The sequence below is a fragment of the Natroniella acetigena genome (assembly GCF_023227745.1).
Classification (GTDB): Bacteria; Bacillota; Halanaerobiia; order Halobacteroidales; family Halobacteroidaceae; genus Natroniella; species Natroniella acetigena.
The window spans coordinates 1-43,893 of the sequence record NZ_JALKBX010000018.1; the positions used below are offsets into that span (position 1 = coordinate 1).

Here is a 43,893-nt window from a genome sequence, read left to right on the forward strand (position 1 = left end):
ATCGACCTTGCTGTGCAAGAGCAAGTTGGTACTATAATTATGGAGAATCTAGAGAATATCCGAAATACTGCTAAAAGTCTTAATAGAGCAGATAGAAACCTTCATAGCTGGACTTTCTATCAACTACAACAGTTTATTGAATATAAAGCTAAATTAGCTGGGATTAAGGTAGAATATATTAACCCTAAATATACCTCCCAGAGTTGTTCTAAATGTGCTAAAGTTAAAAAAACTAATCGCAAAGCTAATCTATATTCTTGCGAATGTGGTAATCATATCCACTCTGATTTAAATGCAAGTCGTAATATAGCTAATAAATATTTAGAGCAACAATCTGCTTAATCGGTAATAGATTAAGTGCCTAAGTGGCTATATGCCTATCTTAGGAGGGCTGATGGCACAGCCTAAAGTTTGCGTCATACTTGCCTACCAGAAATGGACTGGCATTTAATCAGCAGACAACCTCGCAAGTTCCTTTAAGGAATCCCCGTTTGGATATTGTTTTTATGCGTTTCACGAAGAGTCCATTAGGACTCGTAGGTGACGATAGGAACGGGCGGGGAGGATGTCAAATATTTTATAGTAAACAATTCTTATAAACAACCCATTGTTGGGTTGTTTTGGAAATTTAATTAGCAGAAGTTAGTCAGAACTGATGAAATTAAGGGCTAATTGTTGACTGGCATTATTTTTGCATTTAATAGTTGACTAATCTTAGGTTTTGATTTTAACTGACAATTGTCAATTATCAATTTTTGAGTCTTCTCAGCTAAAAGGAAATATTGGAAAAGTGAATATTTAGTCGTAGGATGCTTTGCAGATATTGAGGGTTTTAGTGTTTTGATTGTGTGAATTTGAATTCTAATTGTCAATTGTACATTGTAAATTGTACACTAAGACGGGGGTGTAGAGAAATTTAGTTGTCTGCGAAGTATTGTAATGACAGGCTTTAATTTAGCAAATGGTTTTTATTACGGAAGGTCTTATAAGACCTGTAGAGAGAGCGTTATTTTTATTTAAAGGGGTGGAAGTATGGAGTTAGCTTTATTGGTTGATATTGGGAGTACATATACTAAGGCTACTGTTTTTAATTTAACAGAACTTAGATTAGAAGCAGTGGTAAAAGCATTTACTACGGTTGAAGAGGGGATAGATCAGGGACTTAAAGAGGTTTTTAATAAGTTAACTGAACAAGGAGTTGAGCTAGATGAGGTTGATCATAAACTGGCTTGTAGTAGTGCAGCAGGTGGTTTAAAGATGGTGGCAGTAGGTTTGGTACCTGAGTTGACTGCTGAAGCTGCTAAACGGGCTGCTTTGGGAGCAGGGGCCAAGGTTGCTGATGTTTACTCATATGAGCTAACAGCAGCTGAGATAGAGGAGATTGTTGGAGCTGAACCTGATGTAATCTTGCTGGCTGGAGGGACTGATGGAGGTAATCAGGAGATAATCTTAAAGAATGCTAGAGGGTTGGCCCAATCTGAATTGGCTGCTCCAGTGATAGTAGCGGGAAATAAAGTAGTAGCTAAGCAGGTTGAAGAGATCTTGGTGACTGGAAATAAGAAGACTTATCTAACCGATAATGTAATGCCTAAATTAGAAGAGTTGAATATTGAGCCAGCTCGCCAGAAGATTCGGGAGGTATTTTTAGAACAGATTATTTATGCTAAGGGGCTAGATCGGGTTGAAGATTATTTGGAAGGAGTAACGATGCCGACCCCTTCTGCGGTGATGAAAGCAGCAGAGTTGATTGCGGAAGGTACTGCTCGAGAAGAAGGGTTAGGTGAGTTGATGATTGTAGATATTGGAGGAGCAACTACTGATATCCATTCAGCAGCTAAGGGTAAGCCGACCAAAGGAGGAGTTAATTTAAGGGGCTTAGAAGAACCTTATATTAAGCGGACTGTTGAGGGTGATTTGGGGATGAGGTATAGTGCTTCATCTTTATTAGAAAGTGTAGGAGAGCAGGAAGTATTAAGTTTGGTGGAACAAAAGTTACAGAATGAGTTATTAGATTATATAGACAAGGTTGGGGAAGAGGTTGATTATGTACCTCAACAACAACAGGAAAAAGAATTTGATTTAGCACTTGCTAAGGCTGCTACTAATGCTGCAGTTAACAGGCATGTGGGGCGAATTGAGACTGTTTATAGCCCTTTTGGGAAACAGTATGTTCAGTATGGCAAGGATTTAACTAATTTAAATTTGATAATTGGTACTGGTGGAGTAGTGGTTCATAGTGCACAACCGACTGAAATATTGAAAGAGGGATTATTTAGTGAGGAAGAACCACAAATTTTGGCCCCGTTGGAGCCTAAGTTAATGTTAGATCAGGATTATATCTTATCAGCAGTTGGATTATTAGCTGAGATTAAGCCAGATCAAGCTTTACAGTTGGCTAAAATTTATTTAGAAGAGATTTAAAGTCTAGATTACAAAAAGTGTTTTATATTCTACATTATTTATCTGTAGTTGATTCTATATAATATAAGGAAAGTTGAAATAATTAAATTTTGCAGGAAAAATAATCTAAATCTTGAAAATATAATTAAAGAAAGTAATAAATTTCATCTAAGAAAAAGAAGAGGGGCCAACCCTCTTCTTTTTCAGATTGAAAGATTGTATTATCTAATTTTCCTTGGTATAATATCTCATAATTATATGATGTTTGTGCTTAACAGAATTATTATAAACTTGGAGTAGGGAGGAGAGAGCTAGATGAGAGTTATTTTAGGGATTGATACAGGGGGAACTTATACTGATGCAGTTTTATATGATAGTAAACAGCAACAGATTTTAGATAAAAACAAAGCCTTGACGACACATTATAACTTAACTGAAGGAATAATTAATGCTATTTCAGGATTAGATGAAGATTTGTTTGGTGAAGTGGAAATGGTTGCATTATCGACTACTCTGGCCACTAATGCAATTGTGGAGGGGAATGGAGCTAGAGTTGGGGCTGTATTATTGGGTTATGATCAGCAAGTTATAGATAAGTTTGAGTTTGACCAAGAGATCCCAACAGAAGAGATAGAAATTATAGCAGGCAAATTTAATATTAAAGGTGATCAAGTAGAAGAGTTGGATGAAGCTAAGATTAGGGAGATTGGTATAGAATTGAAGGATAAGGTTGATGCAATAGCTGTCTCGGGTTATATGAGTGTTCGTAATCCTGCTCATGAATTACGGGCCAAAGAGATTCTAGAGGAAGTAACTGGATTGCCAGTAGTCTGTGGACACCGGCTGACCAATCGGTTGAATGCAATTAAGAGAGCAACTACTGTAGTCTTAAATGCCAGTTTGATCCCTTTAATTAAGGATTTAAATCAGCGGGTCAAGGATGTTTTGGAGCAAAAAGAGATAGAAGCTCCAGTAATGATCGTTAAGGGTGATGGCTCTTTAGTTAGGGATGAAGTTATTTTGGAAAGACCGATTGAGACTATCTTATCTGGGCCAGCTGCCAGTATTATTGGTGCTAAGTATTTAAGCAAGAGTGAGGATGGAATAGTTGTTGATATGGGAGGGACGACGACTGATATAGCTTTAGTTAAAGATGGTTATCCTGAACTTAATGATACTGGTGCTGTTGTCGAAGGATGGGTTACAAGTATCGAATCAATCAAATTTAGAACGGCTGGCTTAGGAGGAGATAGTGAGATTAGCTTGGATTGGGAAGGTAAAATTCAGGTTGGCCCGCGGCGGGTTATCCCTTATTCAGTAGCAGCTAGTCAAGCAGAGGGAATTCTATCTGAGCTAGACAGATTGGCCCGTAGAGAGATAGGGATTAATGAAGGACAGTTTTTATTATTAGATCGAGTAGTAGAAGATATTGACTATACTGAGCAAGAAGAAGTATTAATAGAGTTTTTAAAGGCAGACCCCAAGTCATTGCTACAGATAAAAGAAAGCCTGAATTTAGTCAGTCTTAAGTTTTTAAAACTTGAGCGCTTAGAAAGGTTAGAAATTATTAAGCGAATTGGTCTGACCCCAACTGATATTTTACATCTCTTAGGTCAGTATAATAAATGGAATGTTAAAGCAGCAGAATTGGGTTATGAATTATTATTGAATGATTTTGCTCAAGTTGAAGAAGGTTTTGCCAGTAAGTTAAAGCAGATGATTATTAAAAAAGGAGCTAGAGAGATTGCGATTCAATTAATTAGTGATCAATATGAGAGGTATGATGAAGAAAAGTGCCAATTATGTGAACAGTTATTAGATGATTCGCTGGAAAATGAATTTGGTAGTTTCAGTTGGAGTTTAAAACCGAAAGCACCTATTATAACTATTGGGGCACCGGCTGAGGCTTATTTACAACAAGTGAATGATTATTTAGATGCTGAGGTAATACTACCCCAAAATTATGAAGTAGCTAATGCTATTGGAGCAGCAGTAGCTAATATTTGGGTCAAGGAAGAGGTTTTAATTAAGCCTAATGCAATGAAAGGGACTTATGTTTTACATTCTAGCCAAGGGAAAGAGGAGTTTGTTGAATTAGAACAAGCAATTGAGTATGCTAAAAATAATGGTCGAGAGTTAGCAGTGATTAAAGCTAAAGATGCTGGTGCCAAGAAGTTAGAAGTTAATTTAGATGTCAAGGAAAAACAAGTTGGATTGGGTGCTAAATTTGGAGGAGTATTATTAGAAGTTAGAGTTAATATCAGTGTGATTGGCTATGCTCTATGATACTTAACTTTAAATTTTGGGTTCTAGCCGAAATAATTTCTAGCAGGGAGGAGTAAATAGATGGGATTAACGATTAAGGAAGTTCTACAAATCGAAGAGTTAGAAGGTATAAAGTTAGTAGCAGCTGAGGAAAAGATAAATAATGAGATTAGGTGGATTCATATCGGAGAGACTATATCGATGCCTGTCTGGTTAAAAGGAGGAGAGTTGTTGTTAACTTGTGCTCATGGGTTTCAAGATAATGAGTCAGCTCAAGAGTATTTAATCAGAAAGTTAGCTGCTAATGATGTAACTGCTTTGGCAATAGAACCAGGTTATTATTTTGATACCATTCCTCAAAATATGATTGATTTAGCTAATCAAGTTGAATTACCCTTACTTGAAATTCCAACTGGAATGCCTTTTCTACAGATAACAGAAATAGTAATTGATCGGATAATTAAACGAAGTTCTTTTGATGGAGTTCTTAATAAATCAAAACAGATGACTAATTTAAAGGCAGACAGTGATTCCAAGTCGTTATTTTCTGTTGAAAAGGAGAAACTTCTCTTCGAAAAGGTAAAATATGGTGAACAAGAAGTAGCATTTAATATTTTAGAAGAGATATTTGCTGATATGATAGAAAGTGAGCTAGAACCTAAATTGATTACGACAAGATGCTTAGAAATTTCAATTATGTTATCAAGGGCAGCAGTTGAAACAGGGGTTAAGTTAAAGACTACCTTAGAATTAAATAATAGATTCGTTGACAAGCTAAGCCAAACCATCAATTTAGAGGATAAATTTAATTTGACTTGTGATCTGATTAGGTATTATATTAATGCGATTTATGAAAAAATAGAAATTAAGAATTTAAAGATTGTTCAGGAAGTAAAGGATTTTGTACTGGATAATTACTCTGAAAAGGTTACTTTAGAACAGATTTCGGAGTATGTTTATTTAAGCTCTTCTCATTTAAGTAAAGTCTTTAAAGAGGTTACGGGAAAGACAATTATGAGTTATGTAAATCAAATTAGATTAAAAGAAGCTAAAAAATTGTTAAGGAAGACAGATATGCCTTTAAATAGTGTTGCTGAACTATCTGGATATTATGATGCTAGTTATCTTAATAAAGTATTTAAGAAGGAAGTAGGAATTACTCCAGGACGGTATCGTCTTAATAGCAGAAAATAAAGATGAGGATTTAATACAATACTGGCTAACTTCAACACATTGTGATTAGATGTTGTATTATATATACTTAACATATAGAAATCAAATTAAGATAAAATTCTGACAAGGGGGAAGTTAGCAATGACGATTAAGCCTGGAGCAAGAGCTAGGGATTATAAACCTTTTAGTGAGCAAGATTTAAAACAAATTGATGATGCTATTATGAATTTACTATCTGATACGGGGGTTAAAGTAAGTAATCAACAAGCTTTAGAAATTTTTGATGAACACGGTGCAGAAGTTGATTATGAAACGCAGATGGTTAAATTACCACAGAGTATGGTTGAAGAAGCGATAGATTCTACTCCTTCTAATGTAAAACTTTATGGTAGGGAAGAAAAGAATAATTTAGAGATTGGAGAAAATAGGGTTCATTATGGAACTGGTGGAACTGTATTGGATGTGTTGGATTTAGAGACAGGGGAGAAGCGTAGAATTAATATTCAAGATGTAGCTGATATTGCTAAGTTGGTTGATGCTTTAGAGAATATACATTTTTTAGTAATTCCAGTTTATCCTAATGAATGTGATGATCAAAATGTTGATGTTAATAGATTCTATTCTGCTTTAAAGAATACCACTAAGCATATTATGGGTGGCGTTTATTCAATCAAAGGGATTAGAGAAGTAATTAAGATGGCAAGTAAGATTGCAGGAAGTAAGGAAGCTTTAGTTAATCAACCATTTATTTCTTTTATCACTTGTGTTATGTCTCCTTTGATTTTGGATGATATTTATACTGACTTTTTGATTGAAATAGCACAGCATGGTTTACCAGTAGCAATACCTGCTGAACCTCTGTCTGGAGCAACAGGGCCAATTACTGTTGCAGGCAATGTTACATTGATGGCTGCTGAATCATTGGCTGGGGTTGTATTGGCTCAATTAGTTAATCCAGGCACACCAGTCTTATTTGCTTCAACAGCTTCTGCTATGGATCTGAATACTGGTCTTTATATTACTGGTGAAGTAGAGATGGGATTAATGCATGCTGGTGTAGCTCAGGTAGCTCAATATTATGGCTTACCACTTTATGCTACTGCTGGTATGAGCGATGCCAAATTACCAGATATTCAGTCTGGCTATGAATCAGCGATGACTACTTTATTAGCAGGATTATCAGGAGCAAATTATATTCATGATGCAGCTGGCTTATTGGAGATGTGTCAGACTGTGGCTTATGAAAAGTATGTAATTGATAATGAAATTATTGGAATGGCAATGAGAGCGATTAAGGGTATTGAAGTTACTGAAGAGACTATTGCTGCTGATGTAATTGATCGAGTGGGGCCAAGTGGTAACTTCTTAGTTGAAGAACATACTAGAAAACATATGAGAAGTGAGTTCTTCCAGCCTAAAGTTAGTGATCGTCAACCAAGAGAAGGATGGGAGGCAGATGGTGCTAAACCTACTCGTCAAAGAGCAATTGAGATGGCTAAAGAAATCTTAAATAGTCATCAGCCATTAGGGATTGAGAAGAAGATCGATGATGAAATTAGAAATGAATTCCCACATATTTTATTGGATAAATAATTGAAAAAGCAATAGTGAAGGAAAGATGATAATATGGGCTTGTCTATAAATTTAGGCAGGCTTATATCGTTTACGTATAAGACTTAAAACTTTTGATTTAGGAAATACTCTTTATTACAGAAGATCTGAGCAAAACTGTAAGGAGAGCACTAAATTTATTTAAGGGGGATTAATAAAAATGAGTAAAATGGAAAAAGTTGTTGAAGAAGTAATTGCAGGAAATGTTGATGGAGTAACTGAACTGACTCAAGAGTTAGTAGATGAAGGAACAAAGCCAAGTCAGATCATTAAAGAAGGTTTGGTTGCTGGAATGGATGTTGTAGGAGGTAGATTTAAGAAGAATGAAATGTTTGTACCAGAAGTCTTAATTTCTGCTAAAGCAATGCATGGAGGAATGGATATAGTTAAACCTCTATTAACAGAAGGGGAGAGCAGTTCTGCTGGAACTGTAATTATGGCTACTGTAGAAGGTGACTTACATGATATAGGTAAGAATTTGGTAGCGATGATGTTAGAAGGTGCTGGATTTGAAGTGGTTGATTTAGGAGTGGATGTAACAGCAGATGAATTTGTAGAAGCTGTCAAAGAACATCAACCTGATATTGTTGGGTTGTCAGCATTATTGACTACAACTATGCCAGCTATGGAAGAGACTCTTAAGTCCTTAGAAGAAGCAGGAATTAGAGATCAAGTTAAGGTTATGGTTGGAGGAGCACCGGTCAGTGAAGGTTTTGCCAATGAGATTGGTGCTGATGGTTATGCTGCAGATGGAAGTACTGCTACTGATATAGCTAGAGAATTTGTGAGCTAAGAAGATATAAAGCTTAATTTCAATTGATAATTTAAAATTGATAGTTAAGATTCAAAAACTAAACTTTTTGAATCTGTTATACCTAAAGTGCAACAATGTTTTAGTACTTTAAGGCTTAGTAACTATAGGTAATAAATTGGATGCATAAGGTAGAAATAGTTGGCCCTAGGACACATAAGTTCTAGGGTTGCTTACTTAAATTAAAGATAAATAGTTATTATAAATTATTTTTAGTAATTAATTTGAATTTAAGGAGGAGTAATTATGTCAAAACTGTATCAAGGCGGATTGCTTAATTTTTTTAATCAAGATCAATTAGAGCAGGTTCACCAAAAAACTTTGGATATCTTAAGAGAAGTAGGAGTTAAAGTAGAGAATAAAGAAGCATTGAATTTATTTGATGAGAAGGGAGCAGATGTTGATTTTAATGAAAAGTTAGTAAAGTTACCTAATGCTCTGGTAGAAGATGCAATTGATTTAGCTCCCTCTACTGTGGTCTTATATGGACGAGAAGAAGAACATAATTTGGAGTTAGGCGGTAAGAATGTCTATTTAGGGACAGGTGGTACTGCTGTTAATGTGTTAGATTTAGAGACAGGTGAAAAGAGGAAGACAACTACAAAAGATGTAGCTGATATAGCAAAAGTGGTTCAGAAGTTAGATAATATAGATTTTTTCGTTATTCCTGTCTTTCCTGATGATGCAGGAAAAGAGAAAGCAGATGAAGCTAGATTCTTTAGCTCATTAAAGAATACTACTAAACATATTATGGGTGGAGTTTATACTGCAGAGGGCCAAAAGAAGGTAATAGATGCTGCAGTGGGGATTGCAGGTTCTGAGCAAGAGTTAAAGGAAAAACCATTTATATCCTTTATAGCAAGTATTATGAGTCCGCTGACGATGGAAAAAGACTATACTGATTACTTTATGTATGCAGTAAGAAGAGGTGTTCCTGTAGTAGGAGGAACAGCACCAATTGCTGGAGCAACCAGCCCCATATCATTGCCAGGAACTATAGCTCAGACCAATGCCGAAGCATTATTTATGGTTGTCTTTAGTCAATTAATAGAGCCAGGAGCTAAGACTCTATATGGCACTGTACCAACTAATATGGATATGAGAACTTCTAACTTTAGATTTGGTTCAATTGAGATGGGGATGATGAATGCTGCTTGTGCTGAATTAGCCCAGTATTATCAAATTCCTATTTATAATACTGCTGGAGTATCTGATTCTAAAGCTATTGATATTCAATCTGGATATGAGAAGATGGCAAATATTTTGATGTCTGGTTTGACGGGAACTAATTATATTCATCATGCTGCTGGATTGATTGATAGTGGAATGACTGCTGCTTATGAACAATATGTAATTGATGATCAAATGATAGGGATGGTTAAAAGAGTCTTACGAGGTTTAGAGTTTAGTGAAGAACGGATTGCTTATGATGATATTAAAGAAGTTGGCCCGGGTGGCAATTTCTTAACTGCTGGTAGTACGATGAAGTATATGAGAACGGAGTTCTTTGATGATCAATTATATGATGATAGAGATTGGGATGATTGGTTAAAAGATGGTGCACCTGATGCTAGAGAAAGGGCCAAAGATATTGTACGAGAGATTTTAGACCAAGAGGATGAAAATTTAGTTGATCAAGAATTGTTAACTAATTAATCGAGGTGAATTACAAAGATAATTATAATTTTACAATGTTGTGCTTATATCTTACATTGTTTTAGTTTTACTATTTATGATAATATATAAATAATACAAAAAATATTTAATTTCACAAATTTATCAAGTTTTTATTATTAGTCCAAATGATTATTTACAATAACCAAGGGGGGGCAATTCACTTAAAAGCTGGTTCGATTATTATTTGATCAGTTCTTGAGGCAAGAAAAAAATTATAATTTAGGAGGAGTTAATATGCAATTTGGTCCTTATGATATGTTGATGGACTTTGCTTTGATGTCGCTTTTGCTATTTATAGCTCAGTATCTTAGAGCAAAAGTTACAATAATTCAGAAGTTATATCTTCCTTCATCTTTGATAGCTGGTTTTTTAGGATTATTCTTATCAGATCAGTTTTTAGGGGTGCTGCCTTTTAGTGATAATATTGCAAGTTATGCTTATCTATTGGTTGTAGTTTTATTTGCTTCATTATTTATAGGTAGAAAGAGCAAATCTACAGTTAAGCAGGTCATTGATGAAGTAGGTGATACTTTTACTTTAAATTTAGCTGCTGAACTTGGTGGTTTTGGAACTGCATTGGTAGTTGGTGGCTTAATTATCAGAAGATTCTTTCCAGCAGTACCGGAAGCTTTTCCAATTCTTCAACCAGCTGGTTTTGTAGGAGGTCACGGTTATGCTGCAGCGATAGGAGGAACTCTTGAGGATGTAGCAGGCTGGGGTGAAGCTTTGACGATCGGACAGACTTTTGCAACAGTTGGGATTCTTTGTGGGATTTTTGGAGGATTATTCTTAATAAACTTTGCTACAAGAGTAGGAGCAACTAAGTTTATAACTACTATGGCTGATCTGCCTGATAGTATGAGGACTGGATTAGTTTCCGACCAAGAACAGAAGTCAATGGGTAAGAATACAGTGAACCCTATGGCTATAGACCCGGTTACTTGGCACTTATTATTAGTATTAATTGCAACAGCAGGTGGGTATTATGCTTATGAAGCTTGGGCTAACCTAGATCTTGGTTTTATTTTACCAATGATGTGTTTATCGATGCTTGCTGGTGTATTGGTTCAGTTTATGTTGAATATTTTAAATCTTCAGGAGTATGTTGACCGAGATGTTATTGTTAGAATAGGTAGTACAGCGACCGATTATTTAGTTGGTTTTGGAGTAGCTGGAATTAACATATCAGTTGTAGCTCAGTATCTAGTTCCTATTATAATCTTAACAATAATCGGAGTTACTTGGGGAGTATTCTTTCTATTCTTCTGTAGTAGAAAATTATTTCAGAATTTCTGGTTTGAGCGTGGGATCTTTGTTTATGGATGGACTACTGGGATTGTAGCAATGGGAATTACATTATTACGGGTAGTAGATCCAGAGTTTAAGAGTGGAACACTTGAGGATTATGGTATGGCTTACGTCTTTATCTCACTGATTGAATTATCATTGATATCTATATTACCTGTTTATGTTGCACGAGGTAATGTAGTTCTTTCTGGTGTGATTTTATTATTGATTACTGCCGGTTTATTAATAGCAACTGGAATGAAATATGGTTGGAAGAGTGATAAAATGAGCAATTTGCGTCCGGGAGAAGCTGAGATTATAGAAACAGCAGAAAATGAAGTAGAGATTCAAGGATAAATTAGGTTTAAAATTTATAAGTAGAATTATATTATATAGTAGAGAATCATAAGCTCTAACTTAAGTTAAAGCTTGGTAAAATTAAAGATGGCATTGTAACTTCAATATAATATTGTGGCACTTTTGTACCACATAGCTGTGAGCTATGAGTCTTGAGTCGTGAGCCAAGTCAAGAGCAGAAAAACCAAATTCAAAGTCATCTTTAAACCTTTGTTTTCATGGGGTTATATGGTTTGTTTTTTTTAGTTTGAAAATTTTGATTGAGCTCATAGCTCATGACACATGACTCACGACTAGTGGCACTGAAAGTGCCACTATATATCAATTAAGTTGACATATATGGTAGAGAATTTAATTTTTAGTTAAAGGGGGAATTGAAATGAAAGAAGCATTTCAAGGTGGATTACTTAAGTTTTTGGATCAAAATCAGATGGATTTAATTCATCAAAAGACATTGGATATTTTAGAAGAGGTAGGAGTTAGAGTAGAAAATAAGAAGGCGTTAGAGTTATTCGATGAAAAAGGTGCAGAAGTTGACTTTGATGAAGAAATAGTCAAGTTACCAAATAGTATGGTAGAAGATGCAATAGATACTGCTCCTTCTAAAGTGATTTTATATGGTAGAGAAGAAGATAATCATATAGAATTAGGTGGAACTAATGTTTATATTGGAACTGGAGGTACTGCTGTTAATGTTTTAGATATAGATACAGGAGAAAGAAGAAAGGCTACTTCTCAAGATGTAGCTAATACAGCTAAATTGGTTCAGGATTTAGATAATATAGATTTCTTTGTAATTCCTGTCTTTCCTGATGATGCTGGAAAAGAAGGAGCAGATGAAGCTAGATTCTTTAACGCATTAAGAAATACTACTAAGCATATCATGGGTGGTATTTATACTGCCGAAGGTCAGAAAAAAGTCATTGATGCTGCAGTCAAGATTGCTGGTTCAGAAGAAGAACTAAAGGAAAAGCCTTTTATCTCTTTTATTGCTAATATTATGAGTCCTTTAACAATGGAGCGAGATTATACGGAATACTTTAGGTATGCTGTAGAGCGAGGAGTACCAGTATTAGGGCCTCCAGCTCCAATTGCTGGAGCTACTAGTCCAATTACGTTACCAGGAACGATAGCTCAGACCAATGCTGAGGCATTATTTATGGTTATCTTTAGCCAGTTAATAGAGCCGGGAGCTAAGACGTTGTATTCAGTGGTTCCTACAACAATGGATATGAAGAGTTCTGACTTTAGATTCAGTTCAATTGAGATGGGAATGATGAATGCAGCTTGTGCTCAAATGGCTCAATATTATGATTTACCTATTTATAATACTGCTGGGGTGTCTGATTCTAAGGTTCCTGATATTCAAGCTGGTTATGAGAAGATGTCAAATATCTTAATGGCTGCTTTATCTGGAGCTAATTATATTCATGATGCAGCAGGACTGTTGAATACAGGAATGTCTGTTGCTTACGAACAGTATGTAATTGATAATCAGATGTTAGGAATGGCTAAGCGAGTCTTGCGAGGCTTAGAGTTTAGTGAAGAAAGATTAGCATATGATGATATTAAAGAGGTTGGCCCGGGAGGTAACTTCTTAACTGCTAGTAGTACAATGAAGTATATGAGAACAGAATTCTTTGATGATCAATTATATGATGATAGAGACTGGGATGATTGGTCAAAAGATGGTGCTCCTGATGCTCGAGAGAGAGCTAAAGATATTGCACGAGAAATTTTAGAGGGAGAGAGTGAAATTTTAGTTGATGAGGAACTGTTAAGCTAATTAACAAGTGAAAATTTTGAAATTATTTGAACCCCCTTTCTATTCTGAAATCTTGTGATTTCAGAATAGAAAGGGGTTCTTGCTTAAATAAATCAACTAAAACATTGAGGTAGAAGAACTTAAATTTGTCAATTATATATCTTCTATGAATTTCTTTATTCAGTACCATAAGGTGCGGAATATTTAATTTCAAAGTATTAATTCCAGGTTACAAAGAATAATTTCTATTTTACATTGGATATTTGTCTGGTTTATTGTATATTGATAGTAGAATATATTTGGTAATAAATATTATTTTAAGGGAGTTGATTATGTTAACCGTAAATCATTTTATAGGTATGGCAATTACATTGCTAGGAGTAACAGTTGTAAGTATTTTTTCATTACAGAAAGTAGAATCATCAGCTGATTTTATATTGGCTGGGCGTAAAGCAGGAGCTACTTTAGTAGCAGGAACCATCCTAGGTACTCTACTGGGAGGAGCTTCAACTATTGGCACAGCACAATTAGCTTATGAATCTGGTTTGAGTGGAATAGGATTTACTCTAGGTGGAGGATTAGGCTGTATCATTTTAGGTCTCTTTTTTACTAAAAAATTGCGAGGATCAGAAGTAGAGACTGGTCCTCAATTTCTAGCTAAGACTTTTGGTGTAAAAGCTGGTTTTTTAGCTAGTATATTTATCTCTCTAGGAACCTTTATTAATGTAATAGGTAATACTTTGGCAGCAATAGCGCTCTTGACTTCAATTTTAGGTTTGTCTCCTTTAATTGCAATGTTTTTGATGGTCATTTTAGCTGCTGTACATATTCTTTGTGGTGGAATTTGGGGGAGTAGTTTGGTAGGAGTCTTGAAGGTGATTTTGCTCTATATTGCCTTAATCTTCTCCAGTGTGATTGCTTTTAGTTCAATAGGAGGATTTAGTGGTCTTGGTTCAGAATTAAATATTGTTCCTTTCTATGGAGTTTTTGAACGGGGGATAACTAATGATTTAGCTGCTGTTTTGGCTGTTGTTATTGGTTTTTTATCTACTCAAACATATCTTCAGGCAGTCTTTATGGGGAGAGATGCAAGAGTCAGCAGAAATGGAGCTATTATTTCTGGTTGTTTAATGATTCCTGTAGGTTTAATGGCTACTGTAGTTGGTCTTTATATGCGGGGTAACTACCCTAATATAAATAGTAGTCAGGCTCTTCCTATCTTTATTCTTGAACATTTTCCTCCATTGTTAAGTGGTATTATTTTAGCAATTTTATTGGTAACAGTGACTGCTACTATTGGTGGTTTGACTTTAGGTATTAGTACAACTCTTAGTCAGGATGTATATAGAAAATTAATCAACTCAGAAGTGAGTGATAGGAAGATCTTGTTAATTTCCAGATTATTAACTCTGATTATTATGTTATTAAATCTTGGCTTTGTAATGACAAATCTAGGCTCAGTAATTATGGAGTGGAGTTATCTATCTATGACTTTAAGGGGGACAACTATGTTTCTACCTTTGATAGCAGCTGTTTTCTTCAGTAGTAGAGTTAGTAGTCAAGCTGGATTTTGGAGTGTTTTTTTAGCCCCTTCTATTTCACTTGGTTGGGCTATAATAAATGGTGAAGGAATTAATCCTCTCTATATAGGCTTGGTGGTTGGTTTCTTGATCTTGGGTAGTAGTTTGTTGAGGTCGAATAAAGATTCTAAAATATTTAGTTGACAGTGTACGGTTTACAGTTTACAGTTAAGATCAAAACCTTAAAAAATTAAGACCTTTGAAATGCCTTATGTTGGCAGGTTTATAGTGATTTTGATTTAAGTTTTTAATGGTTTTAACTGTCAACCGTCAACTGTAAACTGTACACTGATATATAGTGGCAAAGTGCCACTATATATCAATACTGTTGAACAGTTAGAATCAGAATCTTAGGAATATAATCTTTTATAAGGAGGGAGAGCAAAATTAAATTAAACTTTATAAAACTCAGTCCAGCAGAGAACACTACTGTCTTAATTACTAATTATGTTCAGAACAAATCATATCCTGAATTGGCTAGTAAAGTGATGGAGTATAGTTATCTCAATGCTGAACAGGTTGGCTTTATTGAGGAACCTCAAAATGAGGAGACACTCTTTAGATTGGAGATGTCGGGAGGGGAGTTTTGTGGAAATGGAGTTTTAGCAGCAGCAGCTTTAGCTAAATATTTAGACTTAACTTCTAATAATAAATTCAAGCTAGAATCTTCTGGGGCCAACCATCCTTTAGAATGTTATGTTGAGCTGTCTGATCAGTATAGTTATCAAGTTAGATCGGCGATGCCTGTGGATTATAATTATCGGAAGTGGAAGCATGAGTTTCAAGGGCTACAATTAGCAGGAAGGATGGTTCAGTTTGAGGGGATTACTCATTTATTAGTTGCAGATAGAGATGCTTTAACTGAAGATTTGATAGAACAGTTGCTTAAAGAGTTAGCTTCAGAAATTGCTGCGGAGGCTTTAGGCCTAATTGTATATAACCAAGATCAAGCAGGTTATTCAATTAAACCCTGTGTTTATGTTAAGCAGACTGGAAGCTTGGTCTTTGAACGAGGGTGTGGTTCAGGGACTTTGGCTGTAGGCATCCATCTAGCTAGGAAGAGAAGAGAGTCAGTCCGAATAGATGTCAAGCAACCAGGAGGAAGTACTAAAGTGGAGATAGTTGTTGATGATAAGGAATCTGTCATTAAGAAGGCTTTTTTAGAAACAGAAGTAGATGTTACATGTCAAGGTACTATTTTAATTTAATGGAGTAGAAATTAAAGAAATTGACTTTTATTTGACGATGCCCTCATATAATTAAATTGCAACAGTTTGATATACTAAGATGGTTATAAAATTCAATTATATCAACTAAATTTTAATTAAATAATTAAAGGGGGAATATAAAATGGAATTTGATCTTTCGAAAGCTAAGAAATTTACTTTGGCTGATGAATTACCGGAAATGCCTGAATTTGAAGAGGGAATTCGTAGAGCACCTAAGAGGGAACTTAATTTAAATCAAGATGAGATGGAGGTTGCTTTAAAGAATGCTTTAAGGTATATCCCACCTCAGTTACATCAAGAGTTGGCTCCAGAATTTATGGAGGAATTATTGACGCACGGAAGAATTTATGGTTATAGGTATCGTCCTAGTGGAAATATTAAGGCTAAGCCTATCGAGGAGTATGAAGGAAGGACTACTGAAGGTAAAGCATTACAATTGATGATCGATAATAATTTAGATTTTGATATTGCACTCTATCCTTATGAACTAGTAACATATGGTGAATCTGGTCAGGTATGTCAGAACTGGATGCAATATAGATTGATTATGAAGTACTTACAGGAGATGACTGAGGATCAGACTTTAGTAGTTCAATCTGGTCATCCGTTAGGTTTATTCCCATCTAAGCCGGATGCTCCAAGAGTAATATCTACTAATGGATTAATGGTAGGAATGTTTGATAATGATGAAGCATTCAATAAAGCAGCAGCTATGGGAGTTGCTAATTATGGACAGATGACTGCTGGTGGTTGGATGTATATTGGCCCGCAGGGAATAGTACATGGTACGTATATTACATTGCTTAATGCTGGACGTAAATTCTTAGGAAATGACCAAGATGAAGATTTAGCTGGTCAGTTCTATATTACTTCTGGTTTGGGTGGAATGAGTGGAGCTCAAGCTAAGGCAGTAGAGATTGCTGGAGGAGTTGGAGTAATCGCTGAAGTTGATATGTCTAGAATCAAAACCCGCCATGAACAAGGTTGGTTAAGTGAGTTTTCTGATGACTTAGATGAAATTTTTGACTGGGTAGCAGAATATCAAGAGAAAGGTCAAGCAGTCTCAATTGCTTATCATGGTAACGTAGTTGACTTATTAGAGTATGTTGTTGAAAATGATATTAAGGTAGATTTATTATCAGATCAGACTTCTTGCCATGCTGTTTATTCAGGTGGCTACCATCCAGTAGGTTATAATTTTGAAGATGGTAGAGAGTTACTAAATACTGATCCTGTTAAGTTTAGAGAAGAAGTAGATCAGACATTAAGAAAGCATTATGGTTTTATACAAGAGTTAGTAGACCGAGGTTCTTACTTCTTTGACTATGGAAATAGTTTTATGAAGGCTGTTTATGACGCTGGAGTCGAAGAGATAGCTAAAAATGAGACCGATCCAAGCCAAGGGTTTATCTTCCCTTCTTATGTAGAAGATGTAATGGGGCCAATCTGTTTTGACTATGGTTATGGGCCTTTCCGTTGGGTATGCCTAAGCGGTAAAGATGAAGACTTAAGAAAGACAGATCAAGCTGCTAAAAGCTGTATTGATCCAGATAGAAGAGCACAAGATTATGATAATTATCAATGGATTAAAGATGCTGAGGAGAATGACTTGGTAGTAGGTTCAAAGGCTAGAATCCTGTATGCTGATGGTCAAGGACGGGTTGAAATTGCACTTAAATTTAATGAGTTGGTTCGCAAAGGTGAGATTGGCCCGGTGATGTTAGGGCGAGATCATCATGATGTTAGTGGAACGGATTCTCCATTTAGAGAGACAGCTAATATTAAAGATGGTAGTAATGTAATGGCTGAGATGTCTGTTCAGTGTTTTGCTGGAAACTGTGCTCGAGGAATGACTTTAGCAGTAGAGAGTAATGGTGGTGGAGTTGGTATTGGTAAATCATTCAACGGTGGTTTTGGTTTAGTACTTGATGGAAGTAAGAAGGTTGATGAGATTATCAAATCAGCTCTAGATTGGGATGTTCACGGTGGTGTTGCTAGAAGAGCTTGGGCTAGAAATGAACATGCGATTGAGACTATGCAAGACTGGAATCAGAGAAATGAAGGTAGGGGTCATGTCACGATTCCTTATCAACCAAAAGAAGGATTAGTTGAAGATATCGTTGCTGATTATTTAGATGAAGAGTAAATGATACAAAATAGTGTCTGTGTGTGTAATCAGTGTCAGTAAAAAATCAAGTTCAAAACTTTTATGATTTAAAGGGGTTATCGGGTTGAATTTCACTGACCTACCAGTCCTAAAAAAACAGGACTGTTCGTGAAAACCATAAAAACCATAAAAATCATATCCACAGACACAGACACAGACACAGACACAGACACGTTACACTTGTTTAATAAAAGGGGGAGAAAAAAATGAGTTTTTCTGATTATACTTTAAATGAATTTGTTGAAGAGTTGGCCAGTAAGTCTTCAACTCCAGGTGGAGGAAGTACTGCTGGATTAGGTGGTGCTTTGGCTTCTGCCTTAGCTTTGATGGTGATTAGATTGACTAAGGATTCAGAGATAGATCAATTCACTGCTGAGTTAGAGGAGCTGAAATCTGAAGCTTTAAGATTGATTGATGAAGATTCTGAGAGCTTCGATAAGGTAATGGCTGCTTTTAGATTACCTAAGGAGACTGAAGCAGAGCAAGAAGAGCGGAGCAAGCAGATCCAAGAAGCATTAAAGGGAGCTAGTATTACTCCATTGAATACAATGAAATTAGGATTAAAGGTCTTAGAGATTGCTAAAGAGGTAGCTACAGAAGGAAACCCTAATGCAGCTTCTGATATAGGAGTAGCTGGATTGATGGCTTTGAGTACTGTTAAAGGTGGTAGTTATAATGTCTTGATTAATGCTGAGTCGTTAAAAGATGAAAAAGTTGCTAAAGATTTAAAAGATGAAGCTAGTGAGATAATTACTAAAGCAGAGAAATTAGCTGCTGAGATTGAAGAAATCGTTAAGAGTAGAATTTAAATACAAAATAGCTTAACAATTGACAATTGACGGAATGTACAATTTACAATTAAAGATCAAATTCTTAAAAGCTTAAGTTCTTTGAAGAACCTTGTGGCAATAAGCTTTGATTGACTTTGATTATAAGATTTGAGGTTTTTAATTGTCAATTGTCAATTGTCAATTGTACATTGTAAATTGTAGAGTACTCTCAGCTAAAAGGAAATATTGGAAGATGAAATATTTAGTTGTAGGATACTTTGCAGTTATTGATGGTTTAAGTGTTTGTGGTTTTATGATTTTGAATCCAACTGTCAATTGTCCCTACGGATCTTGATCAAGACCCTTCGTGAAAACTATAAAAACCATATCAATTAGACGGGGGGGCAGAGAAATTTAGTTATCTGCGAAGTATTGTAATGACAGGCTTTAATTTAGCTGAGAGCACTAATCAATATAAAGGGAGTGTTAATAATGAGTCAGATATTAGAATGTATTCCTAACTTCAGTGAAGGAAGAGATGAAGCAAAGATAGAGAAGATTGTAGAACCATTTAAGAAGACAGATGGGGTTAAATTACTGGACTATTCAGCAGATAAGGATCATAACCGTCTTGTAGTTACTATGATTGGAAGTCCCGAAGGTTTAAAGAAATCCATGTTAGAAGCAATGGAAATAGCGATTGATGTAATCGATATGAACCAACATACAGGAGAACATCCAAGGATGGGAGCAGTAGATGTAGTACCATTTACTCCAGTTCGAAATGTAACTATGGAAGAAGCTGTAGAGATATCAAAGGAGGTAGCTCAAGAGGCTGCTGAAAAGTTTGATCTACCTATTTATCTTTATGAAGATGCTGCAACAAGTCCTGCCAGAGAGAATTTAGCTGATATTAGACGGGGCGAATATGAAGCTATGGCACAGAAGGTGCAACAGCCTGAATGGAAGCCGGACTTTGGCCCTGCTAAGGTTCATCCAACTGCTGGGGCAACTGTGATAGGAGCTAGAATGCCATTAGTAGCTTATAATGTCAACCTTGATACAGATGATCTGGAACTTGCAAATGATATCGCTCGTAAGATTCGTCACTCTGGTGGAGGCTTAAGATATTGTAAGGCTATCGGCATTGACTTGAGTGAACGAGGTATTGTTCAGGTTTCTATGAATCTGACAAACTATACTAAAACATCACTTTATCAAGCATTTGAAATGATCAAGTTTGAAGCTAAAAGATATGGCGTCAACATTATTGGTAGTGAATTGATTGGATTATTACCTGCTCAGGCATTATTTGATGTAGCTGAATATTACTTAGGAGTTGAAGATTTCTCTCCAGAACAGATAATGGAAAATAGATTATTGGAGGATCTATAATGAGTAATGTAGTAATCAAGAATGCTGGAGAATTAATTACCTGTCAGGGCCAAGCTCCTAAGACTGGTTCTAAGATGAACGAATTAGGGATTATCACTGATGGTGCAGTAGTAATTAAGGATGGTCTGATTAGTCAGGTAGGTAAAACAGACGAAATATTAGAAGAGATTAATGAAGAAGAATTTGAAGTTATTGATGCTGCTGGAAAGCCTGTTTTACCAGGATTTATTGATTCTCATACTCATTTTGCATTTGGAGGTTATAGAGCAGATGAGTATAGTTGGAGATTACAAGGAGTACCTTATACTGAAATTATGGAACGTGGCGGAGGAATTATCAACTCTGTAGCAGGTACTCGAAATACTTCCTTTGACGAATTAAAAGAGAGTGCTCGGAAACGATTGAATTCTATGCTCTCCTTTGGAGTAACTACTACTGAAGGTAAGAGTGGTTATGGTCTTGAGCTAGAGACTGAACTGAAGCAGTTAAAGGTGATGAAAGAGTTACAAGAGGAACATGAGATAGATATCAGTACTACTTTTATGGGTGCTCATGCTATTCCTGCTGAATATGAAGGGCGTTCTGGAGAATTTATAGATTATTTAATAAAAGAAGTTATGCCTGTAGCTGTTGAAGAAGGTGGAGCAGAATTTTGTGATGTTTTCTGTGATCAGGGAGTCTTCACAGTAGATGAGGCTCGCAAAATTTTGCTTCAAGGACAAGAGTTAGGGTTGAAAGCAAAGATTCATGCTGATGAAATTGCTCAAGTCGGAGGAGCTGAATTAGCAGCAGAGCTAGGAGCAGTTTCTGCTGATCACCTACTTAAGGCTTCTGATGAAGGGATAGAGTCGATGGCTGAAGAAGATGTAATAGGTACTTTGTTACCGATTACTGCTTTTAGTCTTAAAGAGCCTTATGCTCGTGGTAGATACATGATCGATAATGGCTTACCAGTAGCGTTAGCTACAGACTTTAATCCTGGCAGTTGTTATTCAGAATCAATTCCACTGTTGATTGCTCTCTCTACATTGCAGATGGAATTAACTCTAGAGGAAGTAATAACAGCCTTAACCATTAATGCAGCAGCTGCTATCGATAGAGATGCTGAGATAGGTAGTATCGAGGTAGGAAAAGCAGGAGATTTAGTGATTCTTGATGCTCCTTCCTATACTCATTTAGCATATCATATTGGAGTTAATATTGTAGAAAAGGTTATTAAGAACGGTGAGTTGGTAGTTGAACATAATAATTAAATTCCTGGGACTATTAGGTGTAAATTTATCATAGTAAACAGGATACCAGACTTGATAGTATTTATTATTAGGTCTGGTTTTTAATAAATATAATAAAGTTATTTTTTAGTGAAGTGTTGGCACTATAATGGATATAAGAAATGCAAAATTAATATTATTCTTGTTAATAAGGAGCTGAATCAGATGTTTGGAAATATCAAAGTATTAGTCAGAGGAGCTGGTGATTTAGCTAGCGGGGTTATTCATGCTCTATATCAGTCAGGTTTTAAAGTAGTAGCTACAGAGATTGAAACTCCTTTAGTAGTAAGGAGGACAGTTTCTTTTGCTGAAGCTATTTATCAAGGAGAACTTACAGTAGAGGGAGTGAGAGCATCCAAGGTAGATAATTTTGCTAAAATAGAAAAGATTTTAGCAGATGCTAAGGTTCCGGTTATTGTTGATCCTGAGGCAAAAGTAATTGATTTCTGGAAACCACAAATTGTAGTTGATGCTATAATGGCCAAGAAGAACTTAGGAACTAGAATAAATGATGCTGAAATAGTTATTGGATTGGGTCCTGGATTTACAGCTAAAGAAGATGTAGATGCTGTAATTGAAACAAACCGAGGACATGACTTAGGGAGGATAATAAAAGAAGGACAAGCTCAAATTGATACTGGAGTTCCCGGGCAAATAGCTGGTTATAGTAAAGAACGAGTATTAAAGAGTTCTGTTTCTGGCATATTCACTTCCGATAAGAAAATCGGCGAACAAATTTCAAGCGGTGAAGTTTTTGGTTATATAGGAAATACTGCAATTAAAGCTGAAGTTGACGGGGTTATTAGAGGATTAATAAAGTCAGGTATAGATATAAAAGTAGGAACTAAATTGGGAGATATAGATCCCAGAGGTATCGAAGAATATTGTTATACTATATCTGATAAAGCTCGTACTATAGCAGGATCTGTTATAACTGCCATTTTGTCATTAAGCAAGGACAAAAATAATTTGTTTTAATTTTTACACCCGTTATTTGAATGCGAGAATAACGAAGTAATTAATTCTATAATTAAGGAGGAAAAGATTAATAATGAAATTAATAAAGAAATTGATTTTTTTATTTATAATATTAATGTTGATAATTTCATTTAGTAACTTTAATTCTAATTCTACTGTAGCTGAAGGTCAAACGGTAGTGGATATGGTGGGAAGAGAGGTAGAAGTACCAACTGAGATTAATCGGATAGTAACAACTTATAATACTGCTACTCAATTTATTTTTGCTTTAGGAGCAGAAGATAAATTGGTTTCGGGAGCTAAACATTCATCGTTGCAGAAGTTATCTACAATGTTAAATCCAGAACTACAGGAATTACCTGATGTAGGTTCTAGAAGAGAAGGGGTGAATTTGGAACAGATTATAGCACTACAGCCTGATTTAGTGATTCTTTTTCCATATAATGATGGGCCAAGGGCAGCTGAAAAATTAGAGGAGCAAGGAATTACTTCAATTATTATTAAACCGGAGGATTATCAGCAGATTAAAGAAACAAATAAATTATTAGGAAAGGTACTCCAGTTAGAAGAAAAGGCTAAAAAAATAAATAAACAATATACTCAAATCTTACAGTTATCAAAAGAGGTTGCTCAACTATCGGACGAGAAGAAGACTGTCTATTTTGGTAATTCTCATCTATTAGATACTGTAGGTAAAGGGATGTTACAGACTAGTTTAATTGAATTAGCTGGGGGAATAAATCCAGCTAAAGAAGCTAAGGATGGTTTTATGAAGATCTCTTTAGAGCAGTTGATTACTTGGAATCCTGATGTAATTATTCTTTCACAATGTTATCGGGGGCAGATAAAGGAATTAAAAGAGATGCCTGAATATCAAACAATAACAGCTGTTAGGGAAGGAAAAATTTATCGTATTCCATCAAATTTAGAGCCTTGGGATTTTCCTAGTCCTTCTTCTTATTTGATGATTCCTTGGTTAAGCGAAAAGTTATATTCTGATGAGTTTATAGATATTGAGGTTGAGAGAATAGTTGATGACTTTTATTATGAAGTCTATGGGGAGAGATTTAGTGAATTAGATGGTCAATTATAAATATGAGGATAAGGAGTTTAAATAATGTCGTTGTCTAAAGAAAAGGATATAGTTAAATTATGGTCAGTAGCTGTTTTATTGGTTGTTATTTTTACTCTGTCACTCTTTTTAGGACGCTATAATATACCGCCGTTGGAATTATTGGAGTTGATTCGAAAATTGATTACTGGTCAATCTACTATAGAGGTCGCAACTGATAATGTTTGGACAGTCTTTTATTATATTCGTCTACCTAGAGTTATTTTAGTTACAGGAGTAGGAGCAGTATTGGCTATTACTGGGACGGCTTATCAAAGTATATTTCGTAATCCTCTTGTTTCTCCCGATCTTTTGGGAGTTTCAGCCGGGTCCTGTTTTGGTGTAGCTTTAGGAATGGTACTTACTGATAACTCACTTACTACAATTTATTTATTAGCCTTTATTTTTGGAGTTGTAGCAGTAGGATTGGCTTATTTTATTGCAGTCTTTGGCAAAGGTGAAGATATAATGATGATGGTATTGGGAGGGATTTTGGTAACATCTTTGTTTAATGCTTCAATTTCGATTTTGAAGTATCTAGCTGATCCTTATGAAAAGTTACCAGGGATTGTCTTTTGGCTAATGGGAGGCTTTAGTCGTACTGGTTGGTCGGAAGTCAAATTTACACTTCCCTTTATGGTATTAGGAATAACAATAATTTATATTTTACGTTGGTATTTAAATGTTCTTTCTATGGGGGAAGAAGAGGCTATTTCTTTAGGGGTTGATGCTAAGGCATTGAGATTAGTTATAATAGTTATTACCACCCTAATGGTAGCAGCAGCAGTGGCTACTACTGGTCAGGTAACCTGGATTGGATTGGTGGTACCGCATATAGCTCGTTATCTAATCGGCTCTGATCATCGCTTAATGTTGCCGACAGCAGCATTATTAGGTTCTACTCTATTATTGCTCATGGATAATTTGGCCCGTTGTTTGACTACAGTTGAGATTCCAATTAGCATTATAACTGCCTTTTTGGGAGCACCTTTCTTTGCTTATTTATTAATTAGCCGTCAAGAAAGTGGGTGGAATTAATGTTAAAAGCTACTGATATCTCTTATGCTTATCATAAAGAGAAGGTTATAACTGATGTCAATTTTGCAGTAAAAGAAGGAGAATTTGTTACTCTGTTAGGTGCAAATGGTTCTGGCAAAACGACTATTCTTAAGTGTTTGAATGGAATTTTACGACCTGATGAAGGGGAAGTATATCTTGATGAATCTAGATTTGATGAATTGAGTCGCAAAGAAATTGCCTGCCATGTCAGCAGGGTACCTCAGGAACATACAACAGTATTTTCTTATCGGACACTTGATTTGGTAGTGATGGGAGTTACCCCTTATCTTTCCTTTGGAAGTCAACCGCAGAAAGAGGATTATCAACGGGGAAGAGATATGTTAAGACGGTTAGGAATATTACATTTAGCTAATAGAAGTTACAACCAACTAAGTGGCGGAGAAAGGCAGCTAGTATTGATTGCTAGAGCTTTGGTACAGGATACAGATTATTTAGTAATGGATGAGCCGACTTCACATCTTGATTTTAAGAATCAACATCTTTTAATGACAGAGATTAAAGGATTGACCCAGCAGGGAAAAGGAGTGGTTACTGCTCTACATGATCCTAATCTGGCATTAAAATTCTGTGATAAAGTAGTGCTTATTAAAGAAGGAAGAGTATTAGATTGGGGTCAAACAGAAGAGGTAATGACTTCTAAAAATTTAGAGTCAGCTTATGGTATAGATATGGTAGTTGACAATGCAACTAAAAATATTGAAGTGGTATTAGCCGAGAAAGTAAGTTAAAGAATGACTAACTATAAAGTAAATCACAGAGTTAGGTGGATGATATGATGAAAAATCTATTCTTAACTGGAGAAATTAAGGTTGGTAAGAGTACGATTTTAGAAAAGGTAGTTACTGATTTAGAATTGAAGGTAGCAGGATTTAAGACGCTACCGTATATTGATGAAAAAGAATTACAAGGATTTTATATTGAGAGTATGATACAGAAACAAAAAATGGATAGTAGCATTCAAGATTCTTTGATAGCTTATAAAGAAAATGACTATAGATGGACAGCGTTAATTGAGACTTTTAAAACAGAAGGGGTTGAGATTCTTAAAGCTAGTTTGCAGTCGACAGAAAAGGTAATATTAATGGATGAACTAGGATTCTTTGAATCTGAAGCTCAGCAGTTTCAAGACTATGTTATTCAGTGTCTTGATTCTGATAAGGTAGTTATAGGGGTAATTAAACCGCTAAAAATAGAGTTTTTAGATCGAATTCGTCAACGAAGAGATATGAAAATTATTGAAGTAACTTTACAGAATCGGGATCAAGCATATGAAAAATTCAAGTCTTTACTCAAGGAAGTGGTAGTATAATGTTTAAATGGAATAAAAAGAAATTAGAATGGTTTAAAGCAGCTTCAGCAGAGACTGACTTTTATTGCGGAGTAATAGAAAAGTGTCAGCAAGTTATTAATCAAGAGGATACTTTTATTGAGCTTGGTTGTGGGCTGGGAGAACTTTCATTATCATTGATTTCTCAATTCAAGTCTGGAACAGCGTTGGATATAAATCGAGAAGTGATTGATTATTTAAGGAACAAATGTAGTGGTTTAGAGGTTGATAATCTGGAATTGATTGTTGGTGATTGGTTAACTTTTAATTTTTTTACTGGTTATGATGTAGTATTATTATCTTATTTAAATGGAATAAGCTCAAATCTAGAACGACTGTTTTCTCTTTCGAAGAAATATATAATAGTTGTTTTACCGCAGAAGGCAGAAAATAATCCGTTTCATCTTAATGAATTCTATAAAATTGAAAAAAAGGGTCGGGAAACTGTTGAAAAGGCGGTTGATGATTTAGTTAGTCAGAATATAGATTTTGAATTGATAGAACAGACAGCAGAATTTGGTCAACCACTAAAGAGTTTTAGAGATTATAAAGATTTTTTAAGGGTTTATTTTGGTATCGAGGAAGAAGCTATTATAAATAAGTTAGCAGTGAAATATCTTCAAGAGACTGAGGAAGGCTATTATTTACCTAATAGGAAGAAGAGTGGAATAATCATCATTGAGACCAATAAAGGCTTAAAGAAATAGCATATATTTATTTATAAAATAATTTAGCAAATTTTTATCAATTATTATAAAATGTTATATAAACAATAAAGTAAAGAGGTGATTAAGCAGTGGGAATAAATATTTTTAAAGAATTATTGAATAAGTTAGAGGCAAAAGAGAAAGTGGCTATGGTTACAATTACAGAATCTTCATCAATACCTGAATTGATTGGAGAAAAATTTTTAATTAATGAAGATGATAATTCTATAATCGATTTTTCTTCCAAATTATTAGCTATTGATGATTTAGAAAAAATAGTCAACAAAGCTTTAGAGGGATTATCAAAAGGTGAAATTGAAAAGCATGAATTAGAATTAAAGGAAAACAGAGAGAGTATAGAGATTGTTGTGGAACCTTATCTTCCTCAGCCACGTTTGATAATTTTAGGAGGAGGACATGTGGGCCAAGCTTTATATAACTTTGCTAAAGAATTGGATTTTGAATTAATAATAGTGGATGATAGACCTTATTTTGCTAATTGGAATTTATTCTCAGAAGCAGAACGAGTAATTTGTATAGGATTTGGAGAGTTTTTAACTAAAATAGAAGTCAAGGAAGCAGATTATATAATTATTGCTACTAGGGGTCATAAACATGATTATACTTGTTTAAAACAGGTATTAGATTCTAAGGCTAGATATATAGGTATGTTGGGTAGTAAAAGAAAGGTAACATCTATCTTTGATAAGTTGCAAGAGGAGGGATATTCTCAAAAAGTACTAGAAAGGATTAAAGCTCCTATTGGATTGGATATCGGTTCAGAAACTCCCGAAGAAATAGCAATCAGTATTCTAGCTGAAGTAATTAAAGTTCGAAGAGAAGAAGAAGGAATTAATAATATAATTGGGGAAGAAGCAATTAGGTTTTTAAGTGATTATCAAGGTGAATATGAATGTTTAGCGTTAGCAACTATTATTAAAACAAGTGGTTCGACCCCGAGAAACACTGGTTCTAAAATGACTATTTTACCAGATGGTAGAATTTTTGGAACCGTTGGTGGGGGTTGTGGGGAGGCAGAAGTTAGACAGAAGGCTTTAGAGGTAATAAATGGTCGGTTGGATTCTTTTGTCCATAATATTGATTTATCTAATGAACTGGCAGCTGAGGAAGGAATGATCTGTGGAGGAAAGATGGAAGTTTTTATTGAGAGATTAATATTATGTTAGTGGAAACTTTGGAAATAAAAGAAGGTGAAGTGATTTCTTTAATAGGAGCGGGTGGGAAGACTACGACTATGTTTAAATTGGCTAATGAATTGCGAGAATTGGATAATAGAAAAGTAGTGACTACTACTACAACTAAAATTTCTAAACCAAGTGTTACTGATATTGATAAATTACTTGTTTCAAAAAACTTAGATTTTTTATTGAGTGAAATAATGTCATTGCCGGCTCAATTGATAACTGTAGCTAAAGAAGTTATTAATGAGGATAAGTTAAATAGTATTAATCCAAAATGGATTGATGAATTAAAAGAAAGTAATATTTCTAATATTAATATTATTGTAGAAGCTGATGGAGCTGCTCGTAAAGATTTTAAGATTCCTGCTCAATATGAACCGGTTATACCTAAAAGTACTGATTTATTATTAGCAGTAGTAGGAAGTAGAATAATCAACCAAAAATTAACGACAGAAAATTTACATCGTGCTTCATTAATAGAAAGTATAAATCCAAAGTTTAAATTAAATCAGCCAGTTACTGTTGGGTTGATAACTAAGATTTTGTTAAGTAAATCAGGTTATGATTTATTGGCTAAGCAAAAATATCACAGAGTAATTCCCATATTAAATCAGGTAGATCAAGAAGATAGATACCATTTTGCTCTAGAAGTGGCAGAAAAATTAGTAAAGAGTGGGATAGAAATGGTTCTTTTAACAGCGGTGAAGCAGAATGGAGCAATAATTGAGGTTGTTAAAAGATGATTTCAGCTGTAGTTTTAGCAGCAGGTATGTCTACTAGAATGGGACGATCGAAACAGTTATTATCTATTGGTGAGAAGACAATGATAGAGGTAGTTATAGATAAATTATTAGAAGTTGAAATAGAAGAGATAATAGTAGTAGTTGGCTATCAGGCTGATAAAATAAAAGATTTGTTAGTTGATCGAGATATTCAGGTTATATATAATTCAGAATACAAATTAGGACAAAGTACTTCTTTAATAAAAGCCCTAGAAGCAATAAATCAGAAACATACTGGTATTCTCTGTATGTTAGGGGATCAACCTTTGATTGACCTGTCAACCCTTAATTGTTTAATTAATAAATTTAAGGAAGGGGAAGAATTGATAATTTTTCCTAAATATAATGATCAACGAGGGAATCCTGTTATATTTTCTACAAAATTAAAAAAAGAGATGTTAAGGGTAAGTGGTGACCAAGGGGCTAGAAGTTTAATTATTAAATATAGAGAGCAAAGTAAAGCAATAGAAGTTGATGATCAGGGTGTTATATTTGATATTGACACGGAAAGTGATTATCAAAAATTATTGGAAATAGTCAACAAATAACAAATGGAGGTTTGTTGAAATGAAAAAAGTACCAGTGGAAGAAGCTGAAGGTATGGTATTGGGACATGATATGACACAGATAATACCTGGGAAATTTAAAGGGCCTAGATTTAAAAAAGGACATATTATTCAAAAAGAAGATATTCCTGTTTTAAAAAGTATGGGGAAAAATCATATTTATTTATTTGAATTAGGTAAAGATCAATGTCATGAAGATGAAGCTGCAGCCAGAATTGCTAAAGCAGTTCAGGGGGCGAATATTAACTTAGAAGGGCCAACTGAAGGTAAGATAAGTTTAGTAGCTAAAAGAAATGGTTTGCTTAAAATTAATAAGGAGGGTTTAAAAGAGATAAATAACTTTAACGATCTTATCTTGGCTACTTTGCATAATAATCTTTCAGTCGAAGCTGGACAGGTTATAGCTGGAACTAGAATTAACCCTTTAATTATTAATCAGGAAAAACTTAAAAAAATAGAGAGTATAGGAAGAGATTATACTTCTGGGATAATCAGTATTCAACCGTTCTTAAATTTAAAGATAGGAATTATAGTTACTGGTGATGAAGTCTATTCTGGAGAAGTAGAAGATAAATTTGCTGCAGTCTTAAAAGGGAAAATTGCTGAATTGAATGGGGAGGTATTAGCTATTAAATATACTCCTGATGATTCAGAAAAGATCAAAGAAGAAATTTTAGACTTAATTGCAAAGGGTGCAGAGTTAATTATTACTGGCGGAGGTATGTCTGTAGATCCTGATGATGTAACCCCTATAGGAATTGAGAAGACAGGAGCTAAGATAGAAACTTATGGAGCACCGGTATTACCAGGATCAATGTTTATGCTAGCTTATTTAGACGAGGTACCTATTTTGGGGATCCCCGCTTGTGGGATATACAATCAAAGAACAGTATTTGATTTAATATTTCCCAGGGTTTTAGTTGGTGAAAAAGTAATTAGGAAAGATATTGTAGATCTTGCCCATGGTGGATTATGTTTAAAGTGTGAGACTTGTCATTATCCTACCTGTTCTTTTGGTAAAGTTTGAACAAGTAGAATTTGACTATTTAGGAGGGGTTTTAATGGAGGTGAATTGGAAGGTATGGTTAGAAGTAGATGAAAAAAAAGTTTTTGGGAAAGGACCTTGGGAATTATTAAAAAATATAGATGAACTAGGTTCTTTACGCCAGGCAGCTGCAGTCATGAAAATGTCTTATAGTAAAGCTTGGACTATAATTTCTCGTTTAGAAGCAAATTTAGATTTTGAGTTATTAGACAAGCAGGTAGGCGGTAGTAATGGTGGAGGTTCAGAATTAACAACTGAAAGTAGAAAGCTTTTACGAAAATATCGAAAGTTAGAAAGAAGGATAGCTCAAGAAATCCCCAAAATATTTCAGGAAGTTTTTAATTAAAAATAGAAAGTCAATCTCCTTGTTTTTTAGAAAATGTAACTGAGGAGTTAAGTAGGAACAATTAACTAATTGCTAGTAATTACTATAAACACCGATTTCAAATTGTGATAAACTGATGTTAGTATAAAAGTTTTGTTATAAAATCAAAGGTTATCATTTGACTGGGGGAGATAAAAATATGCTAAATTTGGAAGTGAATTTATTAGGTGCTCCTACAGCGAAATTGAATGGAAAAGAGATAGAGTTTCCATATCAAAAAGTTGAGGCTCTCTTTTACTATCTTGTAGTAAAGAAAGAGATTTCTCGGGATAAGATTGCTACTTTATTATGGGGAAGTATGGTAGATGACAAGGCTAAGAAGAATCTTCGCAATGCTCTTTATCAACTTAAAAAAATCATAGGAAAAGAAATTATTACAACTCCAGATAGATTTACTATTGCTATTTGTGAAGATTGCAACTTGCAATTAGATATAGATATCTTTTTGGCTAAGAAATTGAAAAAGTCTGTTCAGGTATATCAAGGCGATTTTCTTAGTGATTTTTTAATTAAGAAAGCACCTGAATTTTGTAATTGGATTTTTGAGCAGAGAAATTATTATCGACAGTTATATATTAATTCATTAAAGAGACAGATTAAAGAATATAGAAAAGAGGCAAAGATACAAGAGGCTATCAATTATTTGAAATTACTAATTAAAGTAGATGAATTTGATGAAGTTGCATATCGCAACCTGATGGAATTATATGTAAAACAAGGGGCTGTAGCTAAAGCAATTAGCACTTATAAAGAATTAGAAGAACAGTTAAATAAAGAGTTGGGAATTACTCCTGATAGGAAGACTGTTGATTTCTTACAACATATAAGAGAAAATTTATCAAGTAATGTAGATGATAATAATCAATATAACCAAAGTTTTATTGGTAGAGAAGATGAATTACAGAGCTTAGTTAATAATTTATATAAATTTTTACAGGGAGAAGTGAGTTATTCTTATTTTATTTTTGGAGAAGCAGGGATAGGCAAGACCACTTTAGTTAAACAGGCTTTATCTTTGATTGAATTAGATGAGGCGTTGCTTCTAGAAACAAATTGTTTTCAGGCAGAAGAGCATTATGTCTTTAAGCCATGGAATAATATCTTAGAACAACTTAAAGATAAGGTTGAGCTTGATAATATAGATATCTCTTTACCTTGGAAGAAGATAATATCATTCTTATTTCCTTCCTTTTTGGCAGAGGAAGAAGAATTATTACCGGAAGGAATGCTTAACTTTGAATCTATTCAATCTCAATCAGCCATAGAAGCTTTGCTCTTTCTTTTAACTGAGGTTGCTAAGGAGAAGAAGTTAGTTTTGTTTTTTGAAGATTTACAATGGTGTGATGATAAAAGTTTATATCTTTTAAAGAATTTGATCCAGAAGAGTAAAAATAATAATATTTTAATTTTAATGACTTCCCGTAATGAAAGAAAAGAGAGAGTAGAGAATATTTTTTTAGATTTAAAGAGGTATGAGCTTATAAAAAAGATTAATTTACCTAGGTTGAGTTTTAAAGAGTTAAAAGAGTTTGTTCAAAAGAGTATTTCAGACTATAGTTTTTCTGAAGAGCTATTAATGACAATCTATAATGAAACCGAAGGTAATACTTTTTTTTTAGTAGAAGCGTTAAATTTATTAAAAGAAGGAGAGCAGCAAGAAAGTCTATCTAATTTCATTACTACTAAGAGTAAAGATATTTTAAGAAATAGAGTTCTTTCTGTTTCCAAGGAAGCCCAGAAGATATTGAGATTAATGTCTGTCTGTTTTGATCAAGTAAGTTATGACTTGCTAGCAAAGATTAGTGGTAAGAATGATCTGAAATTAATAGAATTACTGGAAGAATTGCAGGAATATTATTTAATAGAAGAATTGCAGAATAAACAAGGAGAGGTTCCTTCATATAGATTCACCCATTCCAAGATTCGTGAATTCATCTACAAGCAACAATCTTTTTCTAGAATTAACTTATTGCATAAAAGGATTGCTCAGATTTTAGAAGACAATTTACCCCAAAAAAATAGAAGTAGAGATCGTTATGCTAAATTGCTCTATCATTATTCTCGGACTGGGGATAAACTTAAACATTTGGAATATCTAATTAAAGAAGCAGAATTGTACTTTCATCATACCCATGAACTGTATCCCATAGTAAATGATAAAAACTTAGGTAAAGATAAAATCTTATCATTTAACCAGAAAGGTTCAAGATGTTACTTATCTAAGGCAGAAGCTTTATTAGACGAAATAGAACAGGGGCTAGGTAGGAGTATTAAGTTACAGCAGATGGAAGTTAAATTTTTAAATATAAAGACTCGCTTTTTAATTGCTCAAGGGAAGTATGATGAAGCAATTAGTCATATTAATCAGGCAATACCTGAGGCAAAAGAGTTAGATGATCAACTTGGAGTACTAAATAATTATCAACAGATGGCAGGGATAGGGATTCAAAAAGAAGACTTTAGTTTAATAGAAGAGAATTCAGAGAAGATGTATAATTTAGCTAAACAATTAAATAGAGAAGAGAAGATGGGAGTAGCTTTGAGGTTTTTTGGGATTGCTAAATTGTATCAAAGAGATTATAAAGAAGCAGAAAAATTATTTAAAGAAGCTTTACAAGCCTTTAAAGATGCGGAAACCATGGGAAATAAATATACGCTGGGTATTGCAGCTGTATATAATTATTTAGGAGAAGTTAAGAGATATGTAGGAGAATTTCTAGAAGCAAAAGAGTATTATCAACGGAGTATTAACCTTTGTGAAGAAAAAGATATACTTTCTGGTTTAGGAATCTTCTATACCAATGCGGGACAAGTACTTTATGAACTTGATAAATACAAGCAGGCTAACAGATGTTTTAATAAAGCATTAGAGATATTTGGTCAGTTAAGAATAATCTGGGGATACTCCAGTATTGCCAATGGATTTAGAGCCTTACTTTCTATTCAATTTGGAGATTATAAAGAGGCGTTTGATTATTTACAGGTAGCTGATTCTATTATCGAGCAGCATCATAAGAGATATTGGTCAGGGATTATATTACGTGTTAAAACTAAGGTAGCTAAAGAAATGGAAGGGGATAAGAAATTACAAGAAGTTTTTGGAGAATATTTAGATAAAGATTATAGTAGATATGCTCAGAAAGCGTTAGTTATTCTACAAGAAATAGGTGCAGATTATGAATTGGATTTAATTAATGATTATTTAGAAATTGACTAAGTTTTGACGCTTTTAGATTAAAATAAATGTAGGAGGTGAAAATTTAAAATTATGAAAGGATTGAAGAAAGAAAAACAAAAGCAGAATAAGACAAAGTATTTTAGTCCAGGTAATGTTAAAGAAGCAGTTGAAATTTTAGCTGAAATTGGTGAAGAGGTTGAAGTGCTTGCTGGAGGGACTGATTTATTAGTTCGATACTATGAAAGGTTATATGATATTGATTACTTATTAGATTTAAGATTGCTTGAAGGTTTAGAAGGGATTAAGTTATATGACGATAGAATAGAAATTGGAGCGAGGGCTACTCATTCTCAATTAGAAAAGTCAGAATATATTAATAAATATTTTCCGATTATTGGTCAAGCAGCAGCTAATGTAGGTTCTCCTCAGATTAGAAATCGAGGAACTATCGGGGGCAATATAGTTAATGCTTCGCCAGCGGGTGATTTATTGCCAGGAATGTTGGCGTATGAAGCAAAATTCAAACTGGTTTCTGCTAAAGAAGAGATTATAGTTTCTGCTGAAGATTTTTTTGTAGAACCTGGGAAAACTATTTTAAAACCGAATCAATTATTGACTAAGGTAATTCTTCCTAAACCTGAAGAGAATACTTATAGTAGCTGGATAAAGATTGGGATGAGAAAGACAGTAGCTATTACAACAATTTCTCTAGCTTTAGTACTCAAATTAAAAAGAGATAACAATACCATTAAGGAGTTAAGGACTTGTTTAGGTTCAGTAGCACCAACGCCTTTATTAATTAGAGAACTTAACCGGGAAATAAAAGGCGAAAAAATTGATCAATTAGATTTTAATAGATTAGGAGAACTTGTTGCAGATATAATCTCACCGATCGATGATGTTAGAGCTACAAAAGAGTATCGTAAGGAAGTTGCCAGAAATATAATGATTGAAAGTTTAGAGAAGGTAGCTAAATTAAGGTAGTTAGGAGGGTAGATTTGATGAAAATAAAGTTAACGGTTAATGGCGAGGAGAGAGAAGTAAGAACTACGTCCGAAACTCGTTTAATAGATCTTTTAAGAGCAGATTTACATTTAACTGGAGCTAAGGAAGGTTGCGGAGAAGGTGAATGTGGTGCATGTTCAGTGATTATGAATGGAGAATTAGTTGCATCTTGTTTAGTGCTGGCTCCTCAGGCTGATGGTGCAGATATTATTACTATTGAGGGTGTTGGAGATGGAAATAAATTAGATATAATACAGCAGACCTTTATAGAGGTTGGTGCTGTTCAGTGTGGTTATTGTACTCCGGGAATGGTGATAGCTGCAAGAAAGTTACTGGAAGAAAATTCTCGACCGACAGAAGAAGAGATACGACATGGTCTTTCTGGTAATCTCTGTCGATGTACTGGTTATCAGAAGATTATAGAGGCTGTTGAACTGGCGGCTGATAGATTGACTGATGGAAGGGGGAGTGAGGGTGAAGGACTATAAATACGTAGGAAAGAATATTAAGTTTAAAGATGTGGAAGAACGGGTAACCGGTAGACTTAAATATGCTGGTGATCTCAATCATTCAGATATGCTATACTCTAGAGTTCTTTTAAGTGAAGTTGCACGGGGACGAATTAAGAGTATTGATAGTAGTAAAGCTGAAGAGTTACCAGGTGTTGTTAAGGTTTACACTTATGAAAACACTCCTCAGAATACTTTTAATTCCTATAACTGGTATCGAGGGCAGGAAGTTTCCAAAGATGAGGTTTTATTAACTCCCTACGCTCGTTTCGTAGGAGATAGGGTTGCAGCAGTAGTTGCTAGAGATAAAAAGACGCTTCAGCAGGCCCTAGATTTAATAGAGGTTGAGTATGAAGAAGAAGAACCTATTATTGATCCTAGAGAGGGTTTAGCTTCTGATGATAGCTTACATGGAGAAGAGAACCCTTTTGCTAAACAGGAGTTAAGTTGTGGAGATGTAGAAGGAAATTTTGCTGAGATTCCAGATGAATTGATCTTTGAAGATGAACTTGAGACCCCTAAAATACATCACGCTACTATGGAGAATCATGTCTGCTTTGCCTACCCTAAAGAACCAGATCGAATTGCTATAGTAAGTCCCTGTCAGTTACTATTCTCTGTTCGAATGATGGTAGCCAATATGTTAGATTTACGTTTTAATCAGGTGCATGCTATTAAGGCACCAGTTGGTGGTTCCTTTGGAGCTAAGCAAGAGATCTTCTTGGAACCGTTATGTGCTTTTATGGCCAGAGATCTTGACCGACCAGTGAAGTTGGAATTTAAACGACGTGATAGTATATTGGCTACTAGAACTCGGAGCAAGATTATAGGTAAAGTAAAGACTGCTGTAGATAAAGAAGGTAAGATTAGGGCTAGAGATATCGATGTGTTAGTTGATGCTGGGGGCTATACCTCCAACGGAAATATTGTTAGTATAGCTATGGCAAAGAAGGTTTTTCGACTCTATAGAATTGAGAATCAAAGATATCGAGGAAAATCAGTCCATACTAATACCCCTATTGGTGGTGCCTGTAGAGGTTATGGTTCGCCGCAGATTCATACATTGACTGAAATTAATATAGATAGAGTGGCCAAAAGATTAGATATGGATCCTGTTGATTTTAGACTTAAGAATCTTATCCAGCCTTATGATAAAGATCCAACTGGAGGACCTAATTTAGGTAATGCCCAGATAATTGCTGCTTTAAAAGAAGGGGCAGAGAAATTTGATTGGTATAACAAACGAAATCGTAAGGAGGATAAGGGCAGATATCGCCGAGGGATTGGAGTTGCTTGTTGTACTCATGGTAATGGATATTATGGTGCTTACCATGATTTTACAGGTATGACTCTGAGGATGTATGCTGATGGAAGTCTACTACTCAATACGGGACTACATGAATTAGGCAATGCTACTCTGACTGCTATTGCCCAGATTGCAGGAGAAGTGTTGGAGATTGATCCTGGAGAGATTACAGTATTGGAGGCGGATACTGATTTAAGTCCTTACGACATCGGTGCTCATGCTAGTAGGGGTACTTATGTTTGTGGCATGTGTGCTTTTAAGATAGCAGAGAAGCTTAAAGAACAGTTCTTAAGAGAATCGGCTAAAGTCCTTAATACTACTGCCGATCAAGTTGAGATGGAGCAGGGTGAGGTCTGGTTAAAGGATGCACCTCAAAAGAGATTAAGTTATGGCGAGATGGCAGCACGAGTTCAGGTAGAGAATCAAAGGGAATTATTTACTACCTACTCCTATCAGGCCCAGACAAATCCTGGTAGTTATGGGGCTCACTTTGCTGAAGTAGAAGTAGATACATTTACTGGTTTAGTGAAATTCAAGGATTATGTAGCAGCTCATGATGTAGGAAAGGCAATTAATCCTTCTTCTGTAGAAGGGCAGATACACGGCGGTGTCCAGATGGGAATTGGAATGGCTCTATGTGAGGAGATTACCTTTAATGATAAGGGACAGCCATTGAACACCAATTTCAGTAGTTATCATCTTGTTAATGCTCCAGAAATGCCGAAGGTAAGAGTTTCGCTGATCGAAGAAGGTGGAGATGAAGGTCCTTATGGTGCTAAGAGTATTGGCGAAATTGCTACTGTACCGGTAACTGCTGCTGTAGTTAATGCTGTTAATGATGCTTTAGATATAAAGTTAAATGTTCTTCCTATGACACCAGCTAGAATTTTAGAGGCGTTGAATGAAAAGGAGGAGTAGATAAGCTAAAATCAGATTTGAATAGTCCTATATGGAGGGGAGATGGAGATCTAATGAAAAAAGAAATTTTGTTGAATGGTGAAGCTCTTAGAATTGAAGATGTTAGCAAAGTAGCTAAGGAGAATTTTAAAGTTAGAGTTTCTGATGAAGCAAAAGAAAGAATTGAAGATGTAAGAGAATATGTACTCAGTAAATTAGATTCTGATGAACCTGTTTATGGAATGAACAGGGGTGTAGGAGAGAACAAGGATAAGGTTGTATTTGAAGACTATTATGAAGAGTATAATAATAATTTGATTAAATCTCACTGTGTAGCTATAAAACCTGAAGCTACAGAGGAAGAAGTAAGAGCAGTAATACTAGCGAGATTAAATACTTTGTTGGTAGGTAGAGCAGGTATTCAACCAGCTATTGTTGATATGTACTGTGATTTTTTAAATAAACAAATTCATCCTATTATGCCTAAACGTGGTTCAGTTGGAATGGGAGATATAACTTGTCTTTCCCATATTGGTTTAGCTATGATTGGAGAAGGAGAAGTAATTTATCAAGGTAAAAGAATGAAAGCCCAACAAGCTCTTGATGAAGCTGGATTAGAAGCGATTACTTTAGGCCCTAAAGATGGTTTGGCTATTGTAAGTTCTAATGCTCTGGGAGCAGGGCAAGCAGCTTTAGCTTTAGATGAGATTGATCGACTAATTAAAATAGCTGATTTAATATATGCTTTGAGTTTAGAAGGGTTGAAAGGAAATGTTACTCCACTAGAAGAGTTAACATATAAATTCAGACCTTATGAAGGACAAGCTATTAGTGCGGAACGTATTCGTGAATATTTAGAAGGCAGTTATTTATGGCAGCCTAGTATTGTTAGACCATTACAGGATGCATTGTCTTATCGAACTGCCAGTCAGAATCATGGTGCTGTAATAGATGCTTTAAATTATGCTAAAAAACAACTGAAGGTCCAACTTAATTCTTCTGATGATAGTCCTTGTGTTTTACCAGAGGAAGATAAAATGATTTCTTGTGGAAATTTTGAACCGCTTACTTGGGTGTTAGCATTAGAAATGGTAGCGATAGGTCTTAATCATCTTTCAAAGATTTCTTGTTTAAGAACAGAGAAGCTTGCTGCTCCTAAGTTTACTGGTTTATCTAGATTCTTAACACCTGCTGATGGTCAAGTAATTGCTTATGGAACAATTCAAAAACCATTTGCTTCTTTAAATTCAGAGATTCGTCATCTTGCTAATCCAAGTTCAATAGATTATCAGTCACTTGCCGGTCATATTGAAGACCATTCTACTAATTCCTCCCATGTTGTAGAGAGATTATTCAAGATTATAGATAATATTTATTATATTTTAGGGATTGAAGCAATGCATTCAGCACAGGCTATTGATTTAAGAGGTGTTAGTAATACACTTGGGGAAGGTACTAAGCAGCTTTATAAATTATTTAGAGAAGAGATTCCATTTTTAGAGAAGGACAGAGTGCTTACCAAAGACATAGAAAAAGCTTATCAATTATTGAAGAGAGGTTCTTTCTTATAAGATAAAGGATTAGTTAGGTTTTATGTTATGTCTAATTCTTCATTATAGTAGCAAAAAAATATAATATTTAGTTGTTTCAGGTGATAAAACAGTTAAGGTGAAAGAGATGTTTTCATTTGCTGACTTGATAATATAAACATATAAATTTAAGCTATATTATTGACGGTTTATTGACGATTTTAATATATAATAAACTCAAGGTAATTGTAAGACGATTATAATAATATTTTGAATCTTAAAAAAAGGAGGGAGTAATGTAATGCTAGAAAAAAAACAAGAAACTGAAGAAGGTTTAATGCCCGAAAAAGTATCAAGTCTCAAAAAAGGAATATTTATACCAAGCTTTGCAATTATTGGTGGAGCTGCCGTTTTGGGGCTTGTAAACAACCAAGGATTAACTAGAATTACCAATCAAATTTTCAGCTGGTCTCTTAGTAATTTTGGATGGTTATATCAAATCATTTCTGTAGTAACGTTGTTTTTAGTTGTTTATTTGACATTTTCAAAGTTTGGCAATATTCGCCTGGGGGGGGAAGATGCAGAGCCACAGTTTTCTTTTGTTAAGTGGTTTGCTATGGCTTTAACAGGAGGGATTGCTACCGGAATTGTTACTTGGGGAGTAAACGAGCCTATTATTTATTTTGGTAATATTTATGGTGAGTTAGATAAGATTGGGTTAGAGCCTGGCGAGCCAATAACAGCAATTTTTGCTCTGGCCAGAAGTTATTATAATTGGACTTTTGTACCTTATGCTATGTATTCATTGTGTGGTTTAGCAGTAGCCTATGTTTATTTTAATAGGGGTAAATCATTGTCAGTAACTGCTACTTTAGAACCACTCTTTGGAGAAAAAATTCAGAAAGGTATCTGGTCTAGCATAATAGATACTTTGAGTTTACTGGCTATGGCACTAGGACTGGCAGCTTCTCTGGGAGCTGGATTAGCTTTAGTTGGTGCTGGACTTGAAGTTTCTTATGGAATTAGCCAAGGGCCAATAATCTGGCTTGCTATTGTCGTAGTTATTACAGCAACTTACTCAATTTCTTCTATCCTAGGTTTAAAGAAAGGGATTAGATGGCTGGCTGATGCTAATGCCAAAATTTATTATATTTTATTAGCTTTGCTGTTTTTTACAGGACCTACAGTTTATATACTTAGGACTTCTACTGTGAGCTTAGGATACTGGCTGGATAACTTCTGGCAGTGGGGCCTTGATCCAGGTGATATTGGAGGATCAGCTTTAGTACAATGGTGGACTTTATATGACTGGGCAATATGGATTGCTTATGCTCCTCTAATGGGATTATTTCTAGCTGTAATAGCTTATGGGCGTACAATTAGAGAGTTTATGATTATTAATTGGATATTACCTTCTTTCTTTAGTGTAGTATGGTTTGGAGTTTTAGGTAGTACTGCTCTTTACTGGCAGCAGGAAGGTACAGTTGACTTAATAGGAGTAATTGAACAATCTGGAGCGGTTGGAGGTTTATGGGCCTTGTTAGATCATATACCTCTGGGGGGGTTATTTGTTCCCGCTGTTATTTTGGCTTTGGTTCTTTCATTTGCTACGGCTGCCAATTCTATGACAAGAACGATAGCTGCTTTGTGTACTGAAGGTTTAAAATTTGATGAAGAACCAGCTAAATGGCATAAGCTCCTTTGGGGTATTTCTATTGCAGCTATAGCTTATTTTATGGTTACTTATGCAGGAGGAGAACAGGGAGTAGATGGTGTTAAATTCCTCTCAGCTGCTGGAGGTTCTTTTGTATTATTTATTTTTGTATTACAAGTTATTTCAACTATGAAGATGTTCTTTATTGATGATATAATTGAATAATAGTTTAAATTAAAAGGGAGATTTTATCTCCCTTTTATTAATAGGGAGGGGTATTAATGACAAAAATAAAAAAAGTAATGCTAGGAGAAGAGATAGGTATAGAAGAATTTATAGCTGTAGCTAGGTATGAGGCAAAAGTAGAGTTCACAGAAAAATATTTAAACAGAGTAAAGAAAGCTAGAAAATTAGTTGATAAATGGATTGACGAAGAGAGAGTAATGTATGGAATAACTACTGGTTTTGGCGCTTTATGCGATGAGGTAATTAGCAAAGAAGAAACAGAAAAATTACAGGAGAATATTATTTTATCTCATTCTACTTCGGTAGGAGAAGCTATGAGTAAAGAAGAAGCAAGGGCAACAATGCTTATGGTGTTGCAGAATGCTGGTCAAGGTTATAGTGGGATTAGGCTAGAGACTTTAGATATGTATAGACAATTTTTGAATAATGATTTAACCCCTTATGCTCCTAGGGAAGGGTCTGTTGGATATTTATGTCCTGAAGCTCATATAGCATTATCATTAATAGGTAGAGGTAAGGCATATATTGATGGAGAACTTTTAGAATCTAAAAAAGCTTTGAAAAGAATTGGTTTAGAACCTATTAAGTTGAGTGCAAAAGAAGGTTTGATTCTTATATCGGGAACAACAGCTGTTACGGCACTAGGAGCTTTAGCTTTATATGATATAATCAAAGCAGTAAAAACAGCAGATGTAATTGGAGCAATGAATTTAGAGGTTTTAAAGGGAACAGTTAAGGCCCTTGATGAAAGATTGATGGAAGTGCGTCCACACAGCGAACAGAGAAAGACAGCCGATAATTTACGTAGAATTTTGGATGATTCAGAAATTTGCAAAGAGTATATTGACTATAGACTGCAGGATGCCCTATCTTTAAGGTGTATACCTCAATTACATGGAGCGAGCAAGAAAACCTTAAAAGATGCATTAAAAACAATAGAGATTGAGATGAATTCATGTACAGATAATCCAATAATTTGGGCAGAAGGAGAAGATGGTGAAGCAATTTCTGGTGGCAACCCTGACTCTTCTTATGTAGGTTTAGAACTTGATTCAGCTAGTATGGCAGCAACAATGGTAGCAAAGATGTCAGAGCGAAGAAATAATAGATTAATTGATGGCAACTTATCGGAATATCCATGGTTTATGGTAAAAAAACCAGGCTTGAATTCAGGTTTGATGATTCCTCAATATACTCAGGCGGGACTTTTAAATGATATGAAGACATTATGCCATCCAGCTACAATAGATAATATTCCTACTTGTGGTAATCAGGAAGATTATGTAGCAATGGGTTATAATGCAGCAAAAAAAGCAGTAGATGTAGCTGAAAAGTTGGAATATATTTTGGCTATTGAACTATTATCAGTTTATCAGGCATATCAGTTTATAGATGAGGATTTGAAGCCAAGCAGTGTAAGCCAGAGTGTTTTAGATGAAATTGCTAAGACGGTACCGATAATGGAAGAAGATATGTATTTATACCCTCACATTGAGAAGATAAGAGATTTAATTCACTTAGGAACAATTGTTGAATTTACAGTAGAAGAAATAGGGCGCTAGTATGATTATGAAAGCTAAAGTTATAAAGCATTTTGAAATTCCAAAGGAAGCAGAAACTATAGTAGATTTAATATTGAGTAAAGATGAGCAAAAACTTATAGAATTTATGCAGCAAAAAGAGTATTCTTATGCTTAACTTAAACAACTAATAAATGAAAATTTCAGTTGTGCTGATAGAGGGTATGATACTTATGTCAGCAAAGAAGAAGCTATAGAAGTTTTGAAAAAAGCAGATAAAGTAGGATGTACTATATGTGTTAGTAATTGCCCTAAGAACGTAATAGCTGTAGTTGATTTTAGCTAAAGAAGATTAACAAAAAATTTCTTGTATGACTTTGATGTTTAATAACTTACTAGAAAGGTAAAAATTGAACAATGATTTTTATTAAAAAGGTCAGCCTTGAATTGAGGTTTGATGATTCCTCAATATATTCAGGCAGAATTATTAAATGATATGAAGGTTTATCCCTTAGTAGTGTAAGTTAAAGTGTTTTAGATAAACTAGTTGAGATGGTGGCTGTTATAAAGGGGGATCCTTATATTGAACAGATAATAGATTTAATTTTGGAGTAATTGTTGAACTTACAGCAGAAAAATTGGAGGGTGATATGATTATGAAAGTTAGAATAGACTTTGCTAAAATATTTTTAGAACCTCCGAAATCTTTTTTTGAGCGGGTCACTTTATTTCTAATGGCTTCATTATTATTTGTTGGTTTTTTTAGACCGTTAGGATTCGAAGAAATGTCTTTTTTTGAAGCGGTTATAACTGCTTCGATTCCTTCACTATCTATTTCATGGGGATGGATAGTTTTATTGAGATCTATTTTTAAAAAGGAAGATTATAAAAAGTAAAACTTTAGCACTAATATGGTCTTTGACTAATAGAAAAATATGTAAATTTTAAAAATAAAGGTGCACTTGCATTGTTAAGTGAAAAATCATGTGCGTTAACTTAATACATGACTTTTTTAATCATCTTACTTTTTGTTGATATATAGTTTCACTTTTAAAATTAAAATCTGCAACCAATAAACTTCAAAATCAGTTTCGAGAGGGCTAAAAAC

35 protein-coding genes are annotated in these 43,893 nt (G+C 34.7%); all 35 read left to right on the top strand.

The genetic code is table 11. The features are described 5' to 3' along the window. The coding region (locus MWH25_RS05875) for an RNA-guided endonuclease TnpB family protein (protein ID WP_248626714.1) at positions 1–342 on the top strand (342 nt) is incomplete at its 5' end. Positions 343–1,032: 690 nt separating this feature from the next. Then, positions 1,033–2,421, top strand: coding sequence for a methylaspartate mutase accessory protein GlmL (gene glmL, locus MWH25_RS05880; protein ID WP_248626715.1), 1,389 nt, complete (start codon positions 1,033–1,035; stop codon positions 2,419–2,421). A 294-nt stretch (positions 2,422–2,715) separates the two neighbouring features. Continuing rightward, positions 2,716–4,686 carry a hydantoinase/oxoprolinase family protein gene (locus MWH25_RS05885; RefSeq protein WP_248626716.1) on the top strand — a complete coding sequence of 657 codons (1,971 nt, stop codon included), beginning with the start codon at positions 2,716–2,718 and terminating at the stop codon, positions 4,684–4,686. 60 nt (positions 4,687–4,746) lie between these two features. Next, positions 4,747–5,859: a PucR family transcriptional regulator ligand-binding domain-containing protein gene (locus tag MWH25_RS05890; protein ID WP_248626717.1), complete on the top strand. Its 1,113-nt coding sequence runs from the start codon at positions 4,747–4,749 to the stop codon at positions 5,857–5,859. Positions 5,860–5,979: 120 nt separating this feature from the next. Continuing rightward, positions 5,980–7,431 (top strand): trimethylamine methyltransferase family protein, encoded by a 1,452-nt coding sequence (locus tag MWH25_RS05895; RefSeq protein ID WP_248626718.1) that lies wholly within the window; start codon positions 5,980–5,982, stop codon positions 7,429–7,431. 178 nt (positions 7,432–7,609) lie between these two features. After that, entirely contained in the window at positions 7,610–8,242 is a 633-nt protein-coding gene (locus tag MWH25_RS05900; protein WP_248626719.1) for a corrinoid protein, read from the top strand. 264 nt (positions 8,243–8,506) lie between these two features. Next, positions 8,507–9,916, top strand: coding sequence for a trimethylamine methyltransferase family protein (locus MWH25_RS05905; RefSeq protein WP_248626720.1), 1,410 nt, complete (start codon positions 8,507–8,509; stop codon positions 9,914–9,916). Positions 9,917–10,171: 255 nt separating this feature from the next. Continuing rightward, positions 10,172–11,581 (top strand): sodium/glutamate symporter, encoded by a 1,410-nt coding sequence (locus MWH25_RS05910; RefSeq protein ID WP_248626721.1) that lies wholly within the window; start codon positions 10,172–10,174, stop codon positions 11,579–11,581. Positions 11,582–11,960: 379 nt separating this feature from the next. Then, the gene (locus tag MWH25_RS05915; RefSeq protein ID WP_248626722.1) at positions 11,961–13,367 is read left to right on the top strand and encodes a trimethylamine methyltransferase family protein; all 1,407 of its coding nucleotides are present in this window, start codon (positions 11,961–11,963) and stop codon (positions 13,365–13,367) included. A 311-nt stretch (positions 13,368–13,678) separates the two neighbouring features. Beyond that, entirely contained in the window at positions 13,679–15,070 is a 1,392-nt protein-coding gene (locus MWH25_RS05920; RefSeq protein ID WP_248626723.1) for a sodium:solute symporter family protein, read from the top strand. 257 nt (positions 15,071–15,327) lie between these two features. Continuing rightward, a complete protein-coding gene (locus MWH25_RS05925; protein ID WP_487047185.1) occupies positions 15,328–16,134 on the top strand; it encodes a histidine racemase CntK family protein in 807 nt (268 codons plus the stop codon). Positions 16,135–16,276: 142 nt separating this feature from the next. Next, positions 16,277–18,301 (top strand): urocanate hydratase, encoded by a 2,025-nt coding sequence (hutU, locus tag MWH25_RS05930; RefSeq protein WP_248626725.1) that lies wholly within the window; start codon positions 16,277–16,279, stop codon positions 18,299–18,301. Positions 18,302–18,528: 227 nt separating this feature from the next. Beyond that, on the top strand, positions 18,529–19,131 hold the full coding sequence (locus MWH25_RS05935; protein WP_248626726.1) for a cyclodeaminase/cyclohydrolase family protein: 603 nt from the start codon (positions 18,529–18,531) through the stop codon (positions 19,129–19,131). A gap of 453 nt (positions 19,132–19,584) precedes the next feature. Beyond that, the gene (gene ftcD, locus MWH25_RS05940) at positions 19,585–20,487 is read left to right on the top strand and encodes a glutamate formimidoyltransferase (RefSeq protein WP_248626727.1); all 903 of its coding nucleotides are present in this window, start codon (positions 19,585–19,587) and stop codon (positions 20,485–20,487) included. Next, positions 20,487–21,740 carry an imidazolonepropionase gene (gene hutI / locus MWH25_RS05945; protein ID WP_248626728.1) on the top strand — a complete coding sequence of 418 codons (1,254 nt, stop codon included), beginning with the start codon at positions 20,487–20,489 and terminating at the stop codon, positions 21,738–21,740. Before ftcD ends, hutI begins: the two co-directional genes overlap by 1 nt. A 183-nt stretch (positions 21,741–21,923) precedes the next feature. Continuing rightward, entirely contained in the window at positions 21,924–22,736 is an 813-nt protein-coding gene (gene yqeB, locus MWH25_RS05950) for a selenium-dependent molybdenum cofactor biosynthesis protein YqeB (RefSeq protein WP_248626729.1), read from the top strand. A 73-nt stretch (positions 22,737–22,809) separates the two neighbouring features. Beyond that, on the top strand, positions 22,810–23,829 hold the full coding sequence (locus MWH25_RS05955) for an ABC transporter substrate-binding protein (protein ID WP_248626730.1): 1,020 nt from the start codon (positions 22,810–22,812) through the stop codon (positions 23,827–23,829). 24 nt (positions 23,830–23,853) lie between these two features. Further along, complete coding sequence (locus MWH25_RS05960) at positions 23,854–24,885, top strand: FecCD family ABC transporter permease (RefSeq protein WP_248626731.1); 1,032 nt, start codon at positions 23,854–23,856, stop codon at positions 24,883–24,885. After that, positions 24,885–25,655: an ABC transporter ATP-binding protein gene (locus MWH25_RS05965; protein WP_248626732.1), complete on the top strand. Its 771-nt coding sequence runs from the start codon at positions 24,885–24,887 to the stop codon at positions 25,653–25,655. Before MWH25_RS05960 ends, MWH25_RS05965 begins: the two co-directional genes overlap by 1 nt. A 47-nt stretch (positions 25,656–25,702) precedes the next feature. Continuing rightward, the gene (locus MWH25_RS05970; RefSeq protein ID WP_248626733.1) at positions 25,703–26,236 is read left to right on the top strand and encodes a nucleoside-triphosphatase; all 534 of its coding nucleotides are present in this window, start codon (positions 25,703–25,705) and stop codon (positions 26,234–26,236) included. After that, positions 26,236–26,961, top strand: coding sequence for a class I SAM-dependent methyltransferase (locus MWH25_RS05975; protein WP_248626734.1), 726 nt, complete (start codon positions 26,236–26,238; stop codon positions 26,959–26,961). Before MWH25_RS05970 ends, MWH25_RS05975 begins: the two co-directional genes overlap by 1 nt. A gap of 89 nt (positions 26,962–27,050) precedes the next feature. Then, on the top strand, positions 27,051–28,148 hold the full coding sequence (locus MWH25_RS05980; protein WP_248626735.1) for an XdhC family protein: 1,098 nt from the start codon (positions 27,051–27,053) through the stop codon (positions 28,146–28,148). Continuing rightward, the gene (gene yqeC, locus MWH25_RS05985; RefSeq protein ID WP_248626736.1) at positions 28,142–28,906 is read left to right on the top strand and encodes a selenium cofactor biosynthesis protein YqeC; all 765 of its coding nucleotides are present in this window, start codon (positions 28,142–28,144) and stop codon (positions 28,904–28,906) included. The genes MWH25_RS05980 and yqeC overlap by 7 nt, the downstream gene beginning before the upstream one ends. Beyond that, complete coding sequence (gene mocA, locus MWH25_RS05990) at positions 28,903–29,493, top strand: molybdenum cofactor cytidylyltransferase (RefSeq protein WP_248626737.1); 591 nt, start codon at positions 28,903–28,905, stop codon at positions 29,491–29,493. The genes yqeC and mocA overlap by 4 nt, the downstream gene beginning before the upstream one ends. Before the next feature lie 19 nt (positions 29,494–29,512). Next, the gene (locus tag MWH25_RS05995; protein ID WP_248626738.1) at positions 29,513–30,538 is read left to right on the top strand and encodes a molybdopterin-binding protein; all 1,026 of its coding nucleotides are present in this window, start codon (positions 29,513–29,515) and stop codon (positions 30,536–30,538) included. Positions 30,539–30,572: 34 nt separating this feature from the next. Beyond that, complete coding sequence (locus MWH25_RS06000; protein WP_248626739.1) at positions 30,573–30,902, top strand: winged helix-turn-helix domain-containing protein; 330 nt, start codon at positions 30,573–30,575, stop codon at positions 30,900–30,902. A 178-nt stretch (positions 30,903–31,080) separates the two neighbouring features. Further along, complete coding sequence (locus MWH25_RS06005; protein WP_248626740.1) at positions 31,081–34,158, top strand: tetratricopeptide repeat protein; 3,078 nt, start codon at positions 31,081–31,083, stop codon at positions 34,156–34,158. Positions 34,159–34,209: 51 nt separating this feature from the next. Beyond that, positions 34,210–35,103, top strand: coding sequence for an FAD binding domain-containing protein (locus MWH25_RS06010; protein WP_248626741.1), 894 nt, complete (start codon positions 34,210–34,212; stop codon positions 35,101–35,103). 17 nt (positions 35,104–35,120) lie between these two features. Beyond that, positions 35,121–35,612: a (2Fe-2S)-binding protein gene (locus MWH25_RS06015; protein WP_248626742.1), complete on the top strand. Its 492-nt coding sequence runs from the start codon at positions 35,121–35,123 to the stop codon at positions 35,610–35,612. Further along, complete coding sequence (locus tag MWH25_RS06020) at positions 35,599–37,857, top strand: xanthine dehydrogenase family protein molybdopterin-binding subunit (RefSeq protein ID WP_248626743.1); 2,259 nt, start codon at positions 35,599–35,601, stop codon at positions 37,855–37,857. Before MWH25_RS06015 ends, MWH25_RS06020 begins: the two co-directional genes overlap by 14 nt. A gap of 53 nt (positions 37,858–37,910) precedes the next feature. Beyond that, positions 37,911–39,407 (top strand): HAL/PAL/TAL family ammonia-lyase, encoded by a 1,497-nt coding sequence (locus MWH25_RS06025; RefSeq protein WP_248626744.1) that lies wholly within the window; start codon positions 37,911–37,913, stop codon positions 39,405–39,407. 259 nt (positions 39,408–39,666) lie between these two features. Beyond that, positions 39,667–41,244 carry a BCCT family transporter gene (locus tag MWH25_RS06030; protein WP_248626745.1) on the top strand — a complete coding sequence of 526 codons (1,578 nt, stop codon included), beginning with the start codon at positions 39,667–39,669 and terminating at the stop codon, positions 41,242–41,244. 56 nt (positions 41,245–41,300) lie between these two features. Further along, the gene (locus tag MWH25_RS06035) at positions 41,301–42,827 is read left to right on the top strand and encodes an HAL/PAL/TAL family ammonia-lyase (protein WP_248626746.1); all 1,527 of its coding nucleotides are present in this window, start codon (positions 41,301–41,303) and stop codon (positions 42,825–42,827) included. A gap of 7 nt (positions 42,828–42,834) precedes the next feature. After that, positions 42,835–42,963: a hypothetical protein gene (locus MWH25_RS12905; protein WP_282706900.1), complete on the top strand. Its 129-nt coding sequence runs from the start codon at positions 42,835–42,837 to the stop codon at positions 42,961–42,963. 478 nt (positions 42,964–43,441) lie between these two features. Further along, positions 43,442–43,681, top strand: coding sequence for a hypothetical protein (locus MWH25_RS06040; RefSeq protein WP_248626747.1), 240 nt, complete (start codon positions 43,442–43,444; stop codon positions 43,679–43,681). The last annotated feature ends 212 nt before the right edge of the window (positions 43,682–43,893 follow it).

What these genes read in the sequence shown, in the direction of transcription:
- MWH25_RS05965 (WP_248626732.1), top strand. Translation starts at nt 24,885, where the DNA reads ATGTTAAAAGCTACTGATATCTCTTATGCTTATCATAAAGAGAAGGTT.
- MWH25_RS06040 (WP_248626747.1), top strand. Translation starts at nt 43,442, where the DNA reads ATGAAAGTTAGAATAGACTTTGCTAAAATATTTTTAGAACCTCCGAAA.
- yqeC (WP_248626736.1), top strand. Translation starts at nt 28,142, where the DNA reads ATGTTAGTGGAAACTTTGGAAATAAAAGAAGGTGAAGTGATTTCTTTA.
- MWH25_RS05920 (WP_248626723.1), top strand. Translation starts at nt 13,679, where the DNA reads ATGTTAACCGTAAATCATTTTATAGGTATGGCAATTACATTGCTAGGA.
- MWH25_RS06015 (WP_248626742.1), top strand. Translation starts at nt 35,121, where the DNA reads ATGAAAATAAAGTTAACGGTTAATGGCGAGGAGAGAGAAGTAAGAACT.
- MWH25_RS06035 (WP_248626746.1), top strand. Translation starts at nt 41,301, where the DNA reads ATGACAAAAATAAAAAAAGTAATGCTAGGAGAAGAGATAGGTATAGAA.
- MWH25_RS06025 (WP_248626744.1), top strand. Translation starts at nt 37,911, where the DNA reads ATGAAAAAAGAAATTTTGTTGAATGGTGAAGCTCTTAGAATTGAAGAT.
- MWH25_RS05960 (WP_248626731.1), top strand. Translation starts at nt 23,854, where the DNA reads ATGTCGTTGTCTAAAGAAAAGGATATAGTTAAATTATGGTCAGTAGCT.
- MWH25_RS05995 (WP_248626738.1), top strand. Translation starts at nt 29,513, where the DNA reads ATGAAAAAAGTACCAGTGGAAGAAGCTGAAGGTATGGTATTGGGACAT.
- MWH25_RS12905 (WP_282706900.1), top strand. Translation starts at nt 42,835, where the DNA reads ATGAAAGCTAAAGTTATAAAGCATTTTGAAATTCCAAAGGAAGCAGAA.
- MWH25_RS05910 (WP_248626721.1), top strand. Translation starts at nt 10,172, where the DNA reads ATGCAATTTGGTCCTTATGATATGTTGATGGACTTTGCTTTGATGTCG.
- MWH25_RS06030 (WP_248626745.1), top strand. Translation starts at nt 39,667, where the DNA reads ATGCTAGAAAAAAAACAAGAAACTGAAGAAGGTTTAATGCCCGAAAAA.
- MWH25_RS05955 (WP_248626730.1), top strand. Translation starts at nt 22,810, where the DNA reads ATGAAATTAATAAAGAAATTGATTTTTTTATTTATAATATTAATGTTG.
- hutI (WP_248626728.1), top strand. Translation starts at nt 20,487, where the DNA reads ATGAGTAATGTAGTAATCAAGAATGCTGGAGAATTAATTACCTGTCAG.
- MWH25_RS06005 (WP_248626740.1), top strand. Translation starts at nt 31,081, where the DNA reads ATGCTAAATTTGGAAGTGAATTTATTAGGTGCTCCTACAGCGAAATTG.
- MWH25_RS05895 (WP_248626718.1), top strand. Translation starts at nt 5,980, where the DNA reads ATGACGATTAAGCCTGGAGCAAGAGCTAGGGATTATAAACCTTTTAGT.
- MWH25_RS05935 (WP_248626726.1), top strand. Translation starts at nt 18,529, where the DNA reads ATGAGTTTTTCTGATTATACTTTAAATGAATTTGTTGAAGAGTTGGCC.
- MWH25_RS05975 (WP_248626734.1), top strand. Translation starts at nt 26,236, where the DNA reads ATGTTTAAATGGAATAAAAAGAAATTAGAATGGTTTAAAGCAGCTTCA.
- MWH25_RS05905 (WP_248626720.1), top strand. Translation starts at nt 8,507, where the DNA reads ATGTCAAAACTGTATCAAGGCGGATTGCTTAATTTTTTTAATCAAGAT.
- MWH25_RS05915 (WP_248626722.1), top strand. Translation starts at nt 11,961, where the DNA reads ATGAAAGAAGCATTTCAAGGTGGATTACTTAAGTTTTTGGATCAAAAT.
- hutU (WP_248626725.1), top strand. Translation starts at nt 16,277, where the DNA reads ATGGAATTTGATCTTTCGAAAGCTAAGAAATTTACTTTGGCTGATGAA.
- MWH25_RS05885 (WP_248626716.1), top strand. Translation starts at nt 2,716, where the DNA reads ATGAGAGTTATTTTAGGGATTGATACAGGGGGAACTTATACTGATGCA.
- MWH25_RS05900 (WP_248626719.1), top strand. Translation starts at nt 7,610, where the DNA reads ATGAGTAAAATGGAAAAAGTTGTTGAAGAAGTAATTGCAGGAAATGTT.
- yqeB (WP_248626729.1), top strand. Translation starts at nt 21,924, where the DNA reads ATGTTTGGAAATATCAAAGTATTAGTCAGAGGAGCTGGTGATTTAGCT.
- MWH25_RS06010 (WP_248626741.1), top strand. Translation starts at nt 34,210, where the DNA reads ATGAAAGGATTGAAGAAAGAAAAACAAAAGCAGAATAAGACAAAGTAT.
- mocA (WP_248626737.1), top strand. Translation starts at nt 28,903, where the DNA reads ATGATTTCAGCTGTAGTTTTAGCAGCAGGTATGTCTACTAGAATGGGA.
- glmL (WP_248626715.1), top strand. Translation starts at nt 1,033, where the DNA reads ATGGAGTTAGCTTTATTGGTTGATATTGGGAGTACATATACTAAGGCT.
- MWH25_RS06000 (WP_248626739.1), top strand. Translation starts at nt 30,573, where the DNA reads ATGGAGGTGAATTGGAAGGTATGGTTAGAAGTAGATGAAAAAAAAGTT.
- MWH25_RS05970 (WP_248626733.1), top strand. Translation starts at nt 25,703, where the DNA reads ATGAAAAATCTATTCTTAACTGGAGAAATTAAGGTTGGTAAGAGTACG.
- ftcD (WP_248626727.1), top strand. Translation starts at nt 19,585, where the DNA reads ATGAGTCAGATATTAGAATGTATTCCTAACTTCAGTGAAGGAAGAGAT.
- MWH25_RS05890 (WP_248626717.1), top strand. Translation starts at nt 4,747, where the DNA reads ATGGGATTAACGATTAAGGAAGTTCTACAAATCGAAGAGTTAGAAGGT.